Annotated in this window: 39 protein-coding genes and 2 tRNA genes (1 of these 41 running past the window's edge); 24 read left to right on the plus strand and 17 right to left on the minus strand. The window is 71.0% G+C overall.

What is annotated here, in order from left to right; genetic code table 11:
- Positions 1-271 precede the first annotated feature (271 nt).
- Together WMF46_RS43325 and WMF46_RS43330 are read left to right on the plus strand one after the other, a co-directional pair.
- Positions 272-2,593 carry an SdrD B-like domain-containing protein gene (locus WMF46_RS43325; protein ID WP_437982572.1) on the plus strand — a complete coding sequence of 774 codons (2,322 nt, stop codon included), beginning with the start codon at positions 272-274 and terminating at the stop codon, positions 2,591-2,593.
- A 438-nt stretch (positions 2,594-3,031) separates the two neighbouring features.
- Entirely contained in the window at positions 3,032-3,502 is a 471-nt protein-coding gene (locus WMF46_RS43330; RefSeq protein WP_437295895.1) for a response regulator, read from the plus strand.
- A gap of 55 nt (positions 3,503-3,557) precedes the next feature.
- Here the strand turns inward: WMF46_RS43330 and WMF46_RS43335 are convergent, their stop codons facing one another.
- Positions 3,558-6,449: an Eco57I restriction-modification methylase domain-containing protein gene (locus WMF46_RS43335; protein ID WP_437982573.1), complete on the minus strand. Its 2,892-nt coding sequence runs from the start codon at positions 6,447-6,449 to the stop codon at positions 3,558-3,560.
- A gap of 378 nt (positions 6,450-6,827) precedes the next feature.
- Between WMF46_RS43335 and WMF46_RS43340 the strand changes: the two genes are divergently transcribed.
- Both WMF46_RS43340 and WMF46_RS43345 read left to right on the plus strand, forming a co-directional pair.
- Positions 6,828-7,511: a thioredoxin domain-containing protein gene (locus WMF46_RS43340; RefSeq protein WP_437982574.1), complete on the plus strand. Its 684-nt coding sequence runs from the start codon at positions 6,828-6,830 to the stop codon at positions 7,509-7,511.
- Positions 7,512-7,645: 134 nt separating this feature from the next.
- Positions 7,646-8,725 (plus strand): hypothetical protein, encoded by a 1,080-nt coding sequence (locus tag WMF46_RS43345; protein WP_437295898.1) that lies wholly within the window; start codon positions 7,646-7,648, stop codon positions 8,723-8,725.
- 151 nt (positions 8,726-8,876) lie between these two features.
- Here the strand turns inward: WMF46_RS43345 and WMF46_RS43350 are convergent, their stop codons facing one another.
- Together WMF46_RS43350 and WMF46_RS43355 are read right to left on the minus strand one after the other, a co-directional pair.
- Positions 8,877-9,827: a LysR family transcriptional regulator gene (locus WMF46_RS43350; protein WP_437982575.1), complete on the minus strand. Its 951-nt coding sequence runs from the start codon at positions 9,825-9,827 to the stop codon at positions 8,877-8,879.
- 291 nt (positions 9,828-10,118) lie between these two features.
- Positions 10,119-11,549: a glycoside hydrolase family 6 protein gene (locus WMF46_RS43355; protein ID WP_437982576.1), complete on the minus strand. Its 1,431-nt coding sequence runs from the start codon at positions 11,547-11,549 to the stop codon at positions 10,119-10,121.
- 798 nt (positions 11,550-12,347) lie between these two features.
- Here WMF46_RS43355 and WMF46_RS43360 point away from each other — a divergent pair.
- Complete coding sequence (locus tag WMF46_RS43360; protein WP_437982577.1) at positions 12,348-13,643, plus strand: metallophosphoesterase; 1,296 nt, start codon at positions 12,348-12,350, stop codon at positions 13,641-13,643.
- A 1,211-nt stretch (positions 13,644-14,854) separates the two neighbouring features.
- Here the strand turns inward: WMF46_RS43360 and WMF46_RS43365 are convergent.
- Both WMF46_RS43365 and WMF46_RS43370 read right to left on the minus strand, forming a co-directional pair.
- Positions 14,855-16,144, minus strand: coding sequence for an Hsp70 family protein (locus tag WMF46_RS43365; protein WP_437982578.1), 1,290 nt, complete (start codon positions 16,142-16,144; stop codon positions 14,855-14,857).
- Between the two features lie 138 nt (positions 16,145-16,282).
- Positions 16,283-17,806 carry a serine/threonine-protein kinase gene (locus WMF46_RS43370; RefSeq protein WP_437982579.1) on the minus strand — a complete coding sequence of 508 codons (1,524 nt, stop codon included), beginning with the start codon at positions 17,804-17,806 and terminating at the stop codon, positions 16,283-16,285.
- A gap of 701 nt (positions 17,807-18,507) precedes the next feature.
- On the opposite strand from WMF46_RS43370, the gene WMF46_RS43375 reads away from it, so the two are divergent.
- The gene (locus tag WMF46_RS43375; RefSeq protein WP_437982580.1) at positions 18,508-20,430 is read left to right on the plus strand and encodes a methionine--tRNA ligase; all 1,923 of its coding nucleotides are present in this window, start codon (positions 18,508-18,510) and stop codon (positions 20,428-20,430) included.
- A gap of 121 nt (positions 20,431-20,551) precedes the next feature.
- Here WMF46_RS43375 and WMF46_RS43380 read toward each other — a convergent pair whose 3' ends face one another.
- Together WMF46_RS43380 and WMF46_RS43385 are read right to left on the minus strand one after the other, a co-directional pair.
- Positions 20,552-22,189 carry a hypothetical protein gene (locus WMF46_RS43380; RefSeq protein ID WP_437982581.1) on the minus strand — a complete coding sequence of 546 codons (1,638 nt, stop codon included), beginning with the start codon at positions 22,187-22,189 and terminating at the stop codon, positions 20,552-20,554.
- A 102-nt stretch (positions 22,190-22,291) separates the two neighbouring features.
- On the minus strand, positions 22,292-26,287 hold the full coding sequence (locus WMF46_RS43385) for an RHS repeat-associated core domain-containing protein (RefSeq protein ID WP_437982582.1): 3,996 nt from the start codon (positions 26,285-26,287) through the stop codon (positions 22,292-22,294).
- A gap of 564 nt (positions 26,288-26,851) precedes the next feature.
- Between WMF46_RS43385 and WMF46_RS43390 the strand changes: the two genes are divergently transcribed.
- The 6 genes from WMF46_RS43390 (at position 26,852) to WMF46_RS43415 (ending at position 33,433) form a co-directional block, all read left to right on the plus strand.
- Positions 26,852-28,012 (plus strand): Kelch repeat-containing protein, encoded by a 1,161-nt coding sequence (locus WMF46_RS43390; protein ID WP_437982583.1) that lies wholly within the window; start codon positions 26,852-26,854, stop codon positions 28,010-28,012.
- 276 nt (positions 28,013-28,288) lie between these two features.
- A complete protein-coding gene (locus tag WMF46_RS43395; RefSeq protein WP_437982584.1) occupies positions 28,289-30,199 on the plus strand; it encodes an ATP-binding protein in 1,911 nt (636 codons plus the stop codon).
- A gap of 136 nt (positions 30,200-30,335) precedes the next feature.
- Complete coding sequence (locus WMF46_RS43400) at positions 30,336-30,875, plus strand: DUF99 family protein (protein ID WP_437982585.1); 540 nt, start codon at positions 30,336-30,338, stop codon at positions 30,873-30,875.
- Complete coding sequence (locus WMF46_RS43405) at positions 30,862-31,566, plus strand: RNA ligase family protein (protein WP_437982586.1); 705 nt, start codon at positions 30,862-30,864, stop codon at positions 31,564-31,566. The genes WMF46_RS43400 and WMF46_RS43405 overlap by 14 nt, the downstream gene beginning before the upstream one ends.
- Positions 31,563-32,705, plus strand: coding sequence for a non-canonical purine NTP pyrophosphatase (locus tag WMF46_RS43410; protein ID WP_437982587.1), 1,143 nt, complete (start codon positions 31,563-31,565; stop codon positions 32,703-32,705). The genes WMF46_RS43405 and WMF46_RS43410 overlap by 4 nt, the downstream gene beginning before the upstream one ends.
- 26 nt (positions 32,706-32,731) lie before the next feature.
- The gene (locus tag WMF46_RS43415) at positions 32,732-33,433 is read left to right on the plus strand and encodes a nucleotidyl transferase AbiEii/AbiGii toxin family protein (protein WP_437988004.1); all 702 of its coding nucleotides are present in this window, start codon (positions 32,732-32,734) and stop codon (positions 33,431-33,433) included.
- Between the two features lie 50 nt (positions 33,434-33,483).
- Here WMF46_RS43415 and WMF46_RS43420 read toward each other — a convergent pair whose 3' ends face one another.
- Complete coding sequence (locus WMF46_RS43420) at positions 33,484-34,746, minus strand: cellulase family glycosylhydrolase (RefSeq protein WP_437982588.1); 1,263 nt, start codon at positions 34,744-34,746, stop codon at positions 33,484-33,486.
- A gap of 522 nt (positions 34,747-35,268) precedes the next feature.
- Positions 35,269-35,487 (minus strand): heavy-metal-associated domain-containing protein, encoded by a 219-nt coding sequence (locus WMF46_RS43425; RefSeq protein ID WP_437982589.1) that lies wholly within the window; start codon positions 35,485-35,487, stop codon positions 35,269-35,271.
- Between the two features lie 265 nt (positions 35,488-35,752).
- Here WMF46_RS43425 and WMF46_RS43430 point away from each other — a divergent pair, with 265 nt between their 5' ends.
- The 4 genes from WMF46_RS43430 (at position 35,753) to WMF46_RS43445 (ending at position 41,762) form a co-directional block, all read left to right on the plus strand.
- Positions 35,753-36,112 carry a FeoA family protein gene (locus tag WMF46_RS43430; protein ID WP_437982590.1) on the plus strand — a complete coding sequence of 120 codons (360 nt, stop codon included), beginning with the start codon at positions 35,753-35,755 and terminating at the stop codon, positions 36,110-36,112.
- Positions 36,109-38,055 (plus strand): ferrous iron transporter B, encoded by a 1,947-nt coding sequence (feoB, locus tag WMF46_RS43435; RefSeq protein WP_437982591.1) that lies wholly within the window; start codon positions 36,109-36,111, stop codon positions 38,053-38,055. The genes WMF46_RS43430 and feoB overlap by 4 nt, the downstream gene beginning before the upstream one ends.
- Positions 38,056-38,134: 79 nt before the next feature.
- Positions 38,135-40,675: a PAS domain S-box protein gene (locus WMF46_RS43440; RefSeq protein ID WP_437982592.1), complete on the plus strand. Its 2,541-nt coding sequence runs from the start codon at positions 38,135-38,137 to the stop codon at positions 40,673-40,675.
- A 247-nt stretch (positions 40,676-40,922) separates the two neighbouring features.
- Entirely contained in the window at positions 40,923-41,762 is an 840-nt protein-coding gene (locus tag WMF46_RS43445) for an SDR family NAD(P)-dependent oxidoreductase (RefSeq protein WP_437982593.1), read from the plus strand.
- A gap of 59 nt (positions 41,763-41,821) precedes the next feature.
- On the opposite strand, the gene WMF46_RS43450 is transcribed toward WMF46_RS43445, so the two are convergent.
- Both WMF46_RS43450 and WMF46_RS43455 read right to left on the minus strand, forming a co-directional pair.
- Positions 41,822-43,237: a sugar porter family MFS transporter gene (locus WMF46_RS43450; RefSeq protein ID WP_437982594.1), complete on the minus strand. Its 1,416-nt coding sequence runs from the start codon at positions 43,235-43,237 to the stop codon at positions 41,822-41,824.
- A gap of 67 nt (positions 43,238-43,304) precedes the next feature.
- A complete protein-coding gene (locus WMF46_RS43455; protein ID WP_437982595.1) occupies positions 43,305-43,511 on the minus strand; it encodes a hypothetical protein in 207 nt (68 codons plus the stop codon).
- A gap of 359 nt (positions 43,512-43,870) precedes the next feature.
- On the opposite strand from WMF46_RS43455, the gene WMF46_RS43460 reads away from it, so the two are divergent.
- Positions 43,871-44,596: a hypothetical protein gene (locus WMF46_RS43460; RefSeq protein WP_437982596.1), complete on the plus strand. Its 726-nt coding sequence runs from the start codon at positions 43,871-43,873 to the stop codon at positions 44,594-44,596.
- Between the two features lie 52 nt (positions 44,597-44,648).
- On the opposite strand, the gene WMF46_RS43465 is transcribed toward WMF46_RS43460, so the two are convergent.
- A complete protein-coding gene (locus WMF46_RS43465) occupies positions 44,649-45,083 on the minus strand; it encodes a hypothetical protein (protein WP_437982597.1) in 435 nt (144 codons plus the stop codon).
- A 302-nt stretch (positions 45,084-45,385) separates the two neighbouring features.
- Here WMF46_RS43465 and WMF46_RS43470 point away from each other — a divergent pair, with 302 nt between their 5' ends.
- Positions 45,386-46,192 carry an SDR family oxidoreductase gene (locus WMF46_RS43470; RefSeq protein ID WP_437295922.1) on the plus strand — a complete coding sequence of 269 codons (807 nt, stop codon included), beginning with the start codon at positions 45,386-45,388 and terminating at the stop codon, positions 46,190-46,192.
- Between the two features lie 915 nt (positions 46,193-47,107).
- Here the strand turns inward: WMF46_RS43470 and WMF46_RS43475 are convergent.
- Positions 47,108-47,183, minus strand: a tRNA-Lys gene (locus tag WMF46_RS43475).
- 79 nt (positions 47,184-47,262) lie between these two features.
- Positions 47,263-47,336 (minus strand) — tRNA-Arg (locus tag WMF46_RS43480).
- 363 nt (positions 47,337-47,699) lie between these two features.
- On the opposite strand from WMF46_RS43480, the gene WMF46_RS43485 reads away from it, so the two are divergent.
- Positions 47,700-48,752 carry a penicillin-insensitive murein endopeptidase gene (locus tag WMF46_RS43485; protein ID WP_437982598.1) on the plus strand — a complete coding sequence of 351 codons (1,053 nt, stop codon included), beginning with the start codon at positions 47,700-47,702 and terminating at the stop codon, positions 48,750-48,752.
- Positions 48,753-48,765: 13 nt separating this feature from the next.
- Here the strand turns inward: WMF46_RS43485 and xth are convergent, their stop codons facing one another.
- Together xth and WMF46_RS43495 are read right to left on the minus strand one after the other, a co-directional pair.
- Entirely contained in the window at positions 48,766-49,575 is an 810-nt protein-coding gene (xth, locus tag WMF46_RS43490) for an exodeoxyribonuclease III (RefSeq protein ID WP_437982599.1), read from the minus strand.
- Between the two features lie 79 nt (positions 49,576-49,654).
- Positions 49,655-50,542 (minus strand): alpha/beta fold hydrolase, encoded by an 888-nt coding sequence (locus WMF46_RS43495; protein WP_437982600.1) that lies wholly within the window; start codon positions 50,540-50,542, stop codon positions 49,655-49,657.
- A 53-nt stretch (positions 50,543-50,595) separates the two neighbouring features.
- Here WMF46_RS43495 and WMF46_RS43500 point away from each other — a divergent pair, with 53 nt between their 5' ends.
- Positions 50,596-51,165 carry a pentapeptide repeat-containing protein gene (locus WMF46_RS43500; RefSeq protein ID WP_437982601.1) on the plus strand — a complete coding sequence of 190 codons (570 nt, stop codon included), beginning with the start codon at positions 50,596-50,598 and terminating at the stop codon, positions 51,163-51,165.
- Positions 51,166-51,214: 49 nt separating this feature from the next.
- On the opposite strand, the gene WMF46_RS43505 is transcribed toward WMF46_RS43500, so the two are convergent.
- Positions 51,215-51,928 (minus strand): response regulator, encoded by a 714-nt coding sequence (locus WMF46_RS43505; protein WP_437982602.1) that lies wholly within the window; start codon positions 51,926-51,928, stop codon positions 51,215-51,217.
- Between the two features lie 294 nt (positions 51,929-52,222).
- Here WMF46_RS43505 and WMF46_RS43510 point away from each other — a divergent pair, with 294 nt between their 5' ends.
- From WMF46_RS43510 to WMF46_RS43525, 4 genes are all read left to right on the plus strand, one after another.
- On the plus strand, positions 52,223-52,636 hold the full coding sequence (locus tag WMF46_RS43510; RefSeq protein ID WP_437982603.1) for a response regulator: 414 nt from the start codon (positions 52,223-52,225) through the stop codon (positions 52,634-52,636).
- 88 nt (positions 52,637-52,724) lie between these two features.
- A complete protein-coding gene (locus WMF46_RS43515; protein ID WP_437982604.1) occupies positions 52,725-55,766 on the plus strand; it encodes a glycoside hydrolase family 65 protein in 3,042 nt (1,013 codons plus the stop codon).
- Positions 55,760-56,770: a universal stress protein gene (locus WMF46_RS43520; protein WP_437982605.1), complete on the plus strand. Its 1,011-nt coding sequence runs from the start codon at positions 55,760-55,762 to the stop codon at positions 56,768-56,770. The genes WMF46_RS43515 and WMF46_RS43520 overlap by 7 nt, the downstream gene beginning before the upstream one ends.
- Positions 56,771-56,894: 124 nt before the next feature.
- On the plus strand, positions 56,895-57,671 hold the 5' end (the start) of the coding sequence (locus tag WMF46_RS43525) for an AAA family ATPase (protein WP_437982606.1). It continues 1,587 nt past the right edge of the window; only the first 777 of its 2,364 coding nucleotides appear in the window; it begins with the start codon at positions 56,895-56,897; its stop codon lies beyond the right edge, outside the window.

Raw genomic sequence — 57,671 nt, forward strand, 5'->3', positions numbered from 1 at the left:
GTGCAAATCAATACTTTTCTCGCGCCTGCCGCCAAAAAGATCTGGACATCTCCATCTCTGAGTTGCTAACTTACACACTGTTACCTTGCGCATCCGCTCTCCGATCGAAGCACAAGCACCCGCGTACTTGATCCGATCCTGATCAGCCCGCGGGGGCTCATTCCGACCGGAGCCCGCGAAACCGACCTCGCCTGACCCGTGAGTCATGGTGCCTGCTATCCGGATGACGCTCCAGCAATGGTTCACCCGTGAGGACCTCGAGGAGCTACCAATGAAGCAGTTTGCAATCGCATCTTCTGTCGCGCTCGCCACGCTGTTCATCACCGCCACCAGCCTCGCCAACACGACCGCTCCGTCTCCCACCTGCACCGTGATCAAGCGGGGTGTCCTCGGCGACATCTACAACGCCGAGATCTGGAGCCTCGCCCCGAGCTACCACGTCCCGACCCCGTTCGAGGTCAACACCGGGTACTCCAGCTCGGTCGGAGAGAAGCGCGCCCTGTTCCGCTTCGATCTCAGCCCCATCCCCGCCGGCTCTCTCGTCACGTCGGCCACGTTCTACGCCCAGACGTACACGAGCACCGCCCAGACCGTGTACGTCCACCAGGTGCTCGCCCCCTGGAGCGAGTCGCTCGTCACCTGGAACAACTTCGGCGGCATGGACCCCGCCGCGTTCACCTCGTTCGTGCCCAACGTCACCGGGTGGAGCTCGGTCGATCTCACCGGGATCGTGCAGGACTGGGTGGACGGGACGGCGCCGAGCCACGGGATCCTCCTCGAGGAGGGCGCCAGCGGGAAGACGTCGTACAAGGGCAGCGCCCACACCGATGTGTCTTACCGGCCTCTCCTCGAGGTCTGTTACACCGCGCCGAAGGGCTCGATCGGCGACAAGGTGTGGTTCGACGCCAACGCGGACGGCATCGAGGACACCTCCGAGCTCGGCATCTCTGACGTCGTCGTCGACCTCTTCGGCGACGCGAACTGCGATGGCGTCGCCGACGGCGCCGCGCTCCAGAGTACCGTGACCGGCGCGAACGGCGTCTACCGCTTCACCGAGCTCGAGGCGGGCTGTTACGTCGTCGATGTCGACGACGCGACGCTCCCGCTCGGCCACATCCTGACCAGCGACGACGAGCCGCTCGGCGTGTCCCTCGACGCGGGTGAGAACGTCGCCAACGCCGATTTCGGCTACGTGACGTACTCGTCGATCGGCGACACGGTCTGGCTCGACAGCGACGCCGACGGGCTCTACGAGCCGGAGACCGGCGAGCTCGGCGTCAACGGCGTCCGTGTCGAGCTGTTCCAGGGGGCCCAGCTTGTCGACTTCACGATCACCGGCACGAGCCCCTACACCGGCCAGCCCGGCTTCTACCTCTTCGACACGCTCCCGGCGGGCACCTACTCGGTGGTCGTCACGCCCGACAACTTCATGACGAGCGGTCCGCTCGCCGGACAGGAGCCGACGGCCGACCCCGACGGCGGGCTCGACAACGTGGGCGTTGTCTCGCTCGGCTGGGCACAGGACCTCCTCGACGCGGACTTCGGTTACCAGCTCTCCTGCGGCAACGGCGTTTGCGGCGGTGACGAGAGCTGTTCCAGCTGCGCCGTCGACTGCGGCACCTGCCCGCCGGTCTGCGGCAACGGCACCTGCGAGGCCGGCGAGGACTGCGGGAGCTGCAGCGCCGACTGCGACGTCTGCCCGCCGGTCTGCGGCGACGGCACCTGCGACGCCAGCGAGAGCTGCAGCACCTGCTCGGACGACTGCGGCGCCTGCCCGCCGGTCTGCGGCAACGGCACCTGCGAGGCCGGCGAGGACTGCGGCACCTGCTCGGACGACTGCGGCGCCTGCCCCGCGGTCTGCGGCAACAACGTCTGCGAGAACGGCGAGGACTGCTCGAACTGCACCGGCGACTGCGGCGCTTGCCCCGCGGTCTGCGGCAACGGCGTCATCGAGGCCGGCGAGAACTGCCTCGAGTGCCCGAGCGACGTCGGCGTCTGCCCGCCGGTCTGCGGCAGCGGCGTCTGCGAGGCCGGTGAGACCTGCTCGAGCTGCGCGGCCGACTGCGGCGCCTGCCCGCCGGTCTGCGGCGACGGGGTCTGCAAGGCGGGCGTCGAGAACTGCTCGAGCTGCGCGGCCGACTGCGGCGTCTGCAAGTGCTCCTCCCCCGGCACCGGCTCCCCCGGCTACTGGAAGAACCACGCGAGCGCCTGGAAGATCACGAAGCTGACCATCGGCGGCAAGACCTATACGAAGTCCCAGCTCCTCGACATCATCAGCCGTCCGACCAAGGGTGACGTCACCTACATCATCGCGAAGCACCTCATCGTCGCCAAGCTCAACGTCGGTATCGGCAACCGGTCGAGCTGCATCGAGGACACCATCGCCAAGGCCGACGCCTGGCTCAAGAAGTACCCGCTCGGCAGCAACGTGAAGGACAATTGCAGCAGGAACGCGCCGTGGGTGGCCGGCAAGCCCCTGTCCGAGATGCTCGACAAGTACAACAACGGCTATCTCTGCGCCCCCCACCGCGACGACCTTGACTGCGAGGACAACCGCAACGATCGCGACCATCACCGCGGCTGCGGCCGCTGAGATGTAGACGCGAGCGCCCCCGGGCCAGCGCCCGCTCCAGGCGACCAGCCTGGAGAGCCGCGGTAGCTGGCCCAGCCCCTCCCCGCCTCCCCCCTCCCCTCCGCCGTCGCCCTCCTCACCCCTAGCAGGGGGGCCGCCTCGTACTCAGGACGGAACGTCTCTCGACGCCCGCGGACACCCCCACACCCCCGCATGGGCGTGTTCTGCCCCTCGCGCGACAAATTGCCCCTGCCGTCCCGAAGGGGGGCCCCTGCAGGCGCCGCCTACGCCTCGAACAGCGCCCCGACAACGAGCGGGGTCGAGCCCGTCGAGACCGCTCCACCGCAAGACAGGACAGCATGGCACGGGCGCTGCAAATCCTGCGGGGCTGAGCTCCGAGGACCGCGCTAGACGGTCCAACGACGCAGCGTTGGCGGGCCAGAAGAAGGAGAAGTTGCCATGAACCTGACGGAAAGCTGGATTGGCGATAAGCCCTTGGTCCCGCCTTGCGGCTTGTTCGGCAAAGGTCAGCATATCGTCCTGGCTGAAGACGACGAGGATTTCCGGTCCACCATTGCCATGGCGCTCCGCAGCGACGGGTTCGAGGTGTCCGAGGCGCGAAACGGCCTCGAGCTGCTCGACAAGGTGGCGCCCTGCCTCGGTGGGAACGAGCCCCCGAAGCCGATCGACGCGATCGTCAGCGATATCCAGATGCCCTGCTTCTCGGGGATGGAGATCCTGGAGGGCCTCGCCGAGGTGAGGCGGCGGCCGCCGGTCATCCTGATCACGGCGTTCGGCCACCCGCACCTCCACGCGACCGCGCGCAGCCTGGGCGCCTCGGCCGTCTTCGAGAAGCCGTTCGATCTGGACGATCTCCGCAGCGTGCTGTTCAACCTGAAGGACGCGCCCGGCTTCGACGGCGGTTACTGACGACGACCGACGAGGACTGACGAGGGAGCGCTCCTTCGCGCTCCTCGGCCGCCGCTCAGCCGTCCGGCCGCGGGAGGGGGGTCGCCGCCGCCCAGCGCGCGACACAGCCCCGCTCCTCCTCGGTCATCTCCAGCATGTCCGCCACCATCCCGTCCAGGTGGCGCCGGGCTTCGGCCGGCAGGCCCGCGTTCGCCGGGCCGAGCTCCCGTCCGAGCGCGTCCAGCGCCGCGATCAGGGCGGCTCCCGCCGGCGGGGGCGCAGGGATCGCACGCAGGTGCGCAATCTTCACCTGCGGCATGCCCTCGCGCGCGTCCCGGTGACGCGTGTAATGCCACCAGCGGACGGGAGAGGAGTTGAGGTAACAGAGCAGCGCGAACTCGCTCCAGGTGGCGTCGGAGAAGCCGGCCAGGATCGAGTTGCGGAACGGGAGGCCGTCGCTCAGCGCGGCGATCGGATAGCGGGCGGTCTGACGGATGAGCAGCCGCACCGCCTTCCAGTCCTCGTCCTTCCGGAAGCGGCCCTTCACGCCGGCGCGATCGACGTGGTGGCGCGGCGCGCGCGCGATCAGCTCGCCCACGTCGGTGCCCTCCCGGATGGGGCAGGTGTACGGCGGCTCCGGGGCGTTCGCGCGCCGGATGCGCTCGGCGTCCTCGGCCGTCGTCTGAAACCCGCGCTCGCCGAACAGGGCCGCCGGCAGCGGGGGCAGCGCGCCGAGCCGCTCGAGGAGCCGGCGGGACACGACGTCGAGATCCGAACGCGCGAGCGGCCACGGGGCGGCCTCCGCCGCCCGCGGGGCGGCGGGGGCGAGGCGGGTCGAGAGGAGGCCCATGCAGGGCTGGAACACGCCGTCGAAGGCGTCGCTGCCGAAGCTCGGAAGATCGGAGTCCACGGCGCAGAGCGCGTCGTGCGCGCGCCGCGTCGGGCCGTATCCATCGAGATCCGAGACCGACGTCGGGATGACGAGGCCGAGCCGCCCGCCCGGCCGCAGCAGCGACGCGGCCCGGTGCACGAACAGGCCGTGCAGCGAGCGGTAGCCGTGGAACGCCGGGTTCCTCCGGAGGTGGAGGTGGAAGACCTCGGGCGCGATCGGCTGCGCCGCGCGGCCGACGTACGCGACCCAGGGCGGATTGCCGATCACGGCGTCGAAGCCCGGCTCGGGGCGATCGAAGACGCCGGGGAACGCGAGCTCCCAGTGCAGGAACCGGCGCTCCTCGGCGATGCGCCGCGACAGCGCCGCCCGCGGATCGGCCGGCTCGCGCGCGGCGGCCATGTAGCGCGCGAACGTGGCCGGCGCCGGCGCCAGGGCCGCCAGCTCGCCCGCCGGCGGCCAGAACCACAGGGCCATCCAGGCGTCGAGCGCCGCCTGATCCGCTCCCTCGGCGCCCCCGGGCCCGTCGCGGGGCGCTCTTTCGGCGGCCTCCGGCGGAGCGGCCTCCGGCGGCGCGGCCTCCTGCGGCGCGGCCTCCGGCGGCGCGCCCTCCGGCGGCGGGGGCGCAGGAGCCTGCCGCAGCAGGGCCCGCCGCGTTTGCCGCTCCCCGGGGCCGCGGGGCAGCCTCGCGGCGGACGGGAAGCCGCCGACCTCCGCGCGCTCGGCGCCGATGAGGCTATCGCCGCAGCAAAGCTTGCCGTCGAGGAAGCTCAGCGGGAGGCGCGCGTCCTGCACGACGAGCCACAGCGATAGCCTGGCGAGGTCGACCGCGAGCGGGTCGAGGTCGACGCCGTGCAGACAGCGCTCCGCCACGAGCGCCATGGCGCGAGGGAGCGGCGGCTCGCCGGGGGCGAGGGGCGGCGCCGCGCCGGCGCGCTGCCATGCGTCGACGAGGCGCGCGGCGAGCTGGCGGCATGCCTCCACCAGGAACGCGCCGGACCCCATCGCGGGATCACACACGGCGAGCGCGAGGACATCCGCGGGCGCCGCCGGCCGGCCGTCCCTGTCGAGCAGCGGCGACAGCGTGCGCTCGACGACATGCGACGTGATCTCCCGCGGCGTGTAGTACGAGCCCGCGCGCCGCCGGAGCTGCCCCCGCTGGAGGTAGAGCGCGCCCCGCGCGATCTGGTCCGGCTGCCGCGGGGACGCGCGGCGCGCGAGCGCCTGCGACAGCTCGGCCACGCTGCCAGCCGCGGCGACGCGCGCGGCCGGCCGCGCGCCGAGCTTCAGGTCCGCCACCTCCTCGAGCCGCGCGAGCCGGTCACGGCCGGGGAGGGCGAGGAGCGCCTCCAGATCCACGACGACGTGCGACGGCAAGAGCGCCATCGACTCGCCCTCGGCGATCTCGAGGTCAAAAGCCAGGAGGCCCTCGTAAAGCGTGCCGAGGTGCTCGACCTCGAGCTCGCCGTAGCGCAACGGCACGCCGTCGTGCACGAGGAGCGCCGAGAGCACCCGGTGGAGCGCGCCGTCGCTGAGCCACGGTCTCCCCTCCAGGAAGGGGTGGGCGTCCGGATCGCAGAGGCCGCCGCGCGCGCCCCCGGGGCCGCGATCGCGGAGCGCGCAGAAGAGCGCCGCGATCCTCGCCCACGCGCCGTGGCGGCGCTCGAGGTCGTCTCCCTGCCGTCGCCGTTCTTCCTCGAGATCCTCGAAGAGCCGGGCGAGCGGCGCGCCGCCGCCTTCCACGGCGGCGAGCAGGCCGCGCGCCTCGGCGTAGAGGAGGAAGATGAGCCGCATCAACGCGGACACGAGGCCGGCGCGGAGGCGCCGCCGCCCTTCGGCGGAGCCGGCGCACGCGACGTCGCTGCCCTGCGGATCCGCCGCCTGAAAGCCGCGGAGGACCTCGCCGAGCGCGCCCTGCGCCTGATCGCGGAGCTGCCGCGCCACGCCGTCGGCGGACGGCGCGGATCCATCGAAAGACGCGCCCGTTCGCTTCGCGGCGCCGCGCTGGGCGAAGGCGCCGCCTCGTTCACGGTCGCGGCCCAGGAGGGCGGCGCTGAGCTGAGGGCATTCCGAGGACACGCAGGTTCCGCAACAGCATTGCGGATGGGACCGGGTGCAGGCAAGCGCCCCGGCGCGGCGTCGCGCCGGCCCGCGGCCGGGCGCGCCGCCGCGCGAACGCCGCGCCGGGAGGAACGCCGAGAGAAGACCTCCATGTCCTGCCCCCTTGCGGCGATCTCGGCGCTTGCCGGTGTCGCTCCTCGCGCCGCGCGGCGCCCTGGAGAGGAGTCCTTCCTCGCCTGGAGGTCCTCACCCAGCACGGTTTACCGAGATCCTCGTGAAAGCATCTCTCACACCCGACCACATCGGGGTACGGTTCGTGCCGCATGCTCAAGAATGAATCCTGAGCTGTTCGAACGATACGCACTCGCTCATTCACGCAATTCGCGCTCTGGCTCCGTGGCGCGGCGCGGCGCCCTGCTCGCCGCGCTCCTGCTCGGGATCTCGGCGTGCCACGACGCCGGCGAGACGCCGGTGCAGGAGCCCACCGGCGCGGTCACCGGCGGGATTGACCTCTATTCCGGCATTCCCCAGGACGGCATCGTCCTCGGGGACCCGAGCGCGCCGATAACGCTTGTCGAGTTCTCCGATCTGCGTTGCTCGCATTGCCGGGATTACGGGCTCGAGATCTTGCCGGTGGTCCTCGAACGCCATGTGAGGACGAAGCAGGTGAAGCTCGTATTCCGGAATCTCGCGTTCCTCGGTCCGAGTTCCGTGCAGGCCGCGCGCATGGCTGCCGCGGTCGGGATGCAGGATCGGCTCTTTGATTTCGTCGACCGCTTCTTCCGGCTCCAGGCGCGCGAGCGCCCGATGATCACGGACGAGCTCCTGCTGCGCGTCGCCTCCGAGGTGCCGGGCCTGGACGCAGAGCAGGCGATGGCGCAGCGCGACAGCCCGGAGGTCCTGCAGCAGCTCGAGGCCGCGCGGACCGAGGCGGCGGCTCTCCAGGTCCGGGGCGTGCCGGCGCTGTTCCTGATCCGGGAGGGGCAGGAGCCCCTCCGGCTCCGCCTCACCTCGATGTCGCCGGAGCCGATCTCCCGCGCGATAGAGCAGATCATGCTCGATCCGCAACCGCCCGGGTGAGCCGCCGCGACCGCCGCAACCGCCCGGGTGAGCCGCCGCGACCGCCGCAACCGCCCGGGTGAGCCGCCGCGACCGCCGCGAGCGCCGCGACGAGCGCCGGCGCCTCGCGCGCTTTTTGGTACGCTCGCGCGGGGATGACCGCATCGCCGCTCGTGTTCCCTCCCCGCCCCCCCTCGCTGCGCGGCCGTCGCCGCGAGCTCGCGACGCTCCTGGCGACGGTCCGCGCGTCGCGCCCGACCCGCGTCGCGCTCGTCGGCACCGGCGGCAGCGGCAAGTCCACGCTCGCGTGCGCGCTCGGGCACAAGCTCGCGCGCGAGCTCCCCGGCGGGATCCACTGGTTCCGGGTCGGCGCATGGGACGCGCGCACGCTGCGCGGCATGCTGTCGCTCCGCTTCGGGGCAGGGCCGTCGCCGTCGCTGCCTGCGCTGCGGAGCCGCCTGCGGGCGCTCGGGGAGATGCTGATCGTGCTCGACAACCACGAGCACGACCGCGCCGTCGCCGAGCTGCTCGACGACCTCCGCGACGAGGCGGTGACCTGGGTCATCACGGCGCGGCGCTGCCTCGTCGCCGGCGTCTCCATCTTTCCGGTCATCGCGCCGCTCGTGACCTCGGGGCGGAGCCCCTTCCCCGCGGTCGCCTCGCTGACCCGCCTGCTCCGCTGGAACCCGGTCTCCCTGGAGCTTGCCGACGCGATCGTCGGGAGCGGCGCGGCCGACGTCGCCGAGCTCCACCGGTGGCTCGTGGCGGGCGGCGTCGACCGCGTGCGGGTCATCGATCACGAGGACGACCTCCCCGAGGTCGGCCTGCTCGTCGCGTGGGCTTTCCGCGGGCTCTCGCCGCCGGCGCGGCGGATGCTCGCGGTGCTGGCGCACTCGAACGGCGACCACATCGACGAGGGCTCCCTCGCCGAGCTCGCGCGGGCCGGGCGGCGCGCCGGCGACGCGCTGGCCTCGCTGCGCCGCTTCCGGCTGGTGCAGGAGCCGTTCGCGGGCCGCTTCGCGCTGCACGCGACGGTGCGCCACGCCGTGCTGAAGCGCACGCAGATGGATCAGCGCCGCTTCTTCGAGCATTACATGGCGCTCCTCGAGCGCTCTCCGGAGCGGCTCGACCTCGAGCAGACCCACCTGTTCGCTGCCATGGACTTCGCGCACGACGCCGGGAGCGTCGCGGCCGCGCTCCGCGTGAACGATCTGCTGTCGCGTCTCTCGCTCTGAAGCCCGCGCCGGCTCCGGGAGCCCGGTGCGGGCGCGAGCGTGGATGGGCGATGGGCGATGGGCGATGGGCGATGGGCGATGGGCGATGGGCGATGGGCGATGGGCGATGGGCGCGCGCTCGCCGCTCCTCCCTGCTCGACCCCGCTCGACGTCAGGTCACCGCGGCGCGTCCGGGCCCCCCACCTTCCGGGCCCCCCACGTGCTGGCGGCAGAGATCGACGAGGCGCTTCAGCACCCACTGCCCCGCGGGCCCCTGCACGAGGCCCGGCCTGTGGACCACGGCGAGCGGCAGGACGTGCTCGTCGTCCCCCCACGCCGCCGGCCAGATCCGGACCAGGCGCCCGGCGTTGAGGTCGTCGCGGATCATGTGCTCTGGCAGGTTTCCCCAGCCGAGCCCCGCGCACAGGAGCTCTCGCTTGGTCTGGAGATCCACGACGCGCCAGGTGCGGGGGGACAGGACGGCCTGCTCCGGCGAGCGCCCTCCGCCGCGCTCGCTCAGCACGATCTGCACGTGCTCGCGCAGCTGCTCGGTCGCGACGCGCGCGCCGCGCGGATCTGCGGCGGCGAGCGGGTGTGTCTCGCCGACGACAGGCACCATGCGCACCGAGGTGAGGTGCTGGCGCTCGAGCCCCTGGGCCGTCGCCGTCGGCCCCACGACCCCGAGCTGGCATGTCCCGTCGAGGACGCGATCGGCGACGGCGGCCATGGTCTCGGTGTGGACGACGAGCTCCACGGTGGGGTAGGCGCGCGCGAACTCGACGCAGAGATCGACGAGCGCGGACAGCGGAAAAATGGCGTCGACGCACAGCGAGACGAGCGGGTCGAGGCCGCCCGCGAGCCGCTGCGCTGCGCTGCTGAGCGCGTCCGCGTCGGCGCACACCCGCCGCGCGGCGCCGAGCAGGACGCGGCCGTGCTCCGTGAGCGCCGGGATCCTCGTCGACCGGTCCCAGAGGGCGATCCCGAGCTGGCTCTCCAGGTTGGCCATCGCGTGGCTCACGGCCGACTGGACGCGCCGGAGCTTCCTGGCCGCGGCGGAGAAGCTGCCCTCGTCGGCGACCGCGATGAACGTGCGCAGCTGTTCGAGCGTGATGGAGTCGTGCACCGCGCTTCACCATGCCACGGCGCGGCGCGGCGCGGTTCGGTCGCAGGGTGCGTGCGCGCGTGCGCGCGCATGTCAAAGGTCGCGGGCCCTCTGCGCTGCTGATGTCCCTGAAAGCGGCGCGGCGGCCAGGACAGGCGAGGAGCGTTTTCCCAAGGGGTCTACCCTCCAGCGGGCCCGCGTCGTCCGCGGGAAGGTAGACCCCTTTTTCTCACGCTCCTCGCCTGCCCCGGCCGCCGGCCGCGCGCTCAGCCGAGCGCGCTCGTCACAGCTTGAAGCAGGCCGACCCGCCCGTCAAAGCGCCGGCTTCGCGTTCTTCACGCACTCCACGAAGTAGTCGTGGAACCACTGCCCCGCCTGCGGCGCGCGCGTGTCCGCGTTCTCCTTGCCGCAGAACAGGTCGTAGCGCGGCTGACCCTCCTGGCCCACGCCGTCGGAGTCACCCGGCGGCTTGACCCACACGAAGGCGTCGAGGTTCGTCGCGCCGCCCGGGCTGGCCTTCGGCCGCTCGCCCATGCCCGCGCCCTTGTTGTTGCACCAGTAGCCCCAGTCCGCCCGGATGTTACCGACGCCGTTGCGGCTCGTATCGATGATGAAGTGCTTGTCGCCGAGGCCCTCGGCCGAGAGCGCCGAGGCCATGGCATCGACGTAGTCGAACTCACCGAAGCAGGGATTGTCCTGCTGATCGTAGCTCTCCGCGCTGTAGCTGAGCTGCGTGTAGTTCGCGACGTTGGTCGCGAAGCCGCGGACGCTGGCCGGGCTGCCGGCGGCCTTGATGACCTCGGCGAAGATCTTGGCGCCCTTCTTCTGGTTGTCAGGCCACCCGAGCCAGCCCGAGTGCGCCGCGTCGATGTACTGGTACACGTGCGGCATGTTGAGCTCCTTGAGCGTGTGCGCGACGTTGTCCCGGTAGGACTGCGCCGTCGTCTCGTCGCACCGCTTCCCGCCCAGGTTCGTCGCGATGTTGGGGAGCGAGTCGGGCTCGATGACCGCGGCGATGCGCTGCCCCGAGTGAGCGGCGAGGATCTGCTTGATCGGGGCGATGTACTCTTCTTTGTACCGCTGGGTGCCGTTCTGAGCGAGCTGGAGCTCGCCGTTCGACGCCTCGGCGAAGCAATCGCGGTTCGGAAGGTCGTAGATGACGATGAGCGCAGTGACCGGCTCGCACATCTCGTTCTGGAGCTTGAGCGCCGCGTCGAGGTAGGCCGGGAGCTCCTTGATCGCCTCGATCCGGTCGAGCCAGAACGCCGTCTGGATCTGCTTGACCTTCTCCATCTTCGCCTTCAGGGCCGTATCGGTCACCTGCGCGATCGACGAGTCGACCTTCTTGATGTAACCGGGGTCCACGAACAGGTGCGCGCCCGTGAAGGGGTTGCCGTTCGGAGCCGCGATGTCGACCGCGGGGGAGCAGTTGCCGCCGCCCGCAGCCGCGCTGGTCGTCGGATCGACGGTGCCGCTGCTCGTCGTCGTCGGGTCGACGTTGCCGGTGCTCGTCGTCGTCGGGTCGACGGTGCCGCTGCCCGTCGGGGTGCCCGCGCCCACGCCGCTGCCCGTCGGGGTGCCCGCGCCCACGCCGCTGCCCGTCGGGGTGCCCGCGCCCACGCCGCTGCCCGTCGGGGTGCCCGCGCCCACGCCGCTGCTGCCCCCGCCCGTCCCGCTGGTGTCACCGCCCCCGCCGTCCCCGCACGCCGTGAGCGCGAGGATGACCGCAACCGACGTTGCCAACCCCAGCTGATGCGTCTTCCTTCTCAGCATATTAAGCCTCTCATCACTTCAATGAAGAAACCAGGCCAATTCAACGCGTCAAATAGCGGGCCGAATTTAGACCAATGGCCTCTCTCGGGCAAGGACAAACGACGGCTATTCCACGCCAACGCGGCTGCGTCGCAGTACGCCATGTAGGTATTTTTCCACAAACGCTAGAACGATCGACACCTCTCGACGCGCGTCACGCGTGCGTTTTGCTGCCCTTACCCTGCCCTTCCCGCACGCGATCGCGATCGCGATCGCGTGCGGGTGCGGCGGTTCTGCACGGGGAGAACGCACCGGCCACGGGTTACGGGGGCGTACGCCGTCCATCCAACGCAACGCGCAATCATCACGACTCCACAGCTTGGGTTGGGAGCACGGCTGGGTCCGGATGTGACACGGCAGACGAATAGAAGGGTTTCAGTTCTATTTCCAAGCTTGTCAGTGGCGACAAACTCCGCCTCTCCGAGCGATAACACACACCAGGGCTTCTGCTCGGAGCTCTGCGCCCGGCGTCATGCGAGGTGGCGACGCACAGCGCCATGGAGCGTCCGATGTCGAGGTGCGGAGTGCGCCGCTCGCCGGCGTCGTGCGCCCGGACCTTCCCCCGGCCGAGACGCATGACGTGACAGCAGGCGAGATCGCAAGCCGCCTCCGGCGCGCGTCGCGGGGCGCCGTCGCGGCGCGTTGCCGCCATCGGCCCGTCACGGAGGGCTTTCTGGCCGACCGTCGCCGATCGGTTAGGCTTCCGTCCCCCTTCGTGCAGAGCTGCCCATGCGCTTCGCGGTCTTCTCGCTGATCCTCGCCCTCGTCCTCGGCGTCCTGGGCCTGTACGTGCACCGGCGCGCCTCCAGGCTGCTCGGCCTGGGTGTGCGCGCCCGGCGCGCGCTGGCGTGCCTGTTGGCGGCCGGCATCATCGCCATGATCTCCGCGCGGTTCGGGCGCGGCGCGCTCCCGGACGGCGTGCTCCGCGGCATGGGGCTCGGCGGAAGCACGCTCTCGCTGGGCGTCTTGATCTCCGCGGTCCTGCTCGCCGTCGTGGACCTCGGCCGGCTGATCGCGCGGCTCGGGCGCGCCGCGCTCGGGCGCGCGACGGCGGCCGCGCCCGCGGACCGCGGGACGGCCCGCGCCGCCGGCGCCGCGCCCAGCCCCGCGGAGCGAGGGGCGCAGGAGGACGGCGGCCCCGCGGCCCTGCCGCTCCCGCCGCCGGTCGAGCTGCCGACGCTCGCCCGCCGCGACTTCCTCGCGACCGGGGCCGCTGGCTCCGCCTTCCTCATCGGCGGCGGAAGCGCTGTGTATGGCGCGCTGCTCGGGCGACACGACTACACAATCGAAGAGGTCGCCATCCCGATACCGGGCCTGCCGCGGAGCCTGGACGGGTTCACCATCGTGCAGCTGTCCGACATCCACCTCGGGCTGTTCGTCGGCGAGCCGGAGATGCGCGCCGCCGAGGATCTCGTGCGCGAGGCCCGCGGCGATCTCGTCGTGATGACGGGTGATCTCGTCGATTTCGATCCGAGGTACGCCGAGCACCTCGGGCGCCTCACGCGGAGGCTCGGCCCGCTCGCCCGGCATGGCGTCGCGGCGATCCCGGGCAACCACGACCACTTCGCCGGCATCGACGCGGCGCTGGGCGCGCTGGAGCGCGGCGGCGCCCGGGTGCTGAGCAACCGCGGGTGCGTCGTGGGTGGGCCCGGCGGCGCCTTCGCGCTGCTCGGCGTCGACGATGTGTGGGCGCGAGGGCGAGTCCCCGGCGGCGGTCCGGACCTCGGCCGGGCGCTCGCGGACGTGCCCCGCGATCTGCCGCGCGTGCTGCTCTGCCACAACCCGGTGTTCTTCCCGGACGCGGCCGGAGAGGTGGCCCTGCAGCTCAGCGGCCACACCCACGGAGGCCAGATCAACCTCCTCGTGCGGCCCGCCGATCTGGTGCTCCCCCACGGCTACGTCGCCGGGCTCTACCAGCGTGGCGGTTCGCATCTCTACATCAACCGCGGCTTCGGCACCGCCGGGCCGCCCGCCCGCGTCGGCGCGCCGCCCGAGGTGAGCCGTATCGTCCTCGTCGCCGCCTGACGTCACGCCCGACGCCGTCCGCGTCGAGCTCGCGTGGCGCCGGCGAGCGGGCGGTCGAGCCCGGCGTCGATCTGCGGAGAGCCGCCGCGATCTCCCGGGCGCTCGAAGGTCTCCGGGAGTGGCGTGTTCTCCGGTTCTTGATTCCCGTGCTGAGGGTGTTCACCCTCCGACGTGCGATGAGCGCAACACGTGCGGCCCGTACGACACGCGCGAACCGTGAGGCGCGCGCGCCTCGCGCGATGCGTGCGGCACGTCGACACGCGCTGAGCGCCCCGGGCCCCCGGCGGGCGCTCCTCCTCGGGATCGCGCTCGCGATCGGCGCCGAGGGGTGCGCGCGAGCGCCGCTCGCCGCGCCTCTCGGCCGTGTCGGCCGCAGCGATCCGCCCGCCGCCCGGCAGGAGCGCGGGCGCGGGTTGGAGAGCGCGCCCCAGCCTGCGCCGGAGCCGCCGCCGGCCGCGGACGAGCCCGAGCTCATCGCGCTCGAGGTCCCGGACTTCGGCCCCGCGGTGGTCGTGACGCCGCGAGGCAAGGGGCCGCGTCCCCTGCTCGTGGTCGCGCACGGCGCGGGCGATCGGCCCGAATGGCACTGCGACATCTGGCGCGGGATCGTGAGGGGGGCCGGCTTCGTGCTCTGCCCGCGCGGCAAGCCGATCGACGTCCGGGCGCCGGACGCCGGGCGGATCTTCTACTACCCGGACCATCACGCGCTGAGCCGCGAGGTCGCCGCGGCGGTCTCGGCGCTGTCGGCGCGCTTCGGCGATCGGGTGGATCTCCGCGACCCGATCTATGCGGGGTACTCGCAGGGGGCGATCATGGGCGCGCTGCTCCTGCCCGGGCATCCCGCCCGCTTCGCGCGGGCGGCGCTGATCGAGGGTGGATACGGCAGCTTCGACGAGTGGACGCCCGGCGCCGCCCGGCGCTTTCGCGGCGGCGGCGGGGCGCGGGTGCTCCTCGCGTGCGGGCGGGCCGACTGCGCGGCGCAGGCGCGCAAGACGCGGGAGGTCCTCGAGCGCGGCGGCGTCACGGCGCGCGTCGTCCACGCCGTGGGCGCCGGCCACAGCTACGGCGGCCTGATGGAACGCGCGCTCCACGAGGCGTACCCGTGGGTCGTCGAGGGCGATCCCCGCTGGCTCGACGGCGAGGCCGCGCCGACCGGCGAGGCCTCGACGCCCGCGGACGCTGCCGCGCCGACCGGCGGGGCCGGCGCCCGCTCAGCAGGACGCGGCGGCGATGCTGCGCGCGCGCTCGGCCAGCCCCTGGACGACGGAGTGGAAGCTCCGCAGCTGCCTCACCTTGCCCTCGCCGAAGCGCCGCTCGATGCCGCGCCGGAGCGCCGGCACCCTGGCGGTCCCGCCCGTGCAGCACACGACGTCGATGCCGTCGAACGACAGGCCCGCGTCCGCCACCGTCCGGTCGAGCGCTCCGAGGACGGCGTCGATCTGCCGCTCGCTCCCGGCCTCGAACTCCTCCCGGGCGATGCGCTCGCGGATGTGCATCGACGGGTAATCGAAGCGGAACTCCGTGGCCGCCTCGCCGGACAGCGCGCACTTGCTGCGCTCGATCTCCTCGAAGAGCCGGAAGGCCAGCGAGTCCTCCACGAGGCAGAGCAGGTGGTCCATGCGCTGCCGATCCTCGGGCCCGAGCGACCACGCCTTCACGTCGCGGAGGAAGGTGAGGACGTCGCGGTGCTGGAGCACCGTCATGTCGGCCGGTGAGCAGAGCTTCTCGGCGATGGATCGCGGCATGGTCAGCTGGTTCGAGCCGAGCGGGACGCGGTAGGTGACCTCCGCGCCGAAGTGGCGGGCGATCTTGTGGCGCATGAGGCTGCCGTCGAGCGCGTCTCCCGCGACCGAGACGCCGCCGAGCGACAGCACGTCGGACGGCGAGAACCCCTCCGGCCGCATCCGGACGATCGTGTAATCGGAGGTGCCGCCGCCGAAGTCGGCGACGAGGACGACGGCCCCGCGATCGAGCTCCAGGTGGAAGTCGTGCGCGGCGGCGACCGGCTCGGGGCAGAACGAGACCTCGCGGAAGCCCGCGATGCGCGCCGCCCGCTCGAGGCGCTCCTCGGCGAGGCGATCGTCGGCCGGCTCGGCCGAGAACTTCGCCGGCCTGCCCAGCACGACGCGCGCGACGTCGGCGTCGAAGTGGCGGTTCGCCTGCTCGCGCATCTCCCGGAGGAAGCGGCCGATCAGGTCCTCGATGGTCACGACCCGGTGCCCGATCTGCGTGCCGGAGAAGCTGCGATCGGGGAGGTATTTCTTGATCGAGCGGATGAAGCGGCCCTGCATGCCGTTCGCGACGAAGTCGCTGATCGCCGCCGCGCCGCAGGAGAACCGCTCCTGCCCGAAGAACAAGAGGCTCCGGAGGACGGTCGGATCGGCCGCCGCGGCGTCGAGCGGGATGGGCGGGCAGGTCGCCTCCGCGCTGGCTGCCGAGAGCAGCGAGTTGGAGGTACCGAAATCGACGGCATACACCTCGGGCCTGAATCGTGCGGACATGATCTCGCCTCCTCGTGGGGTGCTTCGCGGGCACGCGGATCTGGCCGAGAGAGCCACCTATTTACAAGCTATCGAATGCATGAAAGAATGGTGACGGGCTCGCGGGATGACCAGAATTTGCGAGCCCCGCCCGCGTTGCTACGACACGCGGGTCACGCGCCGCAGCGCCACGGTGAGCGCGACGAGCGCGATCAGGGTCGGCACGGCGATCACCCCGACGTCGACCCAGCCGAGCCACTCGGCCGGGTCGAGGCCCAGGGTGGGGATCGGCAGCGCGAACGCGTTGTAGGCGGCGGCGCCGAGCGCGAGGACGCCGCACGAGACGAACAGCCACACGAGCGCGCCCAGCAGGCCGTGGCCGAGGCGCTCCATGGCCGGCGCGCTCCGCCAGCGGCCGACGAGCACCCGGAGGGTGGCGACGAAGGCGATGAGGGCCAGCGCTCCCGCGGCGCCCGCGGCGAGGAGGACCTCGCTCTGGCTGAGCGCCCGCCGCTCGGTGATGCCGTAGACCCTGCGGAGGACCATCGCGGCGCTGGTGAAGACGGCCGCGCCCGCGGCGAGGCTCACGGCGATGGACAGCAGCGACGCGACGGGGCGAGCGCGCCGCGCCTTGCGCGTCACGTCGTCCGCGGTCTGGCCCTGGGCGTTCGGGATGACGACCGTGGCCCGCTCGTCGTTCGGGGCGCCTTCGGTCACGGCGACGCCCACGCCGAGCGCGCGGGAAGGCGCGAGCGGATCCTGCAGATCGAAGTCCGCGAGCAGGCGATCGAGCTCCTGAGCGGACGGCGGCCGGTCCTCGCGCGCCCGGGCCATGGCGCGCTGGATCAGCGCCTCGAGCCCCTCGGGGATGGTCTTGTCGATGTCGCGCGGGCGCCGAGGGTCCTCGGTGAGCAGGCGGAGCATGGTCCGCGTCGGCTCCTCCTCGGGGAAGGGCCGCTCGCCGGTCAGCATGCGGTACAGCACGGCGCCGACCGCGTAGATGTCCGCGCGCGAGTCGACGTCGGCCGAGCCGCGCGCCTGCTCCGGCGCCATGTACTGGGGCGTGCCGACCACCGAGCCGGTGCGCGTGAGGTCGGCGCCGTCGAGCACCTTGGCGACCCCGAAATCGAGGATCTTCACGTGGACGCTGCCCCCTTCGCGCCGGACGAGGAACAGGTTCGACGGCTTGAGGTCGCGGTGGACGACGCCGGTCGCGTGGGCCGCGGCCAGGCCGCGGCAGACCTGGCGCGAGATCGTGATGGCGGTGGGGAGCGGCAGCTTGCCGACCTGGTCGAGGAAGGCGCCGAGGTCCTCGCCCTTGAGCAGCTCGGTCACCATGCACGGGCGCCCGTCCTTGAGGCGGACGATGTCGACGACGTCGATCACGTGCTCGTTGCCCACGCGCGCGATCGTCTGCGCCTCGCGCTCGAAGCGCGCCATCGCCTCCCGGTGGCTGGCGAAGTGCTCGTGCGGCACCTTGACGGCGAAGCGCTTCGGCAGGCGGATGTGCTCGGCGACGTACACGCGGCCCATGCCGCCCGCGCCGATCACGCCGGTGATGCAGAAGCTCCCCGCGAGCAGCTCGCCGACCATCGGGTCGGTCGCGGTCACGCCCTGGAGCTCCAGGGCCGTCGCGTCGATGGGGCAGACGAGGAAGTCGAGCGGGTACCGGACGCCGCACACGGGACAGCGTCGGGTGGGCCTCTCCGGGGGTACCTGTTGCCGTGCCTGGTCCGGGGCGGCTTGCCTGGCTAGGTCGGCCATCGACGGCGAGTCTAGTCGAGAAGCGGGTTCCGAGCGCGACGGATCGGCCCCCGGGCTGGCGCAGGGCGACGCCGGAGAGGTCCGCCGGCTGCCGCGCGGCGGCCTGGCGGCGTCCGCGGCGCGTCCCGGTGTCACGCGGGCATGGGCTGGAGGCCCACCTGGCCGGGCCTCATCATGTCGATGCCCACCCGTGGGGAGCTGTCGCTTTCGCTGGCTGCGCCGATGGGCGGGTGGTCCCGGACCAGCGAGCGACAGCGGAGCTCCGTGCCCACACGACACGCGCCGCGATCTGCGCGTGATCCGAGCGGGCCTGATCGCCGTGAAGGTGGAAGTCTTCAATTCGGCATTCTTGGAGAAATATTGAACAGGGAGGCGGGGAGACGGGGAGATTGATGGGATTAACTTCTTCTTCTCCCCGACTCCCCGACTCCCCGACTCCCTGTGAATTTTCCCGGACTATTCGAGGGGATGCTTCAGGAGCAGGCCACCTCGGCGCTCAGGCAGGGCCCGAGCCCTCTGCGGGCGCGGCTTCAGCTCGCGCATAACGTGACGAGCGCGACGAAGGAAGCTTGAGGCGCGAGCGTTGTGCTGATGGGCCCGCTGGGTTATAGCGAGCTTCGATGGCATCTTATCACGGCGCCCCGACCGACGTCGCCTCGGTCCTTCGCCAGGTTCGCAGGCCCAGGCGGGCGGTCGTCACCGCAGGCATGCCCTACGCCAACGGGATGTTGCACCTTGGGCACCTCGCGGGGGCGCACGTCCCTGCGGACATCCACGCGCGGTGGCTGGGCCTCGTCATCGGCCGCGAGAACGTCCTCTTCGTCTGCGGCACCGATGATCACGGCTCCGCCAGCCAGATCGCGGCGCGCCAGGCCGGGGTGCCGATACGCGAGTTCATCGACGGCATCCACGAGAAGCAGCGCTCGAGCCTCCGGCGGTATGACATCGATCTCGATATCTACTCGGGGACCTCGCGGCCGGAGTGCTTCCCGATTCAGCAGGAGCTCGCGCACCGCTTCCTCCGGCGCCTGCACGACAACGGCCTGCTGGAGAAGCGCACGAGCAGCCAGTGGTTCGATCCGGAGCTCCAGTGCTTCCTCCCCGACCGCTTCGTGCGCGGGCGCTGCCCCAACCCGAAGTGCGACAACGGAGACGCGTACAGCGACGAGTGCGATCGCTGCGGTCACCAGCACTCGCCCTCGGAGCTCGGCAGTCCGCGCAGCGCGCTCAGCAACGCCACGCCGGTGATGCGCGACACCGCGCACTGGTGGCTCGACATGTGGGCCGTGTCCGAGACGCTCCGGGGCTGGATCCAGGGCAAGCAGGGCGCGTGGCGCCCGGCGGTGCTCGCGGACGTGCTGAACACCGTGATGCCTTCGCTCCGCTTCGAGGCCGAGCTCACCCCGACGTACAAGGAGATCAAGGCGTCGCTGCCGAAGCACAAGGCGAAGTTCACGCAGGATCGCAAGGTCCTGCTGCAGCTCGGCAGCAAGCCGGAGATGGAGGAGGCGCGCGCCGCCCTGGCGCGCCATGGCGTCCCCAGCGAGCCCGTCGAGGACTGGGCTCACCGCGCCATCACCCGCGACGTCGCCTGGGGGCTCTCCTTGCCGGTGGATCTCGATCCGGAGCTCTGCGGCAAGACGCTCTATGTCTGGCCCGACTCGTTGATAGCGCCCATCGCCTTCTCGCAGGTCGCGCTCGCCCGGAGGGGCGTCGATCCGGCGCGGTACGTGGACTTCTGGTGCGATCCGGAGGCCAGGATCTACCAGTTCCTCGGCCAGGACAACGTCTTCTTCTACGTGCTCATGCAGGGCGCGATGTGGCTCGGTGCGCAGCCCGATCCGCGCCGGCTGCCGGCGCCCGGCGAGCTGCAGCTCACCGACGTCCTCGGGTGCTTCCACCTGCTCGTCGGGGGCGACAAGATGAGCAAGTCGCGCGGTAACTTCTTCACCGCCGATCAGCTCCTCGACGAGAAGGGGTATTCAGCGGACCAGATCCGTTATTACCTGGCGCTGCTCGGCCTCGCGGAGAAGCCGTCGAACTTCGATTTCGCCAAGCTCGACGAGCGCAACCGGTTCCTCGCCGGGCCGCTCAACGCGGCGTTCGAGCGGCCCATCTCGGCGGCGCACTCGAAGTTCGATGGGCGCGTGCCCCACGGCGCGCTGCTCGACAAGGTCGCCTCGGACACCCTGCGCATCGTCCAGCGCTACGTGCGCGCGATGGATCGCGCCGACTACCCGACGCTGCTCTTCGAGATCGAGAACTACGCGCGCGTCATCAACAGCCTCTTCGCGCAGTTCAAGCCGCACGACGATCGGCACCCGGAGGAGGGCCGCCGCGACGCCCTCTTCTCCTCGTTCTACGTGCTCAAGAACCTGATGATCATGCTCTACCCGTTCGTCCCGACCACGATGGATCGCCTGCGGGAGTCGCTCCGGCTCCCGCCGGAGGTCTTCCGCCTCGAGGAGCTCGGCACCCCCATCCCCGCCGGGCACGCCATCGGTCCCAAGCAGGTCTACTTCCCGCCGGTGCCGGAGGAATAGCTCCGCGTGTCAGAAGTCCCGCCAGAAACGCCGGTCGATGGCGAGTGGCCGCTGGAACCCAGCACCCACCGGAGCGGGCAGGGCACCCGGAGCAGGGTGGGCTGCCGGTGCCGGCGCTCGATCAGCGCGAGGCCTCGCTCCGTTCGATGCTCAGCTCAGGATGGTTCGCCTGGATCCATGCGAGCGCCTGCTCGATCACCGCAAGTTCGTCCGCGTAGAGGATGCAGGGGGACACGCAGAACTCGAGGTAGGCGGGCGTCGACCAGATCACCAGGTCATCGCTCGTCCAGAACGACTGCGTCCGGTCGCTGAGCTCGGGCGCGCGCGGGACGCCGAGAGCCCGCGCCAGCGCCTCGCCCACGTCCTCGGAGAGGCTCGCGCGATGGCGGGCCGGCCACCCCGGGATCACGTCCGGAGCCTCGTGCCCCAGGGCGAACCGCTCCAGGAAGATGCGCCACGAATCGGCGAAGACGAAGCGCTCCACCGCCCCGTCGTCGGCGACGATCGCTCCGTCGGCGGCCATGAAGTACAGGCCCTTGGAGAAGGCGCCGATCGGCACCAGCCCGTCGCGGGGCAGGACGCCGCCCTCGAGCTCGAGCGCAGGGCCCAGCCAGTAGAGCTCGCCCTGGTCGCGGGAGACACAGAGGCCGCCCGCGTGCTGCTCGAACGCGAGCAGCGGCTCGCTGGCTGCGACGCCGTGAGGCGCGAGCAGCTCCGCGAGGCGGGCGCGCGAGGCGGTGCGCTGCGGATCCCGGAGCACCCCCCGCGCGCGCAGGGCGTTCACCGCGCGGTCCGTGAGCACGCCCCGGAACCCCTCGGCGGCGAGCATCCATCGCGTGTGCGCGAGGCGGTCGCCCGCCGGCGGGAGTTCGTGGCGCTCGAGCACACGCCCGCCGAAGTCGCGCTCCTGGACGAGCGATACGCCTGATGCGGTGCGCTCGATGCGCAGCGCTCCCCGTTGCTCGGGCCTGTCCAGGCCGACGGGCACGAGCCCGCTGCTCGCCGGCGCGGGGGCTTCGCCCGGATCGCGGAGAGTTACGGTGACCTCGTCGCAGGCGATCGCCGCGACCGCCGGCGAGCCCGCGAGCGCTTCGACCGCCCGGGCGAGCCGCTCGACCGACCTGGCGAAGACGAGCGTCCGGTCCGGCGCGGCGCCCGAGGGATGCCCGTCGAGGAGGACCAGATCCTCGGCGTCCCAGACCGTGTGGTAGGCGTCACTCGCGGCCGCCACGAGCCGGGCGCCGAGCGCCTCCGCGAGCCGAGCGCCAGCGCGGGGGCGGGCTTCGAGGCGCAGGTGGTGGAGGCCGCGCTGCGCGATGTCGAGGAAGCGCGCGAGCTTCTCGACCAGGATCACGGGGGACCCCGCATAGGGCAGCAGCAAATCGCCCGCCTTCCTCGAGAAGTCTCGGACCGAGATGGTGCCGTCCTCGGCCACGAAGAAATCGACCATGCCCTGGGCGCGTTCCGCGCGGTCGTGAGAGACGTCCAGGTACGGATCGAGCCCCGCGAATGCTGCGAAAGGCGTGCTGATCCCGATGGGCCAACAGCCGGCGCGAGACAGCGCCCTCATCATATTGCGTTCCAGCAGCGCCGCTGGGCCGAGGAGGATCTCCCACCAATCTCGCGAGGGGGGACCGAAGGAACCGCCGCTCGCGAGCTCCAGCGGGTCCCGCGCGCGATCCGAGCCGGCGAAGCCGCCGATCGCAGCCTCGGCGGCGAACAGCGCCTCGTGGGTGGGAAGCCCGCGAAGGCGCAGCAACTTTTCCAGCTGTTCGCGTCCGGCACGACGCGCCTCGCTGCGGACGATGCCACGACGGGCGAGGGTCTCGATGGCAAAGGGGGAAATCTCCATGGTGGGCCCTCAGCGCGGCATCTGCACCCGCATGTTCGCTGCATTGCGTGGGTTCATGAGGCTCCTCGCGCTCCTCGTCGGTGCGCCCTGGTTCATCGCTTGTTGCCATCCGGGGCTCGGATTGTCGATGCCCGGCGTGGTGCGGCCCACCAGATCCACGAGCTCGTTCGGCGGTGCGCCCTGGTTTGCCTGATTCTGGAGGTTGCGGAAAAGCACGCCGCAGTTCGGACAGGCATTTCGCGCTCCGCCGCCCTGCTGCGTCGAGCTGATCCCATCGATCTCTCGGAGCGCGCCGCGGAGATGCTGGTTGTTCGGATCGCTGGCCGAGCCGCATGTCCCGCGCGGCAAGTTGTTGCGTCGCTCATAATCATGGAGATGCTCGCTCAGCGCCGCCGGCTCGGAGCAGTTCGCCGGGTGGCGCGTCGCCTGGGGGAATTGCCCGTTGGTCGAGCCGTTTGCGGCCTGAACGGGCACCTGCGGCGCCATGTTGTTCCAGACCGCGGGGTGGATATCGACCGGATTGTCGGGATCGCGCCCGCCTTGGCTCACACCGCTCGCGTTTGGCAACGGCGTGCGGCTGCCGTCCGGGTTGATCTGCGAGCGCTGGATGTTCGTGGTCATCGCTTGCAAGCCGTCGAGGTCCACCGTGTTGAGCGGCGAGTTGTCGGCGAAGCCGTAGCGGCGGACGATTTCGACGGGATCCGGGCTGATGTAGCGGCCAATGTCGGGGTCGTAATAGCGATGCCTGTTGTAACAAAGGCCGGTCTCTTCATCCGCGTACTGGCCAGGAAACCGCAGCGGCGTGAAGGCCTCTCCCTGCACCGCGCCGAACGCGCGCGCCCGCTGCTCGGCCGCGATCTGCCCCGATGACGTCACGAGAAGATCGGGGAATCCATTCGGCGCGCTCACGTAGAACCGGGGCGCGCCGCCGTCATCGATGTGCGCCAGCGGGGCGAAGCTCCCATCCGGGAAAACGTACGTTCGCGTCTCGGTCACCGGGACGTCCAGGGACGCGTCGCGCACACGCACCTCGTGAAGCAGGCGCTGATCGTCCCAAACGAAGCGAGTCAGGGCAAGGAGCTGCCCTTGGCTCGAGCGAACCCGCTTTGCCAGCCGCCGGCAGAACGCGTCGTAAATGAACTCCACGAGGCGCCCATCGGGCGCGACGACCGAGGCCAGGCGCCCGCGTCCATCCCAGGTGTACTTCCAGCGGCTTCCGTCGGAGAGGCGCTTTTCCACGAGGCGCGCGCGCTCGTCGTAGGTGTAGGCCGTCTCCCCCCGCCGCAACAGGGCACCACCGCGATCGTACGCGTGCTCGCCGGCCTCGGTGGCGTTAAGGTTGCCGACCTCGTCGAAGCCGAAGAGCTCCGCCCTCCCGTGGGCAGGGATCTTGGCGAGGAGCTGTCCCATGGGATCGTACCGGTATCCCGTCGCGCCGAGGCGCGCGTCGAGCTCCTCTTCGAGAAGACCTACAGGGGAGTAACGATACTGCGCGTCTGAAACGACCCCGTGTGCAATGGGTCCAACCCATTCCGGCTCGCCCGGTCCAACCGCGGCGCGCGCTGTCGCGGAGAAGACGCGCCGCTGAGCGAGGCGACCGGCCGGATCGAAGTCGTACTGAATGCGCCCGCCGCCCGGAAGGACGGCCTGCCGCTCGCGGCCCAGCGCGTCGTAGTGGAAGTCCACAACCTCCCGGCCGAGCGCCATCCGCGCGATCTTGCCCATGATGTCTCGATGCATGTGCTCGACGTACCCGAGCGAGCTGACGCGCCGCGTCCTCCGCCCCATGGAGTCGTAGACCGCTTCAATCGTGTGGCGGACGCCGAGCGTGATCTGCTCCTCCTTCACAAGACAGCCCCGCTCATCATAGGTCAGGTAGCACTCCGTGTCAGGTGTTCGCGCATCGATCAGCCGCCCCACCTCGTCATAGGTAAACTCCTCCGCCCCGTCGTCGTAGATCCGCTTGATCAACTGCCCGGCTGCGTCGTACTCGTATTCGACCAGCTCGCCGGTGCTGCTCCGCCACTGCGTCAGCCGGCCGAACAGATCGCGCCGGAAGTCGTGCGTGCGTCCGTCCATCAGCTCCTCGCGGATCACGTGCCCTGCGAGGCTCCGCACGAAGCGATGAACCTGCCCGCGCTCGTTGTGCACCTCGATGAGGTGGCCTTCGCGGTTGTAGCGGTACCGGATGGGCCCCGCACCGTCGTGCTGCACCTCGCAGAGCACGTTGAGCCCGCCCCAGGTGAGTCTGCCGACGCGCCTGGCCGCATCGACAATCCGCGCCAGCCGTCCCTCGGCGTCGAACTCGAACGTGGTGACCCCGCCCGCAGGATCGGAAACGGTGCGCAGCAGGCCGCGCGCATCATACGCGTAGCGCGTCACGGCGCCGAGCGCATCGATGGTTGCTACGGCGCGGCCGAGGTCGTCGTAATAGATCGTCTTCTTCGCGCCGTTCGGCTCGATCACGGCCGTGCGGTTGCCGTGCGCGTCGTGCTCGAAGCGGGTCACTCCCCCGTTCGGAAGCGTTGCCACGCTCACGAGCCCACGCTCGTCGTAATCGTACATGACGATGGCGCCGCGGCGGTCCTCGACCGCGAGAAGATTACCCAGATCGTCGCGCGTATACCGGAGCGCGCTCCCATCCGCGCGCACGAGTTCGGTCAGCGCGCCTCGATCGTCGAAGGCATACTGCGTCCGACGGCCGAGCGGATCGACGACCGCCGCGACCCGCCCTGCCGCGTCGCGCTCGAAGCGCGTCGTCGCGCCCATGGCGTCCCGAAAAGCGACGATGTTCCCGAGGGAGTCATACTCGTGCGAGAGCACGCCCGCGCCCCATGTCGACCGGTCCACCTTGCCGTGCTCGTTGCCGAAAAAGCGCCGGACACGGAGCGCGTCCGCAACTTCGGAGTAGCCGTCTCCCGAGAACTCCAGCTTGCAATGAAATATGCCACGCGCTCGCGTCACGCCGTCCGCGAGGAACACAGGCACCCCGGCCGCGAGGCTTGGGTCCTCCTGAGCGGGGTATTCACCCCAGGTCTCGATGCAGCGTCCCTCACGGTCGTACCGGTAGTGGACCACGAGCCCGCTGCGGTATGCGTGGGTGACGAGGCGGTGCTCCTCGTCATAGGCGTACCGGCACACATGTCCCTCGGCGTCCGTAGCCTCGACAAGATCCCCGCGCTCGTCATAGCGGTACGTGAAGAAGGCGTGCCAGCCGGAGGGGCTCGTGGCCGTGCGCACCTCAAAGGCGGCGATTCGGCCCGAGCGCTCCCGCCGGACGCGCACGAAGCGCTGAACGCCATCGCGGATCCACGCGAGGCCAGAGACATCGTAACCCAGCTCGATGCAGTTCTCGTTGCGGTCGAGGAGCGCGGTCAGACGGTAGCGCGACCCCAGCTGATGGCGCTCGTTGAACAACAGCGTGAGCCCGTCCTCGGTCGTGAGCGCGAATCCCCAGGCCGCGCGACGCAGCACGATCCGCCCCACCAGCGGGCGCGTCTCGCCCTCTTCCAGCAGCGGGGCCGTCACCACGGTGCCGTCGTCCTGCGTGATCCGCACGGCGCGCCTGGAGAGCTCGATTTCCCAGGCGAGCGAGTGGCTCCACCCGAAGCCAAGGCCCATGTCGCGATCGCGCGCAGAGGACGAGTAGCGCCGCTGCATTACGAGCGGCAGCGGACCGGGCAGACCGAGGTCGAGCGTCGGCAGCGTGAAGACGCGGCCGGTGACCACGTCGACCGGATCGCCGGCGGAGGTGCCGCCGGAGCCGCCGTGGACCGGGTTGGAGCAAGCGCCGGCCCCCTGTCCATTTCCGCACCCGTTGGCCCCCTTGCCGCCGCCGTCAGGGTTGTTGCCGCCATGGTTAGCGCTCCCGCCCTGACCGTCTCCATTCCCGCTGCCGCCCCTGCCGCCCTTGCCACCACCGCCGCCTCCACCGCCCATGATCCAGACGCCAGGGTTCATTCCAGGGATCGCCGGGATGTTCGGGACCGGAGCCGTGCGCGCCATTCAGGCATGGTCCCCAGCGATTCTCACCCCTGTCAAGACGAGAACTTGGGTGCCCTGGCGAGCAAGGCGACCGCCGTGGCCCGACGCGACGTCACGGTCACGGCGAGCTCCCCAAGCCCGCGGCTTGGCCGCTGGGCCCGGGTTGGGTCCGTGCCTCCCAAGGGGGTGCGCTCCGTCGTCACGCTCCCCCAGATCCCCGGGGAAGTGACGGATCGCGACGGTTCGCCCCGCGGAATCGTCCCGCCAGAAACACCGGTCGATGGCGAGTGGCCGCAGGAAACAGTAGCTATTTCATAGCTTTCGCCTGTTTCGCCGCCGAGGGCGGTCCCGGTGCGGCCCCACGGGGCGCCCTGCGCCGCCGCATCGCGCGCGGCCAAGGGAGTCGCGCCATCACCGTCCCACCGTACAGCAACGCTGCACGCGCTGGTGAACATGGAGAACCTTGCGCGATCCGCCTACCTCCGTATCAGCGACTTATCCATGCATCGACGAAATACTTCTCCTGTACGCTCGCGATGCGCCGGGCGCGCGCCCGCCGTTTCCTGGATCAAGGAGGTCGCTCGGATGAGATGCAGGGTTCTGCTTCGGATCGTGCTCATCGCTTCTTTCTCACTCGTGCTCTTGCTCGCCGGTATCCGCCCGAGCGCCGCTCAGTCGAATTTGCCCTACTGGACCGAGATTCCGCAGGGCGGCGCCATCCCCGACGCCATCTGGGACGGCGCGAGCGCCTATCACCAGGGCATCTTCTACATCTTCGGCGGGTTGAACGGGACCTACCCGGATGACGAGCCCGTGGCCGATTTCAGCGCCTTCGACGTCGACACGCTGACCTGGTACGACCTCGGCCAGTACCCAGGCGGGCCGTCCGCCAGGGCCGAGTCGATGATGTGGTGCGTCGCCGAGGAGGACGCGCTGATCGTCTCCGGCGGGAGAGGTCCTTTCCGGCGCGGGCTCGATCTCACGCACCAGGACACGTTCCGGTTCGATCCGGTGCACGGGTGGACGCAGATCGCGCAGAGCGCGGCCGAGATCGGGCGCGCCAACCGCTCCACGGAGGCGGTCGCCGTGCGAAAGAAGGGGAAACACAAGACCGTCGCGTACGCCTTCTCGGGCTCGTCGTCGACGCTGCCAGCCTTCATCAACCGCCCTGACGGCCTCCAGCACAACCTGGTCCGCTACAAGAACGGCTGGAAGCAGGTCGCGACCGGCTCACCCGCCCCGCGCGCTCGAGCCCACCATCCGCTCGTCTACTCCCAGGGCTGGAACGCCCTGCTCGTCTATGGGGGATACACGAACGACGCCGTGAACGGGACCGGCCTGTTCACGCCGGAGAACTACCTCGGCGACCTCTGGTGGTTCGACGTCGACACGGAGACCTGGGATCAGCTCGTCTTCGACGAGGCCGCCGGACCGGGCCACCGCGACAACGCGAAGCTGATCGCCGATGAGCACAACGACCGCATCTGGCTGTTCGGGGGCAGCCAGTTCGACGGTACCACCCTGTCCGATGTCTGGTACTTCGATCTCCACACCGGGACCTGGACCCGCGTGGACACCGCGATGACGGGACCCGCGCCGGCCCCGAGGTTCGGCCAGTTCTACTTCACTCGGAGGACCGCCACGGCCTACGAGCTCTACATCTTCGGGGGAGCGACCGCGGAGTTCGCGCCAGTGCTGCTCAACGACATGTGGAGATTGACGATCCCCCTCGGCTGCGGCGGCTGAGTCTCCCCAAAAGCTTCGAATACGCCGGTCTCAGGCGAATTCTCCGACCTCGCCCTGGTCACGATTTCCTGAACTCGACAGGCCGGACTGCCGGGCTGGACATCTTCCCTGACGTAGAGGGCCTGCGCCCCGGTAGCCATGCGAGAGAACACAACCATGCGGCCAAGCAGCCGCACGACGCCGAGCACGCTCCGCAGCATGGTGACGTGAACGGCGAGTTGTCAGGTCAGCAGGCTCGTGCCTTGGCGCAGCTCTCGTGTTACGAGGTTGGTGTCCATGGGGGATGCTGGAACGCCGGGCGCCACGGTCGCGAAAGAACGGTTCCGCAAGTGGAACGACTTCGTCCGCGAGCTGAATCTCGCCGACCCGCTGCGCCGCGTCGTACTCGACTCATGGGAGCGCAGTCGGGCGGCGGCGGTCGACCCTGTTCGTCCGCCCTTACGGCAGATCAACGACGAGGAGCTCGCGAGGAGGCTGGAATGGAGCGCCGACCTGGTCCGGGCCGCCATCCCTCACCTGCACTGGGCCGCCGCGCTCCTGCGGGCGTCGGAGCCGGCCGTCTACGTCGTCGATGGGGACGGCATCGTCCTTTACTCGGTCGGCACGTCTCCTTCGATGATGCAGACATTCGGCCTCCTGCCCGGATTCGACTGGTCGGAGCGGGCGATGGGGACCAACGGCGCCGGCACCGCCATTGCCGCCAATCGCCCGGTCGCGATCGTCGGGCCGGAGCACTTCGCGAGCGCATTCGACGACTGCACGTGCACCGGCGCGCCGATCCACGCGCCCGACGGTACGATCATCGGCGCGATCGACGTCAGCACGTCCGTCGCGACCGGCAGCCCCGAGCGGCTCGCGCTGGTGGCGCACATCGCCTACACCATCGAGCGCGAGCTGCAGGCGGCATGGGAAAGTCGCCGCCGCGAGGCCGAGGAGGCAAGCCGGATCCAGGCAGAGGAGGCGCGCGAGCAGCTCGCTCACCTGCAGGCCGTCACGGCCGCGCTCGCCCGCACGAGCACCGCCGGAGAGTCCGCCTGCGTCGCGATCGGCGCGATCGGCGCGATCCTGCGGGCCCAGGGCGCGCGGGCCTACCTGCGAACGGACGACCCACGAGGGCTGCGCCTCGTGGCCTCGACCGGCGACAACGGGACGTCGCCCTTTTCGGCGATCCCGTCCGATCCGGAGCAGTCGATCGTCCTGGCCCTGTACCGCGGCGAGCTGGTCATCCTGCCGGACCCCGACGAGGCCGAGGGGGCCGCCACGCGCTTCGCCCCGAGCCCCACCCTGTCCGCGATGGCCTCGCCACGCCTCGTGGCGCTGCCGCTCCGGATCCACGGTCGGGATCTCGGCGGCCTGGTATTCGTCATCGAGGGGCCGTGCCGCCTCGATCCGGCGATGCGCCAGCTGGTCGCCACGATGGCGGATCAGTGCGCTCAGGCGGTCGAGCGCAATTGCCTCTTCGAGTCGGAGATGCGCGCCCGCGCCGAGGCACAGGATGCGGTCCGGCAGCGCGAGCAGATGCTCGGCATCGTGGCCCACGATCTCCGCAACCCCCTCAGCACGATCATGCTCCGGGCGGCCCTGCTGAAGCGGGAGCTCGGGTCCCGCGCCGACGAGGAGAAGTGGCGGGACGGCGTACGGACGATCGAGCGCGCAGCGCTCCACAGCAACCGCCTCATCGCCGACCTGCTCGACGTGGCGAGCATCGACGCTCGCCGATTGTCGATCCTGCCCGCCCCTCACGAGGTCTCCGACCTCGTGGCGGATGCGACGGAAGCGGTGCGCCTCGGCGCGTCCAGCCGCTCGTTGTCGGTGCACGTAGAGGTTCCGGCGGATCTGCCGCGGGTGCTCGCCGATCGCGACCGGGTAGTCCAGGTCCTCTCCAACCTGCTCGGGAATGCGCACAAGTTCACGCCCGACGGCGGGGCGATCGGCGTGCGTGCCGAGGCGCTCGACGGCGATGTGGGGATCCACGTCCGGGACTCCGGTGTCGGAATCGCGGCCGAACACCTCCCACGCATCTTCGACCCGTACTGGACGCGCCCGAACAACGGGCAGCGCGGCACGGGCCTCGGTCTGGCGATCGCGCGGGGGATCGTCCAGGCGCACGGTGGGCGAATCTGGGTGGAGAGCCGGGTCGGCGACGGGAGCACCTTCTCGTTTACCTTGCCGCTCGCCGATCGCTGAAGCGCGCTGGAGGAAAATTACCAACATGCCGGAACGGCCTTGAGCGGGCTATCCTTCGCAGTCTGTTGACCGTCACGCCATTTGGTTAAAGTAAGGGCTTCGACGCCGAGTCATGCGCAGCCGACGAATTTCGAATGTGATTGGGTTCGACGACGCGCCGTTCGAGCGGGGGATGGGTGGGAAGGTCGCGCTCGTGGGGACGGTTTGTTCGGGGACGCGGCTGGACATCGTGGTGCGTGGGCACGTCGAGCAAGATGGCAGCGACGCCACCGGGGTGATGGCAGAGCTCGTGAAAGAGCACGAGCTGGTTCACGTGCGCGGCGTGCTGATGCAGGGCATCACGGTGGCGGGGTTCAATGTCGTCGACATCAACGCCCTGGCGGAGGAGCTCGGGGTGCCGGTGATGGTCGTGATGCGCAAGCGGCCAAAGATGCAGAAGTTCCTCGAAGCGCTCGAACAGGTGAAGAGCGCGGGTGAGAAGCGGAGCGTGCTCGAGCGAGCCGGACCGATCGAGCCTTGCGCTGGCCTGTGGGTGCACCGCGCCGGCTTGTCGCTCGAGGAGGGGCGCGAGCTCATCGCACGGACCACGTTGCACGGCGCCATCCCCGAGCCGCTGCGCCTCGCGCACATCATCGCGGGAGGGACGACGCGCGGAGTGAGCCGTGGTCGAGCTTGAACGCCCACTCGGTCGGAAGGCTTACTTCAAGATTCCGCACCTGCCCGGCTCCCGCACTGGCTCGTCCGACCGCACCGCTCCGCGCGAGCTTGCCGAGCGCTGTCTGGTCGCGCCGCGCCCCGGAGAAGAGGTGCTCGTGCAAGAGAAGCTCGACGGCTCCTGCGTCGCGGTCGCGCGCCTCGGCGACGCCGTGCTGGCGCTGGGCCGTGAAGGCACGCTCGCCGCGCGCTCCGAGAACCCCGGGCGCCAGATGTTCGCGGCCTGGGTCGAGCAGCGCGCGACCTCGTTTCGCGAGCTGCTCCACCCCGGTGGGTGGCTCGTCGGCGAATGGCTCGCGCTTGCGCATTCGACCCGCTACGAGCTCCCCCACGAGCCATTCGTGGTCTTCGACGCCTTTCATGAGGGCCGACAATGGACGTTGGACGAGCTCGACGCTCGTTTGCAATTGCAAGGCGCATTCCCTCGTCCGGCGCTCCTGCATCGAGGTGGCGCGCTCGGCATCTCGGCCATGCTCGAACGGCTGGGCAGAGGCGGCCACGGCGCCATCGAGCCGCCGGAAGGCGCTGTTTGGCGGGTCGAGCGCGCCGGGCGCGTGGTCGGCATGGCCAAATACGTGCGCAATGACAAGATCGACGGCGCGCTCCTCCCCGAGAATTCAGGGCATGAAGCGGTCTGGAACTGGAAGCCATGAAGACGGTCACCTTCGTCACCGGTAACGGCTGGCGGCACGACGAGGCCAAGCGCCTGCTGTCGGGGCTGCACGTCGAACGCGCCCGCATCACGCTCGCCAAAGGCGACTCCGAGAAGCTCGAAGAGATCGCCACGGCGCGCGTGCTCGACGCCTACAGGCAGCTCGAGACACCTTGCTTCATCGAGAATACGGGCATGTACCTGGAGTCGAGCGAGGCCTTCGCGGGGGCGAAGGTGAAGCAGCTGCTGCAAGAGCTCGGGCCCGCCGCTTTCTGCGCTCGCTTCGGTGGGCTGCGCGGCGTGACCCGCGTGGTGGTGGCGTACACGGCGGACGGCCGCAGCGTGAAGCTCTTCGCAGGTGAAAACTCCGGGAGCGTCGCGAAGGGACCGCGCGGCGAGCAGGGCTACGGCTGGGACCCTGTGTGGATCCCGGACGGCTTCGAGCGCACGTTGGCCGAGCTCCGGAGCTCGAAATATGTCGTCAATATGCGACTCTTGCCTTTCCTCGAGCTCGCCGCCGAGCTGCGTGGCACGGGCTTCGAAGGCGTGTTCGAGTCTCACGTGACCGTCGCCGCCTGCGACGAAGCCGCGTTCGCCAGGACCTGCGACGCGCTCGGCGTAAGGGCGCTGCTTATCTCGCTACCGCGCGGCCGGACGCCGCGTCAGCCGATGACGGGAGCGCACCACCGCGGCTCGCTGCAGGAGGTCCTGCTGGTCGTACATCAGCTGGCTCGCGATCTCGCGCAAGCTGGCTTCGAGGTCATCCGCACCAAGGTGGAGGCCGTCGGCCCGCATCGCGATCTGCCGCTCACGGACGATGTGGCCGCGCGGGCGCCGCGCACCAACTATTTCGAGCACCACGCCAAGGTCGTGCTGCCTTCGCCCGATAGCGAGGCCGAGGTGTCGCGCGCGTTCGCCGAGCTGGGGGCCTACCTGTCGCGCGGCGCGCCGCGCGCGGACGGCGTCGAGCTCCGCTTCGTCACGCTGCGCTCGTGGGGCCTGGGGCAGGCCTCGGCCGACGCGCGCTTCGATCAGGTGCTGGCGCTCGCAGCGCGGCTCGGTCTGCCGCTGCGCAATCGTACGCGTGAGTACACAGTCTATGATTCGGCGCTCGATGTGGACACGGGGTGGATGGCTTGAGCCTGATCCGTTCGTGGCTCGAGCTCATGCCGCGCACCGAGCTCGGCGCCGACGCCGTGCTGCGAGGCAGCCAGCTCACGGCGAGCTGGGTCCCCGGGCGCGTCGCGGCGGATCTCGACTTCGTCCTCATGGGCGACTGGAGCCTCGATCGCGCCACGCGCGTCGTGAATCAGCTCCTGGGTTCGAGCGAGCTGCCGGCTGAAGGCGTCGTCGCTGACCTCTGCGTCAAAGCGTGGGGCATCTGGCTCGAAACGCCCTGGCCTGGCCTGCGGCTCGAGCTTTCACGCGGCGAACGGAAGCTACAGGTCGACTTCGGTTGGGGCGAGGTGCTCGGCGTCGCTCCGCGCCCTTTCGAGCTGGAAGGTTTCACGCTGCCGGCCGTCGCGCCCGAGGTGATGTTCGCCTGGAAGGTTCACTCGCTGGTGGAGCTCGGTCCGCGTGGTCGCTGGCACCCGAAGACGCTCATCGATCTGGTGCTCCTGGCCCGGCACTGCACGCTCGATCCCGTGGCCACCAAGCGTTGCGTCGAGAGCGCCTTCGCCAGCCGCGAAATGAGCCTCAGCGCGCTCGACGCGTTCTTCACGGCCGAGGATTGGGGGTCCGGCCGCAGCAGCCGTCACAAGTGGAAGAAGTACGTGGCGACGGCGCCGTGGGTCACCTTCTCGCGCACCGACGCCATCCGCGAAGCGCGCGAGGTGGTGCGGTCGTTCCTGCACCCCGTCAGCTGACGAAGCCGCGCCGAACACGGGCGCCGGGTCAGGGAGCCGTCGTCACGCCATCACCTGCACGATCCGGTCTCGATCGAGCGAGGGCGAACCGAGGTGTTCTGGATGCTGTTCGGGTCGGTCACCGCGACCTCGCGACCCCAGCCGGTGAGCCCCGCGAAGGTCCCGTTGGTCGTCATGTCGAACGGCCCGTCGCTCTGACAGTCGCTGTTCTTGACGGCGCCCCACGACCAGGCGAGCCACCCCACCTCGAGCTCGACGCTCCTGGCCAGGAGCGTCTTGTAATCGAACGGGTGCTTGCCGCACTCGTACACGGCGTGCTGCGCGAACTCGCCGACCATCAAAGGCAGGTTCAACGCCACGGACTCCTGCAGCTCTTTCGTGATCGTGGCCCCGCTGCCGTCCGTCCACCACATGTGGACGCTGAGCAGGATGTTCGGGTCGTGCTTGACGAGCGCGGGGCCGACGGCCTGGAGCTGGTCGATGTTCTGCCCCCACTTGGAGGCGTCGATCACGAGCGGGACCGTGATGCCGGCGCCGCGCATCCGGGTGATGGCCTGCTTGTAGCCCGCCTCCCACGCCGCGTTGTCCACCTGGTCACCGACCTCGTTGCCGATGTTGACGAGCAAGCTCTGCTCGTGCTTCTTGATCACGGCGACGACATCCGCTCTCGTCCAGTAGTCGACGAGGCTCGGCAGGAGATCCCATTTCCCCGTGGCGTCGTGGAGCTCGACGATCGGAATGAGCTTCTGCGCGAGCGCGTTCGTGATGGCCTGATCGAGGCCCGCCGCGGACTCGGTGGCGAGCCAGACGATCCGCACCGCGTTGGCGCCCGTCTTCGCGATCTCCGCGAACTCCGGCAGGCCGTCGGGCCCCGACGACAACCACACGACCATCTCGTTGATGCCCCGGAGCAGCACCTTCTCTCCGCAGCGATCGTAAAGAAAGCGGCCGCGCACCGAGAACCCCGTCGACTCCTGGTCACCCCCGCCGGCGCCCGCGCCCGAGGTGGCGCCGCCAGCGCCGGACGTGGCGCCGCTGCTCGACGTGGCGCCGCCGGCGCCGGACGTGGCGCCGCTGCTCGACGTGGCGCCGCCGGCGCCAGACGTGGCGCCGCTGCTCGACGTGGTGCCATCGGCGCCGGACGTGGCTCCGGTGGCCCCCCCGCCCGCGCCCGATGCGCCGCCGCCCGCTCCGGTCGTCTCCTGCCCCGAGCCCTGCTGGTCGTCCGAGTCGTCTCCGCATCCCGCGGAGAGGCCCAGCGCCATGAGGGCTGCTCCGGTCCAACCAGCCACCGACCCGTGAAGAACGCGCATCGTGATCTCCTTCTGCCTCTCCCCTGATTGCACCTGGCGACGTCCGGCTTCGACCCTGCGTGACCGCACGGTGAACCCTTCTCGTTCTGCAGGTCGACCAGGTCCTGCACGCCGCGCAGCGGCGCGGGCAGCGCGCCAGTGACGCCCTGCATGGACAGGCCTGGGAGGAACCCACGGCGAGGAGAGGACCTATTCCGTCCGCGGGCCCACGAGAATGAAGAAACCAAGAAACCGCGGACCGGGGCTCACAAACGACGCCTGCGACATGGCCCGAGGCCCGCGGGAAGCGCGGACAGCAAACCACTTAATCGGTTCATTGTCCAGCGCCTCGATGGGCGCCGCGGGGCCGGGATGTCCGAGGGGACGAGCGCGCTTCGGAGCTCGCGGAGACGGCCACATGTGTGAGACGGCCCCCGCTTGAATCAATCGGTAAAGTTTTCACCGCATCGTCGAGCGCGGCGTGGGAGATCTCATGGCGCGATGCGCGGTCATGAGATCACGCGCCGCGGGCGCTGCGTGCTTTCAGGCCGCGCGCGGGCGCACGCCGTAACCGGCCCCGCGCACGGCCTCGACGAGGGCGGTAACGGGCGCGCTCGCCGGATCGTGCTGCACCACGACGGTGCCCTCGCGCAGGCGCACGTCGACGTTGGCCACGCCGCCGAGCTCGCGGAGCGCGCTGTCGATGTGGCGGACGCAGGACGGGCAGCTCATCCCGTCCACCTGGAGCATGGTCTCTTTCATGGCGTCTTCCTTTCGGCGACCCGCGGGCCGCTCACCTTCGGAGACGAAGCCATCGGGGTTCATTACACCCGAGCAGCGGCGGGTCTGCTATGTCCAGGACCTGGAAGGGTTGGCCACCTGGGCAGGAACAGGAGAACAGGCGTCCCCCGCCACGCCAGAGCGGCCAGCCGCCACGGCAGCGGGTCGAGAGACGCTCGACATCCCGGCCGAACCCGTTCACAATGGGTTCAGATTTGAAATTGATTTTCAAAATCTGGCAGGACCCATGGTTTCCAGCGTTCCTCCCCAACTTGACGTGACCTTCCCCGACGTGGACTCGACCGGCAGCGTGGCCGGCGCGGATGTCCCGGCGCACGCCGGCGCCGCAGCTCCTGCGGGTCCGCTCTCGGAGGTGCGCGCCGGTGAGCGCGTGATCGTGGTCGAGATCGACCTCGACGCCGAGCTCGCCGGGTGGCTCGGGGCGATGGGGCTCGGCCCCGGCCAGACGCTCACGTCGATCCGGCGCGCGGCGTTCGGCGGGCCGCTCCACGTGCGCACCGGATCGGGCGGGGAGCTCGCGATCAACGCGACGCTCGCGCGCTCGATCCTGGTGGCGCCCCTGCCCTCGCAGAGGCGGGTCGGATGACCGCCTGCCATGCAGGCACGGAGCGCCTCCCGACGTCGACAGAGCGGCCGCTCATCGCGCTGCTCGGGCGACCGAACTCCGGCAAATCGTCCCTGTTCAACCGGCTGACAGGCGGCAGCGCGCACGTCGGCAACTTCCCAGGGATCACCGTCGACATCCTCACGGCCGACGTCCGCATCGCGGGCGGGGCCGTCGCGACGATCGCGGATCTCCCCGGGCTTTACTCGATCGAGGCCGTCGTCGATCCGGCGACGGACGAGGGCGTCGCGCGCCGCTTCCTCGACCGCACCGGCGAGGGCGAGCGGCCGCGCCTCGTCGTCCAGGTGGTGGACGCCACGCAGCTCGGGCTCGGCCTGCGGCTCACGCGTGAGCTCGTGCGGCGCGGGCTCGCCCCGCTCGTCGTCGCCACGCAGCGCGACGTGCTCGAGGGCGAGGGGCGCGGGCTCGACCTCGGCGCCCTCGAGCGCGCCATCGGCCTGCCCGTGCTGCTCGTGAGCGCGAGGGACCCGGCCGCCCGGGGCGTGGTGCTCGACGCGGCGGCCGCGCGGCTCGACGCGATCGCGTCGGGCGCCGTGAAGCCCCCCGGCGCCGCGGCGTGGGATCCGGATGAGGTGGCGCGCGCCGTGTACGTCGAGCCGCCGCGCCGCGACGCCGCCGCGGAGCGACGGAGGACGTTCACCGCGCGCGCGGACGCCGTGCTGCTCCACCCGGCGGCCGGCCCGGTGCTGTTCCTCGGGCTCATGGCGCTGCTGTTCGCCGCCGTGTTCCTCGTGGCCACCCCGGTCACCGAGGTGCTCGACGCGGCGATCGGTGAGCTCGGCAGCCTCGTGTCCCGCGCCCTCGGCGGGGGGCTCGCCGCCTCGTTCGTCGTCGACGGCCTGCTCGGCGGGGCGGGGACGGTGCTCGCCTTCATGCCGCAGATCGTGATCCTCACGATCGCCATGGAGCTGCTCGAGGCGAGCGGGTACCTCGCGCGCGGCGCCTTCCTCGTCGACCGCCTGCTCCAGCTGATGGGGCTCAGCGGCCGGGCGTTCCTCCCGCTGCTGATGGGGCACGCGTGCGCGGTGCCCGCCGTGCACGCCACGCGCATCCTGCGCGATCCGCGCGAGCGGCTCACGGCGATCCTCGTCCTGCCGCTCATGGCCTGCTCGGCGCGGATCCCGACCTACGCGCTCCTCCTGACGACCTTCTTCGCGGCCCACGGCGCCTGGGTGCAGGCGCTGCTCTTCGTCGCGCTCTACGTCTCCGGCATCTTCTCCGGGCTCGTCGCCTCGCTCGTGCTGCGGCGCACGGCGACCCGCGGGCGCTCGCTCCCGATGGTGCTCGAGATGCCGGCGTACCGCAGCCCCGAGCCGCGGCTCGTGGTCCGCAAGGCGGGCCAGGCGGCGTGGCGATTCACGCGCGACGTCGGGACCGTGATCCTGGCCGTCTCGGCCGTGCTGTGGGTGCTCTTGAAGGTCCCCATGCCGGGCGCCGCGCAGCACGAGCCTCCGGCCGCCGCGGCCGAGAGCGAGGCGACGTCGCTCGAGGCGAGCATCGCCGGCAGCGTGGGGCGCGCGCTCGAGCCGGTGACGGCGCCGCTCGGGTTCGACTGGCGCATCAACGTCGGCCTCATCGGCTCGTTCGGCGCGCGCGAGGTCATGGTCGGGACGATGGGGGTCATCTTCGGCGTCGAGGACGCCGACGACGAGCCCGCGCCGCTCGCCGAGCAGATCCGCGAGGCGAGGCGCCCGGACGGGGAGCTCGCGTACTCGTCGCGCACCGGGCTCGCGCTGCTCGCGTTCTTCGTCCTGGCGTGCCAGTGCATGAGCACCGTGGCGGCGATCCGGCGCGAGACGAAGTCGTGGCGCTGGCCCGCGTTCGTCCTCGCCTACACCTACGTGGCGGCGTACGTCGCGGCGCTCGTCGTCTACCAGGGGAGCGGGCTGCTCGGGATGCCGTGAGGCGGCGCCGCTCAGGGAGCGGCGCGCGCCGGCGATCCTGGCCCTGGCGAGCAGGAACAGATCGGCATCCGAGGAAGTCATGCCGAGGAACCTGATCGCGTCGACCCTTCAGGCGGCGCGGCTCTCGTGCAACAATCGGTCAATTCCGGTGGGGGCCACGTTATCGGCAGAAGAGATCGAGGCGTCGATCGGCCGCGACGAGGAGGTCGCCTGCACGGCCTCTCTCAGCCCATGCGCTCGCCGCGAGCACTACCCGGCGCCGGGCGAGCTCATGGCGCGCGCGGCGCCCCGCATCGCGCGCGTGGCCGATCTCGACGAGCTCGCTGCGCTCCTGCTCGACCAGGCGATGGAGCTCGGCGCTCGCGCTGCCTACTTGCTCCTGACCTCCGAGGACACCGGCGAGCTCGGGCTCCATTCCCACCGCCACGTGCCCGCCGACATCTGCCTCTGCCTCGCGCGGGTTGCGCGAGGCGCGCCGCTGCTCGATGAATGGGCGGCGAGCTCGGGTCGGGTTCAGGTGATGAGCGATGCGCGCTCGCTCGATCCGGGTCCGTCCATGACGCGAGAGCTCTGCGCGCGGACCGACGCACAGAGCGCGGTCTCGATGCCCCTCTGCGTCCGCGATCGCTGCCTTGGCGTCCTCTCGTTTTGCCTGCCCCGCCCTCACCCCCGCGCCGGCGTCGATCTCGGCGCGCTCGCCGCGCTCTTCGCCATCGGCCTGGACAGCGCCCTCGCGCGCCAGGGGAGGGCGCGGACCTCAGACCGCATGGCCCAGGAGCTCCAGCGCGCAAGTCACCTGGAGACGGCGCTCCGGGAGAGAGAGCAGCGCTTTCGGGCCATCTTCGACGAGGCCCTCCAGTTTGTCGGCCTGCTCTCGCCGGAGGGCATCGTCCTGGAGAACAACCGCACCGCTCTCGAGTTCTGCAGGGCCACGGAGGCAGAGACGATCGGCCGTCCGTTCTGGGAGCTGTCGGGGTGGAGCCCCGAGCACAGGGAGCACGTCCGCGCCGCCGTCGCCGAGGCCGCGGCGGGCCGGCTCGTGCGAGACGAGATCTACGTGATCGGAGCGACCGGGCGGCGCTTCATCGATTTCTCCATCAAGCCCATCACCGACGACCGTGGCAGGGTCGTGATGCTCCTCCCCGAGGGGCGCGACATCACCGAGCGCAGGCAGATGGAGCAGGCGCTCCGCGAGAGCGAGGAGGGCTTCCGGCTCACCTTCGAGAACGCGCCCATCGGCATGGCCATCGTCGGGCTCGATGGAGGGTTCATCCGCGTCAACCGCGCCTACTGCGAGATCGTGGGCTACTCGGCGGAAGCGCTCTCGAAGCTCCGCTTCCAGGACATCACCCACCCCGACGACGTGGACACCGACGTTGGCCTGGTCGAGCAGCTGAGGCGCGGCGAGATCTCGCGGTATCAGCTCTCCAAACGTTATATCCACGAGGACGGAAGGGTCATCCCCGTCATCCTGCACGTGTCCGTCGTGCACGGCGCGGACGGCGAGCCCATTCACTACATCGCCCAGGTGGAGGACGTGACGGCGCGCAAGCAGGCCGAGGAGGAGCGGGAGCGCTTGCTCGCGCAGCTGGACGCCGAGCGGAGGACGCTGCAAACGGTCTTCGACAGCGCGCCCATCCCGCTCCTGCTCATCAATCGAAACGGCGCAGAGCGCCTGATCGCCAACCCGCACGGGCGAGATCTCACCGGGGGCGCGGAGGAGCGGGAGCAGTGCGTCGGTCGCGTGATGCGCCCGGACGGCACCGCCCTCCTGCTGGACGAGCTGCCGTCGAGCCGGGCGATGCGCGGCGAGACGATCCTCGGCGAAGAGCTCCTCGTCTCCAAGGCGGACGGCTCGTCCGGAACCTTCCTTATCGCCGCCGCGCCGCTCCGCGACAGCGCGGGGGAGATCACGGGCGCCATCGTCGCCGGCGAGGACATCAGCGCGCTGAAGGAGCTCGCGCGCATGCGCGAGGAGTGGACAAGCATCATCGCTCATGATCTGCGTCAGCCGATCACCACGATCCTCCTCAAGGCCTCTCGGCTCGCGACGGAGCCGCAGTGGAGCGAAAGAGCGCAGCACATCCGGGCCAGCGCGATGCAGCTCAACCGGATGATCGACGATCTGCTCGATGTCTCCCGCCTCGAGTCGCATCGGCTGGATCTCAGGCATGTCGAGGTGGATCTGCCGGCGCTCATCCGCGCGACGGTGGAGCGGACGGCCGACGCGACGAGGGGACATCGGGTCGACGTCGAGGTGCAGGACGGGGTCCCGCCGCTCCTGGCCGATCCCGGGCGCCTGGAGCAGGTGCTCACCAACCTGCTGTCCAACGCGGCCAAGTACGGCGCGCCCGAGACGCCGATCAGGATCGCCGTGGAACGGCGGAGCGGCGAGGTGCTCGTGGCGGTCGAGAACGAGGGGAAGGGCATCGCGCCGGACGAGGTGCGGAGGCTCTTCACCCGCTATTACCGGACGCGCGAGGCGAAGGCAGGAGGCGCCGCCGGGCTGGGCCTCGGGCTCTACATCGTGCGGGGGCTCGTCGAGGCCCACGGGGGGCGGATCTGGGCGGAGAGCGCGCCCGGCAAGACGACCTTCCAGTTCACGCTGCCGCTGCCGTAGCGACGAAGCGCGGACCTGACGCTCCGCCGTACCGCTCGAGACATCCGTCAGGAGAGAGCGCGACGGCCTGGTGCCCCTCCTTGACAAATGCCACTGAGGCGCACATTCTTTTCCTGCCGCGGCTCCCCGCCGGTTGGAGCGATCTCGGGCGGAGGAGCGCGCCTTCACAGGTACGGAGTTCATCCATCGGCCGTTGTCCGCCGGTGGATGCGGGGAGACGGCCCTCACCGGATCCACGAGGAACACCATGGAACACGACAAGGTCGCGCTCATCACGGGCGCAAACCACGGTATTGGGCTCGAGCTCACGCGTCGTCTGCTGTCGGAGGGCTTTCAGGTCATCGCGCTGAACCGCTCGGGGTTCCCCGAGGACGATGCGCTGATCCGGGAGGGCATCGAGCGCCGGAGGCTCCGTGTCCACAAGGCGGATCTGTCCGATTTCGAGGGCCTCAGGCGGGTGCTCGACGCGATCAAGGCGAGCGAAGAGAAGATCGACGTGCTGTTCAACAACGCTGGCGGCAGCGCCCCGGAGCTGACCTTCTCCAGGCAAGGCCGCGAGCTGCACTTCGAGCTCCAGACGGTGGTGCCGTATGTCATCGCGATGGAGCTCAGAGGGCTGCTGCGGAAGGGGGACTTGAAGACGGTCGTGAACACGTCCTCCAATGCGTTCGAGATGACGAGGCGCTTCGACCCGGACGCCCTGGAGCGCCCGGCATCGTTCAAGCAGCTTTTCGGCCCTTACGCGACCTCCAAGCTCGCGCTCTCCCTCTGGACGCGTGAGGTGGCGCCGCTGCTCGCGGGGGACGGGATCAAGATCCGGAGCGTGGATCCTGGGCCCAACAACACGCTGAGGAAGGGAAAGCGGTCGGGGCTGCCGTTCTACGTGGAGCCGCTGATGAGGTTCCTGTTCCCGCCCCCGAGCCAGGGGGCTTCGCGGCTCTACGAGGCGGCGTTCGGCGCGAGCCGGGACCTCTCAGGCGTCTATTTGAAGAAGGACCGCGCGAGGGATCTCCCGTTCCGGGAGCATGGCCCGAGGGTGCTGGAGAAGGTGCGATCCATCCACGAGCGGGAGTTCGCCGCCCTCTGAGGTTCTCGAGACAGCCGCGCCTCGCTGACACACATCTCCTCTCGCCACGCGGGCGCACATCACATCTCCTCGAGCTCCTTGCCCTTCGTCTCGGGGATGAAGGCGACGACGAACACCAGCGAGGCCGCCGCGGCGGCGGTGTAGAGCCCGTAGGCGATGCCCAGGCCGGCCGCCTTGAGCGGCGGGAAGGTCGCGCTCACGAGGAAGTTCGCCACCCATTGCGCGGCGGCCGCGATCGAGAGGGCGAGGGCGCGGATGCGGTTCTCGAACATCTCGCCGAGCAGGACCCAGGTCACCGGGCCCCAGGACGCCCCGAAGCAGAAGACATACAGGTTGGCGGCGAGCAGCGCGGCGGGGCCGGCGGCGCCCGTCAGGACGGGGTTGCCCGCGGCGTCCTCGCCCGCGGCGCCGAACACGGCCGCCATGGCGCCGAGCGTCAGCGTCATGCCGATGGATCCCGCGATGAGCAGCGGCCTGCGCCCGACGCGGTCGACGGTCGCGATGGCGACGAGGGTGGTCACGATGTTCGTGACGCCGGTGATGACCGTGATGGCGAGCGAGCTTCGCTCGGAGAACCCGACCGCCTGCCAGAGGACGCTCGAGTAATAGAAGATGACGTTGATGCCCACGAGCTGCTGGAACGCCGAGAGGCCGATGCCGATCCAGACGATGCGGAGCAGCCCGGCGCGCCCGCGCAGATCCGCGAGCCTGGGCCGGCGCTCGGACGAGAGCGTCCTCTGGATCTCGACGAGCTTCGCCTTTGCGGACGCGCCGAGGAGGCCACGGAGCACGACGAGCGCCTCGTCCACACGCCCCCTCGCCACGAGGTGGCGCGGGGACTCGGGGATCAGCAGCGCGCCGAGCCCGTAGAGGAGCGCCGGTGGGACGGCGCTCCAGAACATCCATCGCCAGGCCTGTGCCCCGAGCCAGAACGGGCTCGTCGCCGAGCCCGCGGACGTCGCGATGGCATAATCGCCGAGCAGGGCGACGAAGATGCCGAGCACGATCGCGAGCTGCTGGAGCGATCCGAGGCGGCCGCGCAGGTGGGCCGGCGCGATCTCCGCGATGTAGGCGGGAGCGACGACGCTGGCCGCGCCGATGGCCATGCCGCCGAGCACCCTCCACGCGCTGAAGTCCCAGGGCGAGATCGCCGCCCCCGAGCCCGCCGCGCTGACGACGAACAGCAGGGAGGTCGCGATCATCGTCCGCGTCCGGCCGTAACGGTCGGCCAGCCTGCCCGCGAGCATCGCGCCGGCAGCCGCGCCGAGCAGCGCCGAGGACACGGACAGGCCCACGGTCCCCGGATGCGCTGTGAATACCCGCTCCAGCGCGCCGACGGCGCCGTTGATCACGGCGGTGTCGAACCCGAACAGGAAGCCGCCCAGCGCGGCGACGGACGCGATCAGGGCGATCCGTACCGTCGAGAGGGGCTCCCCGCCGCGTTCATCCCCCTGCTGCGCCGCGGGCTCTGCCATGCCCCCGGTGAACCACGAACCGTGCCGCCGGCCGCCCCGGCGCGTCGGCGAGCACGGGCATGATTAGCTACGACGCCGCCGTCGGCGCCGCCACGATCGCTTCGAGGCGGCCGAGCACCACCTCGAGCCGCTCGATCATCGCTTTCAGGTCCGCCCGGTACGCTCGATCGTCGGTGTGGACCAGCTCGTCTCGCATCCCCACGAGCCGGGTCGAGAGGGCTGTCCTTGTGTCATCCGCTTCGCGCTCGCTGAGCTCGAGATGCAGCATGTTCATATCTCCTCCTGACGCGGGGCATGTACCTCGGACGAGCGTTCGTTCACGGGCGCTCCCGCGCGGCTGTTCGCGCCGCCGGTCGGCGCCTCTCGTCTGCTCGCTCGCCTGGCGTTCGCCGCTGCTCCTTTCGACAGTGCATGAGGTCTGCGCTGCCCGAAAGCCGCGAGAGAACATGGTGACGCGACGCCTCGCTGTCATCGGCCGCGGCGATCGAGCAGCGCTCCGGCCCGTTCGACACGCGGCGAGAGACCGATGAGCCCGTGGACCCGGATCGCCTCGACGACCTCCGGCGGGGGCGCAGAACATGCAAGCCAGAGGCGCGTAGCCGCGGCGAGGCCACGCCTCAGGACGGGGGAATCATGCAGACGCCAGGACCCGAGGAACGTGAACGGTTTACACAGCAGGAGAGCCCGATCGCGCCGATATCGGGCGCGCGGCGCAGGCTGGAGGAGGAGAGGGAGGCGCCGCGGATCGTGCTCGGCGGCTCGCTCGCCGAGGTGGTGTGCGGCGCGGGGACGATCGTCCTCGCCATCCTCGGGCTGACGGGGTTCATGCCGGGAGAGCTCACCTCGATCGCCACGATCGTCTTCGGCGCCGGGCTGATCGCGCACGGGGGCGCGATCGCCTCGCGCTTCGGCGCCTTGGCGCGCACCACGGCGCCCGTCGAGTGGGACACGCGCGCCGAGCTCGGCGGCGGCATGGGCGCGGAGCTCGTCTGCGGCGCGGCGGGCATCGTGCTCGGCATCCTCGCGCTCCTCGGGCTCGCCCCCGGGGCGCTGACGTCGGTCGCGGTGATCGTCTTTGGCGGCGCGCTGCTGCTCAGCGGCGGTACGACCGCGGACCTCGGCGCGCTCGACGTGCGCGGCGCGCACCAGCACCTCGCCCACGTCGCTCGTCAGGCGGCGATGGCCGCCGCCGGCTTGCAGTCGCTCGTCGGCGCCGGAGCGGTCGTGCTCGGCATCCTGGCGCTGGTCGGCATCCATCCCCTGGTGCTCACGCTCGTCTCCCTGCTCGCGCTGGGCTCGGCGATCGTCACGAGCGGCTCGGCCGTCTCGGGCCGCGCGGCGGCGGCGCTTCGGCGCTGAGCCCGGGCCTCGCAGAGGGGAAGGCCGTCAGGCAGGGGGCTGGGGCTGCTGGCTACCCGACCGATGTCGGCCCGATGACGGCGGCAGACGATGGGGATCGAGGGCTGCTCTGCTTCTCGACGGTGATGAGCAGCTCGAACTCGGCGTGCGGCACGGTCATCCCGGCCAGCTTGCCTCGCCGGCTTCCAGCATTGTAGTCGAGCACTCCGACCCGTCGCCACGGGGACTCGGAGCTCGGCCGCTGCCAGACGACGAAATGCGTGCTGCCGGCCTCGATCCGCTCGGGCGGCGAGAGGTGAACGACGTTCACCAGCAGCCGTGTGGTCGCGGCGTCAGAGTCGATGTCGGCGGTGATGTGCGCATCGGCGCCGGGCGCGAGCCGCGTGCCCTGAATGGTTTGCTCGCTGGGGCCGCCGCACCCCGCGAGCGCCATGCTCGCGAGAAGAGCGAGCGTGAGCCCTAGCCGGCCGCCGATCCGTCGTCCCATGTCAACGTGCTTCATATCGCCACCTCGATCGCCTCTCTGCTTCACGGCGGACCCGCTGTCCCCGTCGGGCGTCGCGTCCGGGCTGGCCGGTGCCACAGCCTCTCGGCCGCATCGTGGCAATTCGAGCAAGCGTCGTGCCGAGGTGGGATGTGCATCGGCGGATGGCGGAGAGGCGAGCACATCCACGACAGCGCCACCGCGCTGTTCCAGGAGGATGTCCGGCGGCCCGGACGCGCGGCCCGACGGCGCTGGAGGTCGCTCGGCGCCTGAACAGCTGATATAGCTCCGCCCAGGACATCGCAATGAGTGCCACCACGACGGCTCAGCCTCCCATCGTCTTCATCACCGGTGCCTCCTCCGGCTTCGGCGCCGCCATCGCCCGACGCTTCGCCGGCCTGGGCGCGCGCCTGGTCCTCGCCGCCCGCCGCTACGAGCGCCTGGAAGCGCTCGCGGCGGAGCTCTCGGACAGCCGCATCGCCGGCCCGGCTGGCGCGCGCGCGCCGGCGATCCACCTGATCCGGCTGGACGTCCGCGACCGCGGCGCGGTCGACAGGGCCATCGCCGAGCTCCCGCCTGAGTTCTCCGAGGTGACCGTGCTTGTCAACAACGCAGGCGGCGCGCTCGGGCTGTCGCCGGCGCACCAGGCGAATCTGGACGACTGGGAGGAGATGATCGACACCAACGTCAAAGGCTTGCTTTACTGCACCCGGGCGCTGCTGCCCGGCATGGTGGCGCGCGACCGCGGGCACATCATCAACATCGGCTCGGTCGCCGCGGAGACGCCGTACCCCGGGAGCAACGTCTACGGCGCGTGCAAGGCGTTCGTCGCGCAGTTCTCGCTGAACCTGCGCTCCGACATCCTCGGCAGTCGGGTGCGCGTCACGGACATCGAGCCCGGCATGGCGGAGACGGAGTTCTCGGTTGTGCGCTTCAAGGGAGATCAGGAGAAGGCCGCCGCCGTGTACCGCGGCGTGAAGCCGCTCTCGGCCGAGGACATCGCCGAGTCCGTCGTGTGGTGCGCGATGCTCCCGGAGCACGTCAACGTGAACCGGCTGGAGCTGATGCCCGTGATGCAGGCGTTCGCCGGCTTCGCCGTCAAGAGGAGCTGAGGCGCGCGGCGCACAGGCTCACGCCGGCTCGATATCCCCGCACACGCCTGGCTAGGCTCGCCGCTGTCGCCACCCGATAGCCACTCGCCGTGCCCCTGTCTGCAAACTGAGCGGGGCTGACCCCGTGCAAGCGCAGGGCAGCCCCGCGGCCAGGGCGGCCCGGCTGCTGGGACAAGCCGGCCTGGCTGCTGGGACAATGGTCATCGTGAGACGCCTCGTATCTCACGCTGCATCCGTCAACTCGACGGGGCAGTACAATCGTTCACGAGAGGCACTGTTTCCAGTGCCGAGAAGCATCTTCGCGAGCATGAGAAGCTGCGGTTGAATTCACAGCGTTCTTGTTATGTTCTTCGTCAGAGGGCCGCCGAGCCATTCGGCCCGGGTTCCCACGAAGAGCCAGAAATCCAAGGCGTACCTCGACGGCTTCCGGGAGAAGTCGACGAAGACGGGCCCAGGCGCGCCGGTTCTCGATCGAGCCGAAGCCGCTCCCGCTCCTGCGGGTGATGCACGCCAAAGCTGGCGGGAAGGGGCGCGTCGTCGAGGACATGCCGGAGGTGACGAACCTCCCCCGGCGCCTCCGCGAGCACCTCGAGCGTGCCGGCGTTACGCGGCCCGACCTGTTCGCGAACGACAGGACGCAAAAGCCGATCACGCGCTACGACCTGTGCGCGACCGGCGTCCCCTGGATGGCCGTGCGCGGGGACGGCCCGCTCAAGCTCAAGAGCCGGGCCGGCCACACGTCGTTCGCGACGACGGAGGGCTACCTCCGCAAGGCCGAGCAGGTACGCGACGGCTTCGGCGAGGTGCTTTTCAGATCACCGACAGGGCTGGTGCATCCGCTCGGCGATTCGTCCACGAATCGTCCAGCGGAGCAGCTCGGTCTTGATGAGGATCGCGAAATCCTCAACGTTTCATTGGTGGGCCATGAAGGACTTGAACCTTCAGCCAATGGATTAAGAGTCCACTGCTCTACCAATTGAGCTAATGGCCCGAGTGAATTGTCAAACTAACTGAACCTGAGACGGCTCCCGGGATCTCGCCGGAACGCTAGGGTCGCCCGTTGAGCCCGGCACGCCCGGCCTGATTCGAACAGGCGACTTTCGGATTCGAAGTCCGACGCTCTATCCAGCTGAGCTACGGGCGCTCCTGCGCGCCCCTCGGCGGGGCTCGCGGAACGCTTCTAACCGCACCGGCGGCGATATGTCAAGGCGTTGTAGCGACATGATGCGCAATTTTTAGGCCGCCCCACTCCGCGAAGCCCGGACGGACGTGCGCGCCGGGTACATCCGGGCTCCTCCCCCGTGAGGCGCACCGTCGTCCACCGGCGCCTGCCGCGCGGCCACGGCCAGCGGCACGCCCTCCCCGGGCGCGCCTGGGCCGACAGGGCGGCGCCGAGCCCGGGGCGGCTGCCTCCTGTTCTCCTGCTCCCGGCGCGGCTGCGCCTTGCCCGGCCGGCTGTGAAAGAAGTTCTCTGTCCGCGGCGCCGCAAGGTAGGGTCCGCTCCGTCATGCCGCTGCTCCGCCCGCTCTCTCGGCGCTGCCTCGCGTCACGAGGCCCCATCGCCGCGCTCCTCCTCGCCCTCTCGCTCGCCGCGCCGGCCCAGGGCGCTCCCGCCGCGGGCGCGCAGCCGGCCGCGGCCGAGCAGCAGCCGGGCAAGAGCCCGCAGAACAAGCGCCCCGCCGTACGGCGGAGCTCGGCCGACGGCAAAGGTGAAACGCGGGCGGCGCGCAGCGCCCGATCCAAGGAGAAGGCCCAGGAGCGCGACGGCAAGAAGCGCGCGGCGAGGCGGGACGACGCGTCCCGCGCGGAGCGCGGCGGCACCGACGCCGACGCCGACGAGCGGAAGCTGCTGTCGAAGGGCGCTCCCAACCGCGGGCGGCTGACCGGCGCCGTGCGGCTCCGATCGTCGAGGCACCTCAAGACGCGCGAGGGCGCCAGGACATGGGGGCTGCCCGTGCTCGTGAAGACCCTGCGGCGCGCCTCCTTCCAGGTGGCCAAGAAGCACGGCGATTCCGCGCTGCTCGTCGGCGACCTCTCGGCCAGGACGGGCGGCGCGCTCGACGGGCACAACTCCCACCAGACGGGGCGCGACGCCGACGTCGGTTTCTACGTCGTCAACTCGAAGGGCAAGACCCTCCGCACGGACCGGTTCGTCGCGTTCGACGATGAGGGCAACGCCATCGGCCTCCCCGGCGCGCGGTTCGACGACGCGCGCAACTGGGCGCTCGTCCAGGCGCTGCTCGAGGATCGGCAGGCGGGCGTCAAATACCTCTTCGTGACCGACGCGCTGCGGGCGCGGCTGCTCGCCCACGCCGCGAAGAAGCGCGTCCCGGCAGACCTCCGGGCCCGGGCCGCGGCCGCGATGATGAGCCCGAGGGACGCCGACCTGCACAACGACCACTTCCACATCCGCGTGATGTGCCCCCCGTCGATGCGCGGGGCCTGCATCGAGGAGTCGCTGGCCCGCCCCGCGTGCGCCGCCGACGAACCGAAGAAGGCCCTCGACTCCGCGGCGCCCGCGGCGACGGAACAGGACATCTACGGCATGCCTTCCCGCTGACGTCCGCCCGCGCTCAGGCCCCCGGCGCGACCCCGGCCGGCGCGTCGCCGTCCGCGATCTCCACAACGACCGGCGCGTGATCCGACGGGCGCTGGAGTTCGCGCGGGCGCGTGTCGATCGACACATCGGTGCACCGCGCGGCGAGCGGGCGCGTCACCAGCGCGAGATCGATGCGGAGGCCCTTGTTGCGCCTGAACGCGCCCATCCGGTAATCCCACCAGCTGTACGCCTCCTTGGCGGGGTGGCAGGCGCGGAACGCGTCCACGAGCCCCCACTCCATCAGGCGGCCCAGCGCGGCCCGCTCGTCCGGATGGCAGAGCACCTGCCCCTCCCACTTCTTCGGCTCGGCGACGTCGATCGCCTCGGGCGCGACGTTGAAATCGCCGCAGATCACGATCGGCTGATCCGGGCGGTGGCGGGCCTCGAGCTCGCTCCGCAGCCGCGCAAGCCACGCGAGCTTGTAGGCGAAGGCTGGCGTGCCCACCGCCTGGCCGTTGGGCACGTAGACGTTGATGACCCGGATCCCCTCGATCGTCGCCGCCAGCATCCGCCGGGCGACGTCCTGCTCGTCGCCGTCGAGGCCCTTCTTCACGTCGTCGACCGAGAGGCCGAAGCGCGTGGCGATCGCGACCCCGTTGTAGGACTTCTGGCCGAAGATGACCGAGCGATAGCCCACCTCGGAGAGCGCGGCCTCGGGGAAGCTGCCGTCCTCGACCTTCGTCTCCTGCATGCAAACGACGTCGGGCGCGGCGCGGACCAGCCAGCTCGTGAGCTGCTCGAGCCGCGTGCGGATGGAGTTCACGTTCCAGGACGCGATGCGCATAGGTCCTCCGGGCGATAGCGGATGAAGAGCCGGGCGGGAAGCCTGGGTTCGGGGCACGCGCGGGGTCCACGGCGCCCGATCACAGGGCCGCCCGGATCACGTCGAAGAGGCCCTCCGGATCATCGACGTGGAGCCAGTGGCCGGCGCGCGGGAGGACCTGGACCGAGAGCCAGGGCGCGCGCGCCGCGAGCGCCTCGAAGCGGTCGCGCGAGGCCGGCGAGATCGACGCGGACCGGCCGCCGAGCACGACGTGGATGCGCCGCTGCTCCACGCCCGGCACGCCCGGGCCGGCGGGCGGGTCCTCCAGAACGTGCCACAGATCGCGGGCGAAATAGTCGGTGAGCAGCGCGTCCAGGATGTCGAGGTCGAGCCGGATGCGAAAGCCGTCGCCCTCGCGGCGGACGTTCATCGCCAGCCAGTCCGCGATGCCGCGGCTGAACCCGGCGGCGTGCACCGCCTCGAGGAACGCCTCGCGCGACGCCATCGGCTGCGGGATCGCGCGGAGCATCGCGAGCACGCCGGGGCTCTCCGATCCGCTCTCGCCGGCGGGCCTCGCGCTCGGATCCGCGTCGAGGATGAAGCCGCGCTCGATCCCCGTCGGCCGGCGCTCGAGGTAGGCGAGCGCCACCTTGCCGCCGAACGAATGGCCCATCACGCCGCGGATATCGAGGCCGAGGCGGTCGCCCAGCCGGAGCAGATCGTCCGCGGCCGCCGCGATCGTGTGGGGCGCAGGCGGGCTCTGCGACATGCCGTGGGCCCGCAGGTCGACAAGGATGAAGCCCCACGGCCGGGCGGCCGCACCTGGCGCGCCCTCGGCGGCCTGCGCCTCGACGAGGCGTCGGATGAAGGTGCGCCAGTTGGCGCCCGAGCCGAAGATGCCGTGCAGCACGAGCATCCAGCGGACAGGCGCGGCGGAGGGGGCGGAGACGAGGGCGTGGTGGGGCACGAAGCCGTCGTGTGCGTTCATGGCTCTCCGGACCGCGCGAGCGCGCGGCCTGCGCCTAGCGCTAGCATGGACCCATGGCCAAGAAGCCCCCCATCGCGCCGCCGAGCGCGGACGCCACGGAAGACGAGGGCATCCAGCCGGCGAAGCCCGCGCGGTTTCACGGCGCGGCGCTCGCAGGGGCCAGCTTCGACGACGTCGACCTACGCGACGCGCGCCTGCACAACGCCTCGCTCGCGGGGGCCGAGCTCGACGACGTCGACCTGCGCGACGCGCGCCTGCACAACGTCTCGCTCGCGGAGGCCGAGCTCGACGACGTCGACCTGCGCAACGCGCGCCTGCACAACGCGACCCTCGCCGGCGCCTCGCTCGACGACATCTCGCTCGCCGGCGCGCATTTCAACGACGCCGACGCCGCCGCGACCCGCTGGTCCGACGCGAGCCTGCGCCGCGCTCGCTTCGAGGGGTCGGACCTCCGCGAGGTCGAGATCGTCGGCTGCGCGATCGACGGGCTCACCATCGACGGCGTGCGAATCGATCGCCTGCTCGAGGAGGCGAAGGATCGATCACGCGCGAGCCAGGCCCCGAAGAAGGCCACCCAGAAGGAAGCGCCGCTGAAGAAGCCGAGAAAGGGGCGGAAACCGTAGCGCCCCACCCGCGGAGCGAGCGGGCAGCGCCCCGCGCGACCACGGGCGGTTACGCCTCGATGAGCCCGGTGCGGACCGCGATGCGGGTCAGCTCGACCGCGCTCTTGCACCCGAGCTTCGCGTAGATGCGCACGCGGTGGGTCTCCACCGTCTTCGGGCTGATCGTCAGCCGCGCGGCCGTCTCGCGCGTCGACACGCCGGCCGCGAGCAGCCGCAGGACCTGGCGCTCGCGCGGCGTCAGCGCGTCGAGACCACCGGAGCCCTCGCTCGCCGGCTTGCGCATCGCGCGCACCACGGCCCCCGCGATGCTCGAGGAGAGCGGCGCTCCCCCGGTCGCGATCCGGCGGATGCCCTCGATGACCTCCTCGAGCTTCGAGGTCTTCACGAGATACCCCTGCGCGCCCGCGCGGAGCGCCTCGGCGACGCGGAACTCGTCGTCATAGCCGCTCAACACGAGGAGCTTCGCCTGCGGCAGCTGCGCTCTCAGCGCCCCGAGGAGCTCGATGCCGTCCCGGTCGGGGATGTTGAGATCGACGAGCACGACGTCTGGCTTGCAGCTCGCCGTCTCGCGCAAGGCGTCGGCCGCCGTCCCGGCCTGGCCCACGACGACCATGTCGGGCTCGTCCGAGAGCGCTCGAGCGAAGCCTTCGCGAACGACGGGGTGATCGTCGATCAGATAGATGTGCAGCTTGCTAGCAGGGGTTTCCGCCATGGTGACCGCAGGGGGATTGGAGTGTCCTTCAGACCACAATTCGATACCCATGAGCAGTTCAAGTCAAGCTGCTCGGGTCGTCCTGGGAGGAACCTTACAGGGGTATCAGGTGCTCAACGATCTGCAAGCAGCGGCGCGGCGGCAAGCCCAATTGGTGAGGAAAACTCCGTCCTGAGCGAGTTTCGGAGCTCGACGGAGATCCGCGCGACGTGGAATGCGCAACGGAGGACGTGACGGACGGTGCAACGATGCGCCCAGAGCGGCCTGCGCATGCGGTCGCGGCAACCGTCTGGTATCCTTCGCGCGCCTCATGCGCCGGAATGGCCAGCGATCCAGGGAAATACGATGAGCTCGCCGGTCCCCGCTCCCGGCCCGGCCGCCACCTCGCCCTCGCCGCGCGCGGCCGCGGAGATCTTCGTCGTCGATGACGACCCCGCGCTCGTCGAGTCGCTGCTCGACCTGCTCTCCGACGAGGGCTACCGCGTTCAGGGCTTCACGCGGCCGCTGGAAGCGCTCGATCGCCTCACCCGCGGCGCGCGGCCGCGGGCGGTCCTGCTCGACTACGTGATGCCCGAGATGACCGGCGAGGAGTTCCTCGCCGCGCTCGCCGCCGCGGGCGTCGAGGTGCCCGTCCTCCTGCTCTCCGGCGTGAACGAGCCCAACATCCGCGGCGCCGTGGCCGGCGTGCTGGCGAAGCCGTTCGACGTCGACCGGCTCCTCGTCGTGATCGAGCGCCTGACCGGCGCCGTGCAACGCTAGCGCACCGGCGCCGCCGCCCCCCGATCCCGGCTCGCACAGGCGCGGCGGCACGCTCCTCGCGTCCCCTGGCCCCCAGGAGAAGCCGAGGATGTCGTCGCTGCTCGAAGACAGCGCCACCGGGCCGACCGTCCTCGCGCGAGGCGGATCGGGCAGCCCCACCATCGCGAACGCGCCGGCAGCCGCGGTCAAGCTGCCGGCCGAGCTGCACCACCGCTTCCGCTTCATCGCTATCGACGCGCGCCTCCTCGCCGAGGCGGCCGACGGCGCCGCGGCGCTGCTCGACGTGCTGCTCGCGATGGGGGTGCGCGTGGCGCTCTTCGCCGGCGAGGCCGTGCCCCACCTCGCGCGGCGGCTCGAGCGCGGCGTGCGCGCCGAGAACCGCAGGCGGCTCTTCCTCGGCGCGCTCGACGGCGCGGAGCTCCACGGCTTCGATCGCCGCGGCGCCGCGGTCGCGCTCGTCGCCCGCGCGGAGCCGGACGGGCGCTCCGCCATCGCCGCGCTGCTCGATCAGGTGATCGCGCCGCTCCGCATCGAGCCGCACGATCGGCTCGCGATCTCGCCGGAATCGAGGGAATCGAGGGAATCGCTCGACGGCGCGCCGGCCGGAGGGGCGCGCGGGCTCCGCGACGCGCCGGAGCTCGCGGGCGCCGTCCACGCGACGGCCGGCGCGCAGCGGCTGTCCGAGATCCTCGCGCTCCAGCGGGATCTCGACCGTGAGCTCGGCCCGCTCGCGGCGCCCCGCGACGCCGCGTGGATCATCGAGGAGCCGGGGTTCGACGTCGCGCGCGAGCACGAGATCGAGTCGCTGCTCGCGATCGCCAACGGCTACCTCGGCTCGCGCGCGTCGCTGCCGGAGGGGTCGAGGGTGTCGCGGCCGGCCACGTTCATCGCGGGCGCGTTCGAGCCCTCGGCCGACGTGAGCCGCGTGCCGGAGCTCGTCATCGCCCCCGACTGGGGCCGGCTGAACGTCGCCATCGAGGGCGAGCCGTTCTCCGCGGAGACGGGCGGCGTGCTGCACCACCACCGCGCCCTCGACATGCGGCGCGGCGTGCTGCTGCGCGAGGTCCTGCGGCGCGACGAGGGAGGCCACCTCATCCACCTGCACACGCTCCACGCGGCGTCCCTCGCGAACCGCCACGTCCTCATGGAGGCGCTCAGCATCGCCCCCCTCAACTTCACCGGGACGATCCGCGTCGACGCGATCCTGAGCGGCGACGTGAAGAGCGCGAGCGGCGCGGCGCACTGGGCCGGCTTCGCGGCGGACGCGAGCGCGAAGAGCCTGCTCCTCGTCGGGCACACGCACGGCGGGCTCGTGACCGCGATGACCTCGCACCTGCGGGAGCTCCCGGAGCAGGCCGCGGAGTGCTCGTCCCCGCCCGAGCTCCTCGAGGGCGCGCGCTGCGAGCGCACCACAGGCGCGCGATCGATCGCCGAGCGCTGCGACGTCGGCGTCCGCGTCGCCGAGCCGCGCCGCCTCTTCCGGACGACGACGCTGCACACGTCGCGCGACACGCCCACGCCGCGCGAGGCGGGAGAGGCGCTCCAGGCCGAGCTGTCGAGCCGCACCACGGCCGGCCTGCTCGGCGAGCACACGCGGGCGTGGGCGGAGCGCTGGCGCCACGCCGACGTCGAGATCGACGGCGCTCCCAGGATCGAGCGGGCGCTCCGGTTCGCCCTGTACCACCTCATCGGCGCGGCGAACCCGGACGACCCGCGCTGCTCCATCGGCGCGCGCGGGCTCAGCGGGGAGGCGTACCGCGGCCACGTCTTCTGGGATACCGAGACCTTCCTCGTCCCGTTCTACACGCACTGTTACCCCGAGGCCGCCCGCGCGCTGCTGCTCTACAGGCACCGCACCCTCGCCGGCGCGCGCCGCAAGGCGAAGGCGCTCGGCTACGAGGGCGCGCTCTACGCGTGGGAGTCGGCGGACACGGGCGACGAGACGACGCCGCCGCTGGTCGTCACGCCGTTCGGCGAGGTGGTCCGGGTGCTCTCCGGCGAGCAGGAGCACCACATCAGCGCCGACATCGCGTACGCCGTGCACGCGTACGTCCGCGCGACCGGCGATCTCGACTTCCAGCGCGGCGAGGGGGCCGAGATCCTGATCGAGACGGCGCGCTTCTGGGCGAGCCGCGCCGAGCTCGGACCGGATGGCCACGCCCACATCCGGCGGGTGATCGGGCCGGACGAGTACCACGAGACGGTGGACGACAACGCGTTCACGAACTGGATGGCGCGGTACAACCTCCGCGTCGCCGCCGCGATCGTCCGGCGCAACGTCGCGCGCGCGGACGTGCTCGCGCGGCTCGACCTCCGGCCCGACGAGCCCGACCGCTGGTGCGACGTCGCCGACCGCCTGCTCCTCGGGATCGACCCGCAGACCGGCCTGATCGAGCAGTTCGCGGGCTACTTCGGCCTCGCGCCGTTCTCCATCGCCGACTATGCCGTGCGCAGCGCGCCGGTCGACGTCTTGCTCGGGCGCGAGCGGACGCAGGCCTGCCAGGTGGTGAAGCAAGCGGACGTCGTGCAGCTCATCGCGCTGCTCTGGAGCGCGGTGCCCGCGAGCGCCCGGCGCGACAACTTCCTCTACTACGAGCCGCGCACCGCCCACGGCAGCTCGCTGAGCCCCAGCGCCCACGCGCTCGTCGCCGCCCGGCTCGATCTCCACGCCCACGCCGAGCGCTACTTCGAGCAGACCGCCGACATCGACCTCGGCAACACGATGGGCAACTCCGCGGGGGGCGTGCACATCGCCGCCATGGGCGGCCTCTGGCAAGCCGTCGCGTTCGGCGTGGCCGGCGTCACGCGCGTGCCGCGGAGCGCGCTCTCGGAGGCGCTCCCCCACGCGCCGCCGTGCCCCGACGAGGACGAGGCGATCGGGATCGAGCCACACCTCCTGCCGGGCTGGCGCCACCTCAAGATCCCGATCACCTGGCGAGGCCGCGCGCTCGAGATCCACGTGGAGGATGGGGCGGTCGAGGTCGCGCTGGAGGGGAGCGCGCCGCTGCCGATCTGCCTGCTCGACGCGGGCACGCCCGCCTGCGCTGTGCTGGCGGAGCCGGGCCGCCGCTATGCGACGCGGCGGCTGGGTGATCGCGTCACGCCATGGGAGGAGGTCACGACATGCTGAGCGCTGCGCGCGATGGGATCCTCGGCGAACGCGGAGCGATGTCCGAGCCGGCCTCGACGGCCGAGCCGCCCCTCGGAGCGCACGGGGGGGCGCGCGACGAGCGCGACGAGCCCGCGCCGGAGAGCGGCGCGCGGAGCAGGAACGTGCTCGTCACGCTCCACGGCCGCCACGGCCACCTCGGCGCCCTCGAGCTCGGGCGGCTCATCGCGGGCGCGTTCCGGGCGCCGCTGCACGGGCTCATCGTCGGCGCAGGCCCGATCGAGGCGAGCGAGGTGCCTGCCCACCTCGGGATCGCCGCGGAGGCGCTGCGGGGCGTGGTGCTGCACGTCGAGGCGAGCGAGGATCCCCCGGGCGCGCTCGCGTCGGCGACGAAGAGCCGCGGCGCCGCAGTCCTGGTCGTGGCGCCCGAGCCGGAGGAGCTCATGGACGAGCGCCTGGGCGTCGGCCGGCTCGCCGCGGGCGCGCTGGAGGCCGTCATGAGCGGCGTCGTCGTCGTCATCGCCCCGACGAACCGACCGTCGACTCGGCTACGGCGCATCCTGCTTCCGCTCGACGGCACCCCCAGCACGGCCGCCTCGATCACCCCCGCCGGAGAGCTCGCCCGCAGGCTCGGCGCGGAGCTCGACATCGTGATGGTCGGCTGCGCCTCGCCGCGGAAGGAGGCGACGAACGACGGACCGCCCGTCTCGACGCCGGTGCCCATCGAGCCGGGCACGATGGTGGCGCCCCTCTACGTCGACCAGCCTCAGCACGAGTGGGCCGCGTTCACCGAGGAGTTCCTGGCCCGATTCCTGAGCGCGATCGGTCATTGCCCTCACGACGTCGCAACGCGCTTCTTCCTCGGCAAGGGCGAGCCGGCGGCGGAGATCCTGCGGTTCGCCGAGCAGCTGGCGAGCGATCTCGTGGTGCTGGTCTGGCACGGGCACCTCGAGGATCACCACGGCAGCGTCTTCCGCGACGTGCTGAGCGGCGCCCCGTGCCCGGTGATGGTCCTGCGCCGATAGAGCGCGCTCACCGACGTGAATCGACGTGAATCGACGTGAATCGGCGCAAATCCGCCCGTAGGCGAGCGCGCCGGCGAGCGGGCTCCACGCCAACGACCGGCGAAAGGCGCTATGGTGCGCCGCCATGGTCTCCCGGAAGCTGCCCCCCAGCGAGTGTCGCAAGATCGTAGAGCCGCAGAGCTTCCGCTTCTCCACGACGGAGGAGGTCGCGCCGCTGTCGGCGGGCATCGGCTCGCAGGAGCGCGCCCTCGCCGCGCTCGCCTTCGGCCTCGACATCCGCCAGCCCCGCTTCCACGTCGTCGTCGTCGGCGCGCCCGGCACGGGCCGCACGTTCTGCGCGCGCGCCGTCGCGAAGCGCATCGCGGCGAGCCGCCCCACGCCCGACGACATCCTCCTCCTGCCGAACCCGCACCGCCCGAGCGAGCCGACGGTCTTGTCGCTGCCGCCGGGCGAGGGGCGCCCCTTCGTCGAGGCGATGGAGGAGCTCCACGAGAAGCTGGTCGACGCCCTGCGCGGCGCGACCGAGGGCGAGCGCTTCAAGCAGGCGCGCGGCAAGATCCAGCGCCGGGTGAACGCGGAGGAGCGACGGCTCGAGGAGCAGCTCAAGTCCGCGGCGCGCGAGCTCGGCCTCGACCTCGTGCGCGGCGAGGACGAGGTGCAGATCACCTCGATCGAGGACGCCGCCAACGCGCCGGACGGCGAGGCCCTGCTCGCCATCGCCGGATCCATCGAGGAGTTCGAGATGCGGCTCGCCACCGTGCAGGACGAGGCCGACGTCGAGCTGCGCGGCGTCGTGAAGCAGCTGCTCAGCGACGGGGTGAAGGCCTGCTTCCAGCCCGTGCGCGCGCGCTTCGAGGGGCGCAACGACATCAGCGCCTTCCTCGCGGACGTCGAGACGGTC

The organism is Sorangium sp. So ce117 (genome assembly GCF_051524395.1).
Taxonomy (GTDB): Bacteria; Myxococcota_A; Polyangia; order Polyangiales; family Polyangiaceae; genus Sorangium; species Sorangium cellulosum_B.

Bases quoted from the DNA above. Each gene is read 5' to 3' on its own strand.
- WMF46_RS43325 (WP_437982572.1), top strand. From the start codon at position 272: ATGAAGCAGTTTGCAATCGCATCTTCTGTCGCGCTCGCCACGCTGTTC.
- WMF46_RS43330 (WP_437295895.1), top strand. From the start codon at position 3,032: ATGAACCTGACGGAAAGCTGGATTGGCGATAAGCCCTTGGTCCCGCCT.
- WMF46_RS43345 (WP_437295898.1), top strand. From the start codon at position 7,646: ATGACCGCATCGCCGCTCGTGTTCCCTCCCCGCCCCCCCTCGCTGCGC.
- WMF46_RS43360 (WP_437982577.1), top strand. From the start codon at position 12,348: ATGCGCTTCGCGGTCTTCTCGCTGATCCTCGCCCTCGTCCTCGGCGTC.
- WMF46_RS43365 (WP_437982578.1), bottom strand. From the start codon at position 16,144: ATGTCCGCACGATTCAGGCCCGAGGTGTATGCCGTCGATTTCGGTACC.
- WMF46_RS43375 (WP_437982580.1), top strand. From the start codon at position 18,508: ATGGCATCTTATCACGGCGCCCCGACCGACGTCGCCTCGGTCCTTCGC.
- WMF46_RS43385 (WP_437982582.1), bottom strand. From the start codon at position 26,287: ATGGCGCGCACGGCTCCGGTCCCGAACATCCCGGCGATCCCTGGAATG.
- WMF46_RS43390 (WP_437982583.1), top strand. From the start codon at position 26,852: ATGAGATGCAGGGTTCTGCTTCGGATCGTGCTCATCGCTTCTTTCTCA.
- WMF46_RS43395 (WP_437982584.1), top strand. From the start codon at position 28,289: ATGGGGGATGCTGGAACGCCGGGCGCCACGGTCGCGAAAGAACGGTTC.
- WMF46_RS43410 (WP_437982587.1), top strand. From the start codon at position 31,563: ATGAAGACGGTCACCTTCGTCACCGGTAACGGCTGGCGGCACGACGAG.
- WMF46_RS43415 (WP_437988004.1), top strand. From the start codon at position 32,732: ATGCCGCGCACCGAGCTCGGCGCCGACGCCGTGCTGCGAGGCAGCCAG.
- WMF46_RS43420 (WP_437982588.1), bottom strand. From the start codon at position 34,746: ATGCGCGTTCTTCACGGGTCGGTGGCTGGTTGGACCGGAGCAGCCCTC.
- WMF46_RS43425 (WP_437982589.1), bottom strand. From the start codon at position 35,487: ATGAAAGAGACCATGCTCCAGGTGGACGGGATGAGCTGCCCGTCCTGC.
- WMF46_RS43430 (WP_437982590.1), top strand. From the start codon at position 35,753: ATGGTTTCCAGCGTTCCTCCCCAACTTGACGTGACCTTCCCCGACGTG.
- feoB (WP_437982591.1), top strand. From the start codon at position 36,109: ATGACCGCCTGCCATGCAGGCACGGAGCGCCTCCCGACGTCGACAGAG.
- WMF46_RS43440 (WP_437982592.1), top strand. From the start codon at position 38,135: ATGCCGAGGAACCTGATCGCGTCGACCCTTCAGGCGGCGCGGCTCTCG.
- WMF46_RS43445 (WP_437982593.1), top strand. From the start codon at position 40,923: ATGGAACACGACAAGGTCGCGCTCATCACGGGCGCAAACCACGGTATT.
- WMF46_RS43450 (WP_437982594.1), bottom strand. From the start codon at position 43,237: ATGGCAGAGCCCGCGGCGCAGCAGGGGGATGAACGCGGCGGGGAGCCC.
- WMF46_RS43455 (WP_437982595.1), bottom strand. From the start codon at position 43,511: ATGAACATGCTGCATCTCGAGCTCAGCGAGCGCGAAGCGGATGACACA.
- WMF46_RS43460 (WP_437982596.1), top strand. From the start codon at position 43,871: ATGCAGACGCCAGGACCCGAGGAACGTGAACGGTTTACACAGCAGGAG.
- WMF46_RS43465 (WP_437982597.1), bottom strand. From the start codon at position 45,083: ATGGGACGACGGATCGGCGGCCGGCTAGGGCTCACGCTCGCTCTTCTC.
- WMF46_RS43470 (WP_437295922.1), top strand. From the start codon at position 45,386: ATGAGTGCCACCACGACGGCTCAGCCTCCCATCGTCTTCATCACCGGT.
- WMF46_RS43485 (WP_437982598.1), top strand. From the start codon at position 47,700: ATGCCGCTGCTCCGCCCGCTCTCTCGGCGCTGCCTCGCGTCACGAGGC.
- xth (WP_437982599.1), bottom strand. From the start codon at position 49,575: ATGCGCATCGCGTCCTGGAACGTGAACTCCATCCGCACGCGGCTCGAG.
- WMF46_RS43495 (WP_437982600.1), bottom strand. From the start codon at position 50,542: ATGAACGCACACGACGGCTTCGTGCCCCACCACGCCCTCGTCTCCGCC.
- WMF46_RS43500 (WP_437982601.1), top strand. From the start codon at position 50,596: ATGGCCAAGAAGCCCCCCATCGCGCCGCCGAGCGCGGACGCCACGGAA.
- WMF46_RS43505 (WP_437982602.1), bottom strand. From the start codon at position 51,928: ATGGGTATCGAATTGTGGTCTGAAGGACACTCCAATCCCCCTGCGGTC.
- WMF46_RS43510 (WP_437982603.1), top strand. From the start codon at position 52,223: ATGAGCTCGCCGGTCCCCGCTCCCGGCCCGGCCGCCACCTCGCCCTCG.
- WMF46_RS43515 (WP_437982604.1), top strand. From the start codon at position 52,725: ATGTCGTCGCTGCTCGAAGACAGCGCCACCGGGCCGACCGTCCTCGCG.
- WMF46_RS43520 (WP_437982605.1), top strand. From the start codon at position 55,760: ATGCTGAGCGCTGCGCGCGATGGGATCCTCGGCGAACGCGGAGCGATG.